48 protein-coding genes (1 of these 48 cut by a window edge) are annotated in these 57,468 nt (G+C 70.5%); 30 read left to right on the plus strand and 18 right to left on the minus strand.

The genetic code is table 11. The features are described from left to right. The 3 genes from K8612_RS22930 to K8612_RS22940 form a co-directional block, all read left to right on the plus strand. On the plus strand, positions 1–1,886 hold the 3' portion of the coding sequence (locus K8612_RS22930) for an alpha/beta fold hydrolase (protein WP_223763864.1). 148 nt of this gene lie to the left of the window's left edge; the window shows 1,886 of its 2,034 coding nt (coding positions 149–2,034); the start codon falls outside the window, past its left edge; its stop codon occupies positions 1,884–1,886. A 90-nt stretch (positions 1,887–1,976) separates the two neighbouring features. Continuing rightward, positions 1,977–2,522: a hypothetical protein gene (locus K8612_RS22935; protein ID WP_223763865.1), complete on the plus strand. Its 546-nt coding sequence runs from the start codon at positions 1,977–1,979 to the stop codon at positions 2,520–2,522. A 34-nt stretch (positions 2,523–2,556) separates the two neighbouring features. After that, the gene (locus K8612_RS22940; RefSeq protein ID WP_223763866.1) at positions 2,557–3,543 is read left to right on the plus strand and encodes a hypothetical protein; all 987 of its coding nucleotides are present in this window, start codon (positions 2,557–2,559) and stop codon (positions 3,541–3,543) included. On the opposite strand, the gene K8612_RS22945 is transcribed toward K8612_RS22940, so the two are convergent. Beyond that, complete coding sequence (locus tag K8612_RS22945; protein WP_306799709.1) at positions 3,540–6,110, minus strand: GAF domain-containing protein; 2,571 nt, start codon at positions 6,108–6,110, stop codon at positions 3,540–3,542. The genes K8612_RS22940 and K8612_RS22945 overlap by 4 nt on opposite strands. 182 nt (positions 6,111–6,292) lie before the next feature. Between K8612_RS22945 and K8612_RS22960 the strand changes: the two genes are divergently transcribed. Next, positions 6,293–8,290 (plus strand): potassium transporter Kup, encoded by a 1,998-nt coding sequence (locus K8612_RS22960; RefSeq protein ID WP_373692127.1) that lies wholly within the window; start codon positions 6,293–6,295, stop codon positions 8,288–8,290. Between the two features lie 399 nt (positions 8,291–8,689). Continuing rightward, positions 8,690–9,706, plus strand: coding sequence for a hypothetical protein (locus K8612_RS22965; RefSeq protein ID WP_223744625.1), 1,017 nt, complete (start codon positions 8,690–8,692; stop codon positions 9,704–9,706). 4 nt (positions 9,707–9,710) lie between these two features. On the opposite strand, the gene K8612_RS22970 is transcribed toward K8612_RS22965, so the two are convergent. Further along, the gene (locus K8612_RS22970; protein WP_223744626.1) at positions 9,711–10,292 is read right to left on the minus strand and encodes a DUF2378 family protein; all 582 of its coding nucleotides are present in this window, start codon (positions 10,290–10,292) and stop codon (positions 9,711–9,713) included. A 172-nt stretch (positions 10,293–10,464) separates the two neighbouring features. Further along, positions 10,465–11,202 (minus strand): metallophosphoesterase, encoded by a 738-nt coding sequence (locus tag K8612_RS22975; protein WP_223744627.1) that lies wholly within the window; start codon positions 11,200–11,202, stop codon positions 10,465–10,467. Positions 11,203–11,598: 396 nt separating this feature from the next. Between K8612_RS22975 and K8612_RS22980 the strand changes: the two genes are divergently transcribed. Beyond that, positions 11,599–13,218 (plus strand): N-acetylmuramoyl-L-alanine amidase, encoded by a 1,620-nt coding sequence (locus K8612_RS22980; protein ID WP_223763868.1) that lies wholly within the window; start codon positions 11,599–11,601, stop codon positions 13,216–13,218. A 76-nt stretch (positions 13,219–13,294) separates the two neighbouring features. After that, a complete protein-coding gene (locus tag K8612_RS22985) occupies positions 13,295–14,341 on the plus strand; it encodes a tolB protein precursor protein (RefSeq protein WP_223763926.1) in 1,047 nt (348 codons plus the stop codon). Here K8612_RS22985 and K8612_RS22990 read toward each other — a convergent pair. From K8612_RS22990 to K8612_RS23000, 3 genes are all read right to left on the minus strand, one after another. Continuing rightward, positions 14,338–16,317, minus strand: coding sequence for a cell wall metabolism sensor histidine kinase WalK (locus K8612_RS22990; protein WP_223763869.1), 1,980 nt, complete (start codon positions 16,315–16,317; stop codon positions 14,338–14,340). The two genes, K8612_RS22985 and K8612_RS22990, sit on opposite strands and share 4 nt — an antisense overlap. Positions 16,318–16,467: 150 nt before the next feature. After that, the gene (locus K8612_RS22995) at positions 16,468–17,325 is read right to left on the minus strand and encodes a carboxypeptidase-like regulatory domain-containing protein (protein ID WP_223763870.1); all 858 of its coding nucleotides are present in this window, start codon (positions 17,323–17,325) and stop codon (positions 16,468–16,470) included. A 219-nt stretch (positions 17,326–17,544) separates the two neighbouring features. Continuing rightward, entirely contained in the window at positions 17,545–18,432 is an 888-nt protein-coding gene (locus K8612_RS23000) for a hypothetical protein (protein WP_223763871.1), read from the minus strand. Between the two features lie 184 nt (positions 18,433–18,616). Between K8612_RS23000 and K8612_RS23005 the strand changes: the two genes are divergently transcribed. Further along, positions 18,617–19,600, plus strand: a complete 984-nt coding sequence (locus tag K8612_RS23005; protein WP_223763872.1) for a hypothetical protein — start codon at positions 18,617–18,619, stop codon at positions 19,598–19,600. A 57-nt stretch (positions 19,601–19,657) separates the two neighbouring features. Here K8612_RS23005 and K8612_RS23010 read toward each other — a convergent pair whose 3' ends face one another. Together K8612_RS23010 and K8612_RS23015 are read right to left on the minus strand one after the other, a co-directional pair. After that, positions 19,658–20,329 (minus strand): DsbA family protein, encoded by a 672-nt coding sequence (locus tag K8612_RS23010; protein ID WP_223744633.1) that lies wholly within the window; start codon positions 20,327–20,329, stop codon positions 19,658–19,660. Positions 20,330–20,524: 195 nt separating this feature from the next. Then, positions 20,525–21,544 (minus strand): RimK family alpha-L-glutamate ligase, encoded by a 1,020-nt coding sequence (locus K8612_RS23015; RefSeq protein WP_223763873.1) that lies wholly within the window; start codon positions 21,542–21,544, stop codon positions 20,525–20,527. 77 nt (positions 21,545–21,621) lie between these two features. Between K8612_RS23015 and K8612_RS23020 the strand changes: the two genes are divergently transcribed. The 9 genes from K8612_RS23020 (at position 21,622) to K8612_RS23060 (ending at position 33,484) form a co-directional block, all read left to right on the plus strand. Continuing rightward, positions 21,622–23,055: a sigma 54-interacting transcriptional regulator gene (locus K8612_RS23020; protein ID WP_223763874.1), complete on the plus strand. Its 1,434-nt coding sequence runs from the start codon at positions 21,622–21,624 to the stop codon at positions 23,053–23,055. 167 nt (positions 23,056–23,222) lie between these two features. After that, on the plus strand, positions 23,223–24,029 hold the full coding sequence (locus K8612_RS23025) for a TadE/TadG family type IV pilus assembly protein (RefSeq protein ID WP_223744636.1): 807 nt from the start codon (positions 23,223–23,225) through the stop codon (positions 24,027–24,029). Positions 24,030–24,034: 5 nt separating this feature from the next. Then, positions 24,035–25,702 (plus strand): pilus assembly protein TadG-related protein, encoded by a 1,668-nt coding sequence (locus K8612_RS23030; RefSeq protein WP_223744637.1) that lies wholly within the window; start codon positions 24,035–24,037, stop codon positions 25,700–25,702. Next, complete coding sequence (locus K8612_RS23035; RefSeq protein ID WP_223744638.1) at positions 25,702–26,697, plus strand: TadE/TadG family type IV pilus assembly protein; 996 nt, start codon at positions 25,702–25,704, stop codon at positions 26,695–26,697. Before K8612_RS23030 ends, K8612_RS23035 begins: the two co-directional genes overlap by 1 nt. A gap of 2 nt (positions 26,698–26,699) precedes the next feature. Beyond that, positions 26,700–27,023, plus strand: a complete 324-nt coding sequence (locus K8612_RS23040; protein ID WP_223744639.1) for a hypothetical protein — start codon at positions 26,700–26,702, stop codon at positions 27,021–27,023. Between the two features lie 10 nt (positions 27,024–27,033). Continuing rightward, entirely contained in the window at positions 27,034–27,723 is a 690-nt protein-coding gene (locus K8612_RS23045) for a hypothetical protein (protein ID WP_223744640.1), read from the plus strand. A 30-nt stretch (positions 27,724–27,753) separates the two neighbouring features. Further along, positions 27,754–28,044 (plus strand): hypothetical protein, encoded by a 291-nt coding sequence (locus K8612_RS23050; protein ID WP_223744641.1) that lies wholly within the window; start codon positions 27,754–27,756, stop codon positions 28,042–28,044. A 53-nt stretch (positions 28,045–28,097) separates the two neighbouring features. Beyond that, positions 28,098–30,992 carry an isoleucine--tRNA ligase gene (gene ileS, locus K8612_RS23055; RefSeq protein ID WP_223763875.1) on the plus strand — a complete coding sequence of 965 codons (2,895 nt, stop codon included), beginning with the start codon at positions 28,098–28,100 and terminating at the stop codon, positions 30,990–30,992. A gap of 485 nt (positions 30,993–31,477) precedes the next feature. Further along, positions 31,478–33,484 (plus strand): hypothetical protein, encoded by a 2,007-nt coding sequence (locus K8612_RS23060; RefSeq protein ID WP_223763876.1) that lies wholly within the window; start codon positions 31,478–31,480, stop codon positions 33,482–33,484. 33 nt (positions 33,485–33,517) lie between these two features. Here K8612_RS23060 and K8612_RS23065 read toward each other — a convergent pair whose 3' ends face one another. Continuing rightward, entirely contained in the window at positions 33,518–34,273 is a 756-nt protein-coding gene (locus K8612_RS23065; RefSeq protein WP_223763877.1) for a Mut7-C ubiquitin/RNAse domain-containing protein, read from the minus strand. Positions 34,274–34,512: 239 nt separating this feature from the next. Here K8612_RS23065 and K8612_RS23070 point away from each other — a divergent pair, with 239 nt between their 5' ends. Then, positions 34,513–35,739, plus strand: coding sequence for an endonuclease/exonuclease/phosphatase family protein (locus K8612_RS23070; RefSeq protein WP_223763878.1), 1,227 nt, complete (start codon positions 34,513–34,515; stop codon positions 35,737–35,739). A 65-nt stretch (positions 35,740–35,804) separates the two neighbouring features. Here K8612_RS23070 and K8612_RS23075 read toward each other — a convergent pair whose 3' ends face one another. Beyond that, a complete protein-coding gene (locus K8612_RS23075; protein WP_223763879.1) occupies positions 35,805–36,164 on the minus strand; it encodes an FAM210 family protein in 360 nt (119 codons plus the stop codon). Between the two features lie 141 nt (positions 36,165–36,305). Here K8612_RS23075 and lspA (K8612_RS23080) point away from each other — a divergent pair, with 141 nt between their 5' ends. The 6 genes from lspA (K8612_RS23080) (at position 36,306) to K8612_RS23105 (ending at position 41,211) form a co-directional block, all read left to right on the plus strand. Continuing rightward, positions 36,306–36,935 carry a signal peptidase II gene (gene lspA / locus K8612_RS23080; RefSeq protein ID WP_223763880.1) on the plus strand — a complete coding sequence of 210 codons (630 nt, stop codon included), beginning with the start codon at positions 36,306–36,308 and terminating at the stop codon, positions 36,933–36,935. A 32-nt stretch (positions 36,936–36,967) separates the two neighbouring features. Then, positions 36,968–37,582, plus strand: a complete 615-nt coding sequence (lspA, locus tag K8612_RS23085; protein ID WP_223744416.1) for a signal peptidase II — start codon at positions 36,968–36,970, stop codon at positions 37,580–37,582. Between the two features lie 86 nt (positions 37,583–37,668). Beyond that, positions 37,669–38,970, plus strand: coding sequence for a prolipoprotein diacylglyceryl transferase (locus K8612_RS23090; RefSeq protein WP_223763881.1), 1,302 nt, complete (start codon positions 37,669–37,671; stop codon positions 38,968–38,970). 40 nt (positions 38,971–39,010) lie between these two features. Next, a complete protein-coding gene (locus tag K8612_RS23095; protein WP_223763882.1) occupies positions 39,011–40,111 on the plus strand; it encodes an MXAN_5187 C-terminal domain-containing protein in 1,101 nt (366 codons plus the stop codon). A 13-nt stretch (positions 40,112–40,124) separates the two neighbouring features. After that, positions 40,125–40,640: an HAD family hydrolase gene (locus K8612_RS23100; protein WP_223744419.1), complete on the plus strand. Its 516-nt coding sequence runs from the start codon at positions 40,125–40,127 to the stop codon at positions 40,638–40,640. 196 nt (positions 40,641–40,836) lie between these two features. After that, on the plus strand, positions 40,837–41,211 hold the full coding sequence (locus K8612_RS23105) for a hypothetical protein (RefSeq protein ID WP_223744420.1): 375 nt from the start codon (positions 40,837–40,839) through the stop codon (positions 41,209–41,211). A 10-nt stretch (positions 41,212–41,221) separates the two neighbouring features. Here the strand turns inward: K8612_RS23105 and K8612_RS23110 are convergent, their stop codons facing one another. Further along, a complete protein-coding gene (locus K8612_RS23110) occupies positions 41,222–42,055 on the minus strand; it encodes an SDR family NAD(P)-dependent oxidoreductase (RefSeq protein ID WP_223744421.1) in 834 nt (277 codons plus the stop codon). 202 nt (positions 42,056–42,257) lie between these two features. Here K8612_RS23110 and K8612_RS23115 point away from each other — a divergent pair, with 202 nt between their 5' ends. From K8612_RS23115 to K8612_RS23125, 3 genes are read left to right on the plus strand one after another with little or no spacing between them, the layout of a single operon-like run. Then, positions 42,258–42,488 carry a hypothetical protein gene (locus K8612_RS23115; RefSeq protein WP_223763883.1) on the plus strand — a complete coding sequence of 77 codons (231 nt, stop codon included), beginning with the start codon at positions 42,258–42,260 and terminating at the stop codon, positions 42,486–42,488. Then, a complete protein-coding gene (locus tag K8612_RS23120) occupies positions 42,485–43,402 on the plus strand; it encodes a tetratricopeptide repeat protein (RefSeq protein ID WP_223744423.1) in 918 nt (305 codons plus the stop codon). The genes K8612_RS23115 and K8612_RS23120 overlap by 4 nt, the downstream gene beginning before the upstream one ends. Positions 43,403–43,425: 23 nt before the next feature. Further along, positions 43,426–44,175: an SDR family NAD(P)-dependent oxidoreductase gene (locus K8612_RS23125; protein ID WP_223763884.1), complete on the plus strand. Its 750-nt coding sequence runs from the start codon at positions 43,426–43,428 to the stop codon at positions 44,173–44,175. On the opposite strand, the gene K8612_RS23130 is transcribed toward K8612_RS23125, so the two are convergent. The 5 genes from K8612_RS23130 to K8612_RS23150 form a co-directional block, all read right to left on the minus strand. Then, positions 44,176–45,099, minus strand: a complete 924-nt coding sequence (locus K8612_RS23130) for a hypothetical protein (RefSeq protein WP_223763885.1) — start codon at positions 45,097–45,099, stop codon at positions 44,176–44,178. Positions 45,100–45,119: 20 nt separating this feature from the next. Next, a complete protein-coding gene (gene mgtE / locus K8612_RS23135) occupies positions 45,120–46,448 on the minus strand; it encodes a magnesium transporter (protein WP_223763886.1) in 1,329 nt (442 codons plus the stop codon). Positions 46,449–46,650: 202 nt separating this feature from the next. Then, positions 46,651–47,037, minus strand: coding sequence for a lactoylglutathione lyase (gene gloA / locus K8612_RS23140; protein ID WP_223744427.1), 387 nt, complete (start codon positions 47,035–47,037; stop codon positions 46,651–46,653). A 7-nt stretch (positions 47,038–47,044) separates the two neighbouring features. Beyond that, positions 47,045–47,908, minus strand: coding sequence for a hypothetical protein (locus K8612_RS23145; RefSeq protein WP_223763887.1), 864 nt, complete (start codon positions 47,906–47,908; stop codon positions 47,045–47,047). Next, positions 47,898–48,923 carry a hypothetical protein gene (locus K8612_RS23150; RefSeq protein WP_223763888.1) on the minus strand — a complete coding sequence of 342 codons (1,026 nt, stop codon included), beginning with the start codon at positions 48,921–48,923 and terminating at the stop codon, positions 47,898–47,900. The genes K8612_RS23145 and K8612_RS23150 overlap by 11 nt, the downstream gene beginning before the upstream one ends. A 388-nt stretch (positions 48,924–49,311) precedes the next feature. On the opposite strand from K8612_RS23150, the gene hemL reads away from it, so the two are divergent. Together hemL and K8612_RS23160 are read left to right on the plus strand one after the other, a co-directional pair. Next, positions 49,312–50,607 carry a glutamate-1-semialdehyde 2,1-aminomutase gene (gene hemL / locus K8612_RS23155; protein WP_223744430.1) on the plus strand — a complete coding sequence of 432 codons (1,296 nt, stop codon included), beginning with the start codon at positions 49,312–49,314 and terminating at the stop codon, positions 50,605–50,607. Continuing rightward, positions 50,591–53,194, plus strand: coding sequence for a serine/threonine-protein kinase (locus K8612_RS23160; RefSeq protein WP_223763889.1), 2,604 nt, complete (start codon positions 50,591–50,593; stop codon positions 53,192–53,194). The genes hemL and K8612_RS23160 overlap by 17 nt, the downstream gene beginning before the upstream one ends. Here K8612_RS23160 and K8612_RS23165 read toward each other — a convergent pair whose 3' ends face one another. Together K8612_RS23165 and K8612_RS23170 are read right to left on the minus strand one after the other, a co-directional pair. After that, a complete protein-coding gene (locus K8612_RS23165) occupies positions 53,195–54,064 on the minus strand; it encodes an outer membrane protein (protein ID WP_223763890.1) in 870 nt (289 codons plus the stop codon). Positions 54,065–54,170: 106 nt separating this feature from the next. Then, positions 54,171–56,840, minus strand: coding sequence for a GAF domain-containing protein (locus K8612_RS23170; protein WP_223763891.1), 2,670 nt, complete (start codon positions 56,838–56,840; stop codon positions 54,171–54,173). A gap of 262 nt (positions 56,841–57,102) precedes the next feature. Between K8612_RS23170 and K8612_RS23175 the strand changes: the two genes are divergently transcribed. Then, on the plus strand, positions 57,103–57,381 hold the full coding sequence (locus tag K8612_RS23175) for a PqqD family protein (protein ID WP_223744434.1): 279 nt from the start codon (positions 57,103–57,105) through the stop codon (positions 57,379–57,381). Positions 57,382–57,468 lie beyond the last annotated feature (87 nt).

Below are 57,468 nucleotides of genomic sequence, written 5' to 3' on the forward strand. Positions count from 1 at the left end.
TGTGGGTGAGCGGCGTGCCGCCGGTGCCGCCCGCGCTCTCCCAGCGCGTGCAGCAGTACCTGGAGTCCCGCTCCGCGCAGCTTTTGGACGTGAGCGCGGATGGCCAGCAGGTGCTCATCTCCACGCGCTTCGCGGACGTCAACCAGCTCCACCTGGTGGAGATGCCGCTGGGCGCGCGCACGCAGCTCACCTTCGCGAAGGAGCCCATCAACCGGGCGCGCTTCCTGCCGGGCAACCCGCAGATTGTCTTCTACCTGCAGGACACGGGCGGCGGAGAGTTCTACCAGGTGCTCAAGCTGGACCGGCGCACGGGCCGCTCGGAGCTGCTGACGGACGGCAAGAGCCGGCATGAGGAGCTGGTGGTGTCCAGGGACGGGCGCTGGCTCGCGTACGCGGGCACGGGGCGCAACGGCAAGGACACGGACGTGTACGTGGCGCCCACGGCGGACCCCCGGCAGGCGAAGCGGGTGACGGAGGCGGCGGGGAGCTGGGCGCCGCTGGAGTTCTCCCCGGACGGCTCGAAGCTGCTGGTGCGCCAGTTCCGCGCGGCGGACGACGCGGACCTGAGCGTGGTGGACGTGAAGACGAACGCGCGCACGCAGCTCACGCCCAAGGAGGGCAAGGGCAGCGTGGACGCCGCCGTCTTCACGCACGACGGGCAGGGCGTGTACGTGGCCACGGACCGCTACAGCGACTTCGCGGAGGTGTACCGGCTGCCGCTCACGGGCGCGCCCCCGGCCGCGCCGCAATCGCTGACGAAGTCGGTGCGCTGGAACGTGCAGAACCTGGAGCTGTCCCCGGACGGGCGCAAGCTGGCGGTGGCCATCAACGAGGAGGGCTACGGCAAGCTGTACCTGCTGGACACGCGCACCCAGGCGCTGTCGCCCGTGGAGACGCCGCGCGGGGTGATTTCGCAGGTCCACTTCCCGAACAAGCGCTCGGACCGCGTGGCGTTCTCGCTGACGTCGGCGCGCGTGCCGCTGGACATCTTCACGGTGGACCTGGGCACGAAGAAGACCACGCGCTGGACGCGCTCGGAGGTGGGCGGGTTGGATCCGGAGACGTTCGTGGAGCCGGAGCTGGTGCGCTACCCGTCCACGGATGGCGTGAAGGTGCCGGCGTTCCTGTACCTGCCGAAGAACGCGAAGGGGAAGGTGCCGGTGGTGGTGATGTTCCACGGCGGCCCGGAGGGGCAGAGCCAGCCCATCTTCAGCGCGCAGACGCAGTTGATGGTGACGGAGCTGGGGATGGCGGTGCTGCTGCCCAACGTGCGCGGCTCGGAGGGCTACGGCAAGGCGTACCGCGCCATGGATGACGGCGTGAAGCGCGAGGCGAGCCTGGCGGACATCGGGGCCACGCTGGACTTCGTCGCCTCCCGGCCGGAGCTGGACGCGTCGCGGGTGGGCGTCTACGGCGGCTCGTACGGCGGCTACATGACGCTGGCGACGGTGGCGTTCTACCCGGAGCGCATCAAGGCGGCGGTGGACGTGGTGGGTATCTCGTCCCTGCCGTCGTTCCTGCAGAACACTCAGGCGTACCGGCGGGATTTGCGGCGCGCGGAGTACGGCGACGAGCGCGACCCGGCGGTGCGCAAGGTGCAGGAGCGCATCTCCCCGCTGGGGTCGGTGGACAAGATTCGCGCGGCGCTCTTCGTGCAGCAGGGGGCCAACGACCCGCGCGTGCCGCAGTCGGAGGCGGAGCAGATCGTCCAGGCGGTGCGCAAGAAGGGCTCGGACGTCTGGTACCTGCTGGCCACGGACGAGGGCCACGGCTTCCAGAAGAAGACCAACCGGGACATGGCCCAGACGACGGCGCTGATGTTCTTCGAGAAGCACCTCCAGGCCCCGGGGGCGGAGCAGGGGAGCGGGGCAGCGGGCGGAAGGTAGGCCCCACTTCGGAGGAACCGGGCCGCCGCCGGTATGTCGGCGGCCCGGGGACGTTACACATTGTCCAGGTCAGCGAGGAGATTCCTAACCATGAAGCGCGACAGACAGTCATTGCGTCGGGGTGTGGGAGTGTTGGCGGTGCTCGCGGGTGTGGGCGGAGCGTGGGCGTCCTCCGAGCAGGACCAGCTCGCCTTCAGCGTCGCGCGGACGCAGTTCAACCTGCGGATGACGCCGGACAACGTCACGGGGCCGGAGTTCCAGGTGTCCCGCCTTCCCGGCGAGCTGCGAGGCCGCGTGGCGGACGCCCCGGTGGCGTTGAAGCTGGAGGACGAGAAGGTGAAGGGCAACATCGGGACCTCGGTGGTGAACCTGGACGTGAAGAAGGACGGCGACGCGGTGAAGGCGAAGGGCGGCTTCTACGGGCGCCCCGTCAACCTGACGCTGTCGCCGCGGGAGCTGACCGTGTACGTGCGCGACTGCACCTACCGGCTGAAGGCGAAGGAGGAGGGCCGCACCTACGAGGGGAAGCGCAGTTGCGACCGCTCGTTCATGCCGCCCACGGTCATCACGCTGCCGGACGCCTTCCTCGCGGCCTCGCCCGAGGAGCAGGCGTCGCTGCTGCTCCTGGCGTTGTAGGCTCCGCCCCCGCGACTCGAGGAGGCGGTCCCCGGTGAACCCGCGCAAGCTCTGCCTCCTCATCGCCTTCACCGCGCTCGTGACCGCCGTGGGCACGGGCGTGTGGCTCGCGTGGCCCGGGCCGGACCTCGCCGCGCAGGCGGACCTGTCGGACGACCCGGCACAGGGCGGGCTCGAGCCCCGTGACGGCGTCGTCGTGCTGAGCAACGGCATCCGCCTGTCGAACGTCCCGTCCAACTGCCACGCGGACACCCGGGGCTCGCTCGCCTGCGAGGACCGCTGCGGCTCGGACGACGCGTGCCCCGCAGACACCGTGTGCGCGCGCCACCCGGACTACGGCTTCCGCGACTGCCAGCCCCTGCACCGCTTCTGCGACGACGCATCGGACTGCACCCCGTCCGACACCTGCCACCCCGTGGGCACGTCCGCGTCAGGCCAGGCCCTGCGCCGCTGCGTGCCCCAGGGGACGCTGCGCGCGGGAGCGCGGTGCACGGGCTACTCCCAGGAGCCGGAGGGCCGCTGCGCGCCGGGGCTCCTCTGCGTCCATGAGTTCTGCGGCCCGCCGTGCGACGTGCACGACCCGGGCGCCTGCGCCACCGGCACCGAGTGCTCCCCCAATCCCTACCGCGTCCGGGGCGCCTGCGTCCCCAGTTGCCGCGACCGCGCCTGCCCGAAGGGCGAGCGCTGCGAGACGGACTTCCCGGGCGAGGTGCCCATCTGCCGCCCCTTCGTGGGCCCCGCCTGTCTGGACGAGGCGCCCTGCGCCGCGCACCAGGACTGCCTGCGCGGCTTCGCCGAGCCCACGCTCGAAACCGAGGCCTTCGAGTGCCGCACCCGCTGCGATGACCAGGCCCCGTGCGGCCCGGGCCTCACCTGCGATGCGGCGAGCGGCTACTGCTTCCAGCCCTGCACCCGCGACACCGACTGCCGCGCCCCCGAGCGCTGCCACGTCCTCCACCGCCGCGAATCCCAGCGCGGCTGCGGCTTCATCGCGGAGGGGCTCCCCGCCCGCCACCGCTAGCCTCGCGGCAGCTCCACGGTGAACGTGGAGCCCTCGCCCAGGACGCTGTCCACCTCGATGTGGCCTCCCATCGCCTCCACAATCTGGCGGGCGATCCACAGCCCCAGCCCGAAGCCGCCGTAGTTGCGCTCGGACACCGCGCGCTCGAAGCGGTGGAACAGGCGCGGCAGGTGCTCCTTCGCGATGCCGATGCCGCCGTCCTTCACCCGCAGCCGGGCCCGGTCGCCCTCCACCTCCAGTGACACGTGCACCGGGTTGCCCCGCCCGTACTTCAGCGCGTTGGAGAACAGGTTGGTGAAGACCTGGTCCAACCGCAGCCGGTCCCACTGCCCCGTCACCGCCGGCGCCAGCGACAGCTCCAGCGGCGTGCCCGAGCGCGCGTACTCCTGCTCGAAGCGCTCGGCCACCTCGCGCACCAGCGCCCCCAGCTCCAGGGGCTCCCGCACCAGCTCCAGCTTCCCCGCGCTCAGGCGGGACACGTCCAGCAGGTCGTTCACCAGCAGCGTCTGCCGCTTCACCTGCCGGTCCACCCGCTCCAGGCCGCGCTTGAGCCGCTCCGGGTCGAAGGCCGCCCCGGACCGCGCCAGCCCCGCCAGCAGGCTCTGCACCTGGAGCTGCAGCGCGCTGATGGGCGTCTTCAGCTCATGGCTCGCGATGGACAGGAACTCCTCGCGCAGGCGGATGGCCTGGCGCGCGTCCCGGTAGAGGCTCGCGTTGTCCAGCGCCAGCGCCGCCCGCCGGGCCAGCTCCTGCGCCAGCGCCAGGTCCTGCGCGTCGTACGCCCCCTTCGACGTGACGAACGTCAGCGCCCCCAGCGTGTGCCCGCGCACCCGCAGCGGCACGCACAGGTACGCGCACGTCCCGCCCGCCCGCGCGCACGCCGGGTCCCCCTGCGACAACCCCGAGCGCGACTCCGGCCTCCCGGACTGGATGACCCGCGCCACCACCGCGAGCCCCGGGGGCGGCACCTCTTCGGGCTCCACGCCCGCCGTGGCCACGCAGCGCACGCCGCCGGACTCGTCCTCCAGGAACACGCCGCAGGCCTCCGCGTACTGCGGCACCGCCAGGTGCGCCACGCGCTCCAGCGTCTCCTCCTCCTCCAGGCTCCCCGCCAGCACCCCGCCGGCCTCCGCGAGGAAGCGCTGCGCCGCCTCGCCGCGCTGGCGCTCGGTGATGTCCACCATCACGCTCAGGCACTGCGGCGGGCCGCTCGCCGGGTGCACGCGCCCCGTCCACATGGCCACCTGCACCGCGCCGCCGTCACGCCGCCGCGCCGCCAGCGGCGCGCCGTCCAGCACCGTGCCCCGCGTGGCGCGCTCCAGGCCGTGGCGGAAGGCCTCCCAGTGCTCCGCCGGCACGGCTGGCAACACCTTCCCCAGCACCTCCTCCGCCGTCCACCCCAGCATCCGCTCCGCGGCCGGGTTCCACAGCCGCACGGTGCCGTCCGGGTCCAGCAGCATGATGGCCGTGGGGCTCGCCTGGATGATGGCCTCCAGCGTCCCGTGCGCCTCGCGCAGCGCCGCCCGCGCCCGCTGCTCCCGCTCCAGCAGCCGCGCCCGCGCCAGCGCCTGCGCCGCGTGGTGCGCCACCAGTTGGAGGAAGGCCCGCTCGTCGTCGTCGAACCCGTGCGGCAGGCCGAAGGTGAACACCAGCACCCCCAGGGCCCGCCCGTCCGCCACCAGCGGCAGGCACGCGGACGAGGGCGCCGGCCGCTCCGACCCGGACAGCGCGTCCTCCGCCATCAGCCACACCGGCCGCGACGCGCGCAGCACCCGGGCCACCGGCGAGTCCCCCTCCAGGGGCATCCGCTTCAGCCGCTCCGCCGCGTCCGGCGTGCAGCCCGCGCAGCGCAGCAGCGTGGCGCTCGTGGCGTCCGGCGCCACGCCCCACAGCGCCCCGGCCTTCGCGTCCGCCACCGCCAGCCCCTGCTCCAGCACCACCTCCGCCACGCGCGCCGCGGTGAGCGCCTCGGACAGCTCCGCGGTGACGTGCTGCAGCCGCGCGAGCCTCCCCGCCGCCACCTCCGCCGCCTGCCGCGCCTGCCGCTCGGACGCGTACGCCCGCGCCACGTCCAGCGCCAGCGCCGCCCGGTCCGCCAGCTCCTGGAGCAGCAACTGCTCCCCCGAGTCGAACGACGCCGGCTCCGGCGCCTCGCGCCACACCGTCAGCGTCCCCAGCGGACGCCCCCGCGCCCGCAGCGGCAGCACCAGCACCGCCTCCACCCCCTGCGCCTCGCCCGTGTCCAGCACCTCCGCCGCCACGCCCTCGTCCGCGCGGATCCGCTGGGTGAACAGCGCCTGCAGCCGCACGCGCGCCTCCGGCACCGCCGCCGCGGACGCCACCGTGCGCAGCCACAGCCCGTCCTCCGACAAGAGCCGCAGCGCGCACGCGGAGCCCAACAGGGGCACCACCAGGCCGCACAGCCGCTCCATCACCGCCGGGGGCTCCAGCGACGCGTCCGCCAGCACCCGCGAGGCCTCCGCCAGCAGCGCCAGCCGCTCCTCAATCTCCGCGAGCCGCGCCCCGTACTGCCGCGCCTCCCCCAGCCTGGTTGCCACCATCGTCATGCCACGACCCCCCGTTGCACCCGCCATGGGAGCACGGCCCCGCTCGCGGCGCTCTGCGTCCCAGGTCCCGCCATCCCTGACTTCTGCGGATGCTCGACACCCACCCCCCGGAAGCGTTGGTGACGGGCACCCGCCTCGTTCCGGGGCCCGGCACCCCCGAGGGCAGGGCGCCAGGCGCGCACATGGGCGCACCCGGGGCGGTTGGAAAGCAAAGGAGCGTCACGGCTTCGGTTGCTCCGGGCCCGGGTTCGGCTAAAGCGGGGGCCGTGAACGCACCCTCGGAATCACCGGCCGCCCCTTCGGAGGGGCCGGATTCTCCCAAACGCATCCTGACGCTGGCGCTGGGCGCGCTGGGGATCGTCTACGGGGACATCGGTACCAGCCCGCTCTACGCCCTGCGCGAGTGCTTCACCGGCCCGCACGGCATCACGCCGACGCCGGCGAACGTGATGGGCGTGTTGTCGCTCATCTTCTGGTCGCTCATCATCGTCGTGTCGGTGAAGTACCTCTTGTTCGTGATGCGCGCGGACAACCGGGGCGAGGGCGGCATCCTCGCGCTGATGGCGCTGGCCATGCAGCGGCCCCGGGGGCAGGCGCACCGCGCGCGGCCCGTGCTCATCACCCTGGGCATCTTCGGCGCGGCGCTGCTCTACGGCGACGGCCTCATCACCCCGGCCATCTCCGTGCTGAGCGCGGTGGAGGGGCTGAGCGTGGCCACGCCTGTCTTCGAGCCCTACGTCATCCCCATCTCGCTCATCATCCTGGGGCTGCTCTTCCTCGCGCAGCGCAAGGGCACCGGCGGCATCGGCGCGGTGTTCGGCCCCTTCATGGCGCTGTGGTTCGTGGCCATCGCCGTCCTGGGGGTGAAGGAGCTGCTGCACAACCCCGCGGTGCTCTGGTCGCTGTCGCCCGTGCACGGCGTGCACTTCTTCATGGACAACGGGGGGCACGGCTTCCTGGTGCTGGGCGCGGTGTTCCTCGTGGTGACGGGCGGCGAGGCGCTCTACGCGGACATGGGCCACTTCGGCGCGGGGCCCATCAAGCGCGCGTGGTTCGGGCTGGTGCTGCCCTCGCTGGTGCTCAACTACCTGGGGCAGGGCGCGTTGCTCCTGCGCCACGCGGAGGCCGCCCGCAACCCCTTCTTCCTGCTGGCCCCGGACTGGGCCCGCTACCCGCTGGTGGCCCTGGCCACCGGCGCCGCGGTCATCGCGTCCCAGGCCCTCATCTCCGGCTCCTTCTCCATCACCCGCCAGGCCATGCAACTGGGCTACAGCCCGCGCATGGAGGTGGTGCACACCTCCGCGGAGGAGATGGGGCAGATCTACCTGCCGGGCCTCAACACCGCGCTGCTGGTGGGCGTCATCGCGCTGGTGCTGGGCTTCGGCTCCTCCAGCCGGCTGGCGGCGGCGTACGGCATCGCCGTGACGACGACCATGGCCATCACCACGGTGCTCGCCTACGTGGTGGCCCGCGAGCGCTGGGGCGTGGGCCGCGCGGTGGCCCTGCCCGTCGCGGGCCTGTTCCTGATGGTGGACCTGTCCTTCTTCGGCGCCAACGCGGTGAAGATTTCGGACGGCGGCTGGTTCCCGCTGCTGCTCGCCGTCTGCATCTTCACGCTGATGACCACCTGGAAGCGCGGCCGGGACATCCTCGCCGGCAAGCTGCGCGCGGCCAGCCTGGGCCTGAAGGACCTGTTGGGCAGCTTCGGGGACCACCCGCCCGTGCGCGTGCCCGGCACCGCCATCTTCATGACGGGCAACCCGGAGGGCACCCCGCCCGCGCTCCTGCACAACCTGAAGCACAACAAGATTCTGCATGAGCAGGTGGTGCTGCTCACCATCATCTCGGAGGAGATTCCCCACGTGGTGGCCCAGGAGCGCGTGGAGGTGGAGCCCCTGGAGCAGGGCTTCGTGCGCGTCGTGGCCCGCTACGGCTTCATGGAGAACCCCAGCATCCCGGACATCCTCAAGCGCTGCCGGGAGAAGGGGCTCCAGTTCCAGCTCATGGGCACCAGCTTCTTCCTGGGCCGCGAAACGCTCATCCCCACCAAGAAGCCCGGCATGGCCGTCTGGCGCGAGGCCCTCTTCACCTGGATGAGCCGCAACGCCCGCAGCGCCACCGCCTACTTCCGCATCCCGCCCAACCGCGTCGTGGAGCTGGGCAGTCAGGTGGAGCTGTAACCCGGCCCATACCGCATGGGGACTTCACCCCGGGAGTAGAATAACTGCTCGGGGTGTGATGCACGTGTTTTGCGGGTCTTGAGGTTTATTCCGCCCCGTAACCCCTTGAAAAGACATGGGCAACGTTCCCGGGGGAGGGGTTATCCAGACCCGGGGGTGTCTACAAGTGGGTGCCAGACAGCCCTTTACGCAGGGGCTTGCCTGCTTCAGATTGCACCGCCCCCGGCCGTCTTTTTCCGGCTCGAATAGAAAAATACGTCAGGGCAGCAACTCTTCCGCCGATGAATCGAGAATCTTTTCGCGGGGCAGAGAAAAATACTGCCCCGATGTAACAGAACTTGGTTACCCTGCGGCCAGGTGTCCCCCGGCACCCGGCGTCTGAAACGAGGTCAGCCCTTCATGCTCCAGGCCATCGCCCCCGCCCCCGTGTCGTCCCCGGTCGTCTCTCCGGTGAAGTCCGTCATGCCGTGGATGGCCGAGCCCCGGATGCCGCTGTCGGACGCGGCGCCGTACACGGTGCTGAGCGCGCAGGAGCTGTACCCGCGCATCTGCGTGCGGGACCCGTACTTCGCGCTGAAGGACGTGACGGTGCTGCCGGGCGAGGTGGTGGCGCGCGTGCCGGTGCAGATGGCGCCTGACGCGGAGGCGATGCCGCTGGGCCTGGGTGAGGCGGGCCGTCACCTGGCCATCCTGGGCTCGTGCGGCGCGGCGCTGGTGGCGCCCAAGGACGGGCAGCACTTCTACCTGGCCAGCGCGGCGCGCGGTCAGTGGCTGCAGCCGGCCCCGCAGGAGCGCGCCTCGGACATGCTCTGGGCGCTGGCGCAGGCGGAGTACACCGGCAAGCGCACCTGCACGGCGCGCACGCTGCTGTCCGCCTCGGACGGCACGCCGCTGTTCAAGCTGGAGGTGGACTACAACGTGCTGTCCGCCGCCGCCTTCACCCGCCTGTTCGGCGAGGCGCGCCAGGAGATGCGCCGCGAGCCGCGCCCCGCGGACACCGTGCAGCGCACCCCGGAGGAGTGGGCGAAGCTGCGGCAGAACCCGTACAGCAAGCCGCTGGACCTCCAGGACTTCCGCATGGACGGCGACATGATGCGCTCGTCGCTCGTCGTCACCCCGGAGCTGTGCAAGGGCCACTTCGCCATGCACCCGGTGATGCCAGTGGCCGTCGTTGCGGGCGGCATGACGCGCATGGCGACCACGCTGGGCCGCGCGCTGGAGCACGCGCCCGGCGCCCGCTTCGTGGCCGGGGACGTGAAGCTGTCCGCGGACAGCCTGGCCTACGCGGGCCAGACGGTGGTGTTCGGCGCGCGCCGCACCCGCGTGCGCGGCGCGGACCACACCTTCGCCTGCCAGGCGTCCGTGGGCGAGCGCGTGGTGGCGCAGTTGGAAGTCACCTACACCCGCGTGGACTGAGCTCTCAGGCCCACTCGATGTCGTAGTCCACGCGGTCGATGCCCTGCGGCTTCGCGGTGACCTTGCCCGTCAAGCCCAGCACCTTCAGCGAGCCGGTGAGGATGCCCACGTGGTACGCGGGCGGCATCATGTCCCGGCGCATCCGCAGGGTGCCGGACTTGGGGCCCGTCGTGAGGTACTCGCGGTTGCCGTAGGACACCGCCGCGCTGTACGCCATCTGCGCGCCCGCGAAGAGCTTCTGCGGGTCTCCCCGGGAGATGATGCCGAACACCAGCATCCCGGGCCCGGTGGAGTAGCGGGTGATGCTCACCTCGCCGCACGCGTGGAACACCGCGTCCTGGGGGCCGAGCGCGCCCTCCAGCACGTCCGCCGCGCTGTACAGGAGCGTGAGGAACTCCCGCGCCGGGTACGAGCGCAGCTCCGCGAAGTCGTGGTTCAGCTCCCCCACGCGCAGTTGCTCCATCCCGATGGCGCCCGCGTGCTGCTGCACCAGGCCGAAGACGGACTTGAAGATGAGCCCACGGATGGAGTCCCCCTGCTGGAGGCTGGCGATCCGGGCGGCGAGTTCGGCCTTGTCCGACGGCATGACTTCCACTCCTTGGTTCACGAGCGAACCCGGCGGTCAGCTTAACGGCCCCGCTTCACCTGTCGACAAAGCGTTTCACCGGGCGTCACACCCGCCAGGACCCGCCATGTCCGGTGCCCGGGCCGACGCGGCGGGTTCCCTGGAGCCCCCGTGACTCCGGGCCCGGCGTCCGTCAGCGCTCGTCCAGCAGCACCGGCGCGAAGCCGGCCGCGTCGCAGGACGCGAGCACGTAGCGCACGCCCGCCCGCTCGCCGGTGAAGCCCGCGGGGATGCCGCTCGAGTGCAGGTGGCCGTACACGCACACCTTGGGGGCGAACGCCTCGATGGGGGCGCTGAACGCGGTGGCCCGCTCGTTGGCGTACACGGGCGGGAAGTGCACCGCGACGATGCGGGTGAGCGGCGTGGGGTGGGCCGCCTCCTTCTTGAGCGCGTCGTCGATGGACGTGGAGAGCCGGCGCGTCTCGCGCTCCACGTAGCCGGAGTCCCCCTGCTCGTCGCCCATCTCCCCGCCGGGCATGGGCGGCGCCTCCGGCGCGGTCCACAGCCGCGTGCCGGCGATGACCCACGGCCCCAGCACGAAGGCGTTGTTGTGCAGGAAGCCCTCCAGCGTGCGGAACGGCTCCAGCAGCTTGCGCAGCTTGGACGCGGAGTCGCCCCACCAGTAGTCGTGGTTGCCGCGCACCAGCACCTTGCGCCCCGGCCGCGCGTCCAGCCACGCCAGGTCCTCCATCACCTCGTGGGGACGGGTGGCCCAGGAGATGTCCCCCGCGACGATGACCGCGTCCTCCGGCCGCACCCGTTCGTCCCACGCGCGCTGCAGGGGCAGCGGGTGGTCCGTCCAGCCGAAGCGGTGCATGTCCTTCTGCCGGGTGGAGGGCAGGTGCGTGTCGCCAATACCGAAGAGCCGCATGATGCTGGCGTCATAGCGGATGCCCCGGCCCCCTGTCGGCCCTTCCAGCGCGGTGCGCGCCCGGACGGCCTCCCGCCCCCCGTCCGCCAAGGGTTCAAATAGTGATTGATACAAGAAATGATGTAACAAAACGTTACATCATGGATGTCCTGAAACACGGCGGTGCGGCATCCATGCACCACGCCGGACTCCGGGTGAAACAGCGGGTCCAGTGATGTAGGCAATTCCGTGATTTCAGGTGCTTGAGGTCACGAGGCGCGCCGCGCCCCGAGTGCGGGTGGAGCATGCATGCACCGGTCGCGGAAGAAAACTGGACGAAGGTGACGGGTTGGAGGCGGCTGGCACGCACGGTGCTGAGAAGGCGCGCAGTTCCTCCCCCGACTTTGGAGTCCCCTCATGTCAACCTTCCGCAATCCCTTCGCGGCGGCCGCCGTGGCCCTGGTGCTTTCCGCGTGCGGTCCCCAGGCGCAGCAGCCCACCGAGGCCCCTCCGGCCGAGACGCCGTCGCAGCCCTCCACGGACACGGCCGGCAGCGCGCTGCCGCGTGAGCTGGACCCGCTGTTCGCGCAGGCCGCCCAGGAGTTCAACGTCCCGGCGGAGCTGCTCAAGGCCGTGTCCTACGCGGAGACGCGCTGGCAGATGGTGCGGGGCGAGGCGGAGTTCCCGGGCCAGGAGCCGGCGTTCGGCCTGATGGCGCTGCGCGGTGAGCACCTGGCGCGGGGCGCGGCGCTGGCGGGCGTGACGGTGGAGGCGGCCAGCACGGACGCGCTGTCCAACGTGCGCGCGGGCGCGGCGCGGCTGTCCCAGTTGGCCACGGACGCGAACGTGGAGCGCGGGGACCTGGCCGCGTGGGCGCCGGTGGTGGCCGAGCTGAGCGGCATCACCCTCCCGGAGGCGCAGGCGGAGCACGTGCACCGCGGCGTGTACTCGGTGCTGAACGAGGGCGCGGTGGCGCTCAACCAGGACGGCTCGGTGGCCGTGTCGCTGGAGCCGGTGAAGGTGGAGGCGAAGTTCGAGCGTCCCCAGGTGCGCGCCATGGCGGCGGGCCCGGACTACGCGGCGTCCATCTGGCGGCCGGCGCCCACGGGCAACTACGGCACGCGCACGTCGGGCGCGGCGGGCGACCCGTCGATGATCATCATCCACACCTGTGAGGGCAGCTACAGCTCGTGCTGGAGCTGGCTCACCAACAGCGCTGCGGGCGTGAGCGCGCACTACGTGGTGAACGAGAGCGGCAGCGAAATCTCCCAGTTGGTGCGCGAGGCGAACCGCGCCTACCACATCGGCGCGACGTACGACTGCTCGCTCAACAGCAGCAAGGAGTGCTGGCTCAACGGCGTGCAGGCCAACCACTTCACCATCGGCATCGAGCACGGCGGCTACGCCAGCCAGTCGTCCTTCCCGGCCGGGCAGATTGACGCGTCCGCGAAGCTGTCGTGCGACATCGCGCGCGACAACGCCATCATCAAGGACAGCTACCACATCGTGGCGCACGGCAAGCTGCAGCCGGCGACGCGCACGGACCCGGGCCCCAACTGGCCGTGGTCCACGTACCTCAGCAAGATCAACAGCTACTGCGGCACGGCCACGCCGTCCGGTGAGATCATCATCGACAGCAACAGCGCCAACAACGACGCGTCCAAGGCGAGGTTCTCGCTGACGGGCGCGTGGTCGGACGGCTACAGCGCCGGCTACTACGGCAGCGGCTACTACTACGCGGCCACGGAGGCCATCTCCGCGCCGGCCACGTTCGAGTTCTACCTGCCCACCGCGCAGACGCGCACCGTCGACGCTTGGTGGGTCGAGGGCACGAACCGCTCCACCACGGCGCCGTTCATCGCCTACAACGCGGCGGGCTCCGAGGTGGGCCGCGTGTCCGTCAACCAGCAGACCAACGGCGGCAAGTGGGTGCAGTTGGGCACGTACAGCTTCTCCGCCGGCTGGAACAAGGTGCAGTTGAGCCGCTGGACGACCCCGGGCTACGTGGTCATGGCCGACGCCGTCCGGGTGCGCTGACGTGATGCACGAGGGCCTTGAACAGCGGAAGCGTTCCGGGCCCTCGCGGGCACGGCGGTGGTGGGCCGTGCTCGCCCTGCTGGGCGCCATGGGCTGTCAGGGCCGCTGCGGCGGCGCCGCCGCGGTCCCGGCGCCCGGCGCGTTGTCGGAGGCGGAGCGGCGGGCCCTGCCGGGCACCATCGTCTTCCTCTCCGAGAGGGCGGGACAGAAGGACGTCTGGCGGGTGACGCCCGCCGGAGAGGAGACGCAGGTCACCTCCGCGCCGGAGGACGAGTACCCCGGCCCGCCGTCGCCGGACGGCCGCACGCTGCTGGTCATCGCGTCGGGCGAGGCGAACGGGCGCGTCTTCCAGCAACTGCGCCTGCAGCCGCTCCAGGGAGGCCCCCAGGTGGCGCTGCATCCGCCCCGGCCCCGGGCGCGCAACGCGAGCTGGGCGCCGGACGGCACGTGGCTGGCCGTGGAGTCCGACGCGCAGGGCTTCAGCGACGTGGTGCGCGTGCTGCCCCGGGCGAACGCGGTGGACACGCGGCTGACGCACGTGAAGGCGGGCTGCTTCGAGCCCGCGGTGTCCCCGGACGGCACGGAGGTGGCGTGCGTGTGCAGCGGGGACGGCGACCCGGAGGTCTACGTCTTCCGCGCGGACGGCACGGGCGAGCCCCGCCGCATCACCACGTTCTACATGGAGGACCGGACGCCGCAGTGGAGCCCGGACGGCAAGTGGCTGCTGTTCGTGAGCAACCGCGAGCGCAAGGAGCGCGTGTACCTGGTGCGCGCGGACGGCTCGGACCTGCGCGCCGTGTCCGGAGAGGGCTTCGCGGGAGACGAGCGGGAGGCGGTCTTCAGCCCGGACGGCAGGCGCGTGGCGTACGTGGCCCGGCTTCCGGACGGCAGGAGCCGCATCTGGGTGGCGGACGTGGCGGGAGGCGCGCCGGTGGCGCTGACGGACGGGCGGCACCGCGACGACATGCCGGCGTGGAGCCCGGACGGCAAGGCGCTGGTGTTCGTGTCCGAGCGCGACGGCGACACCGACCTGTACCTCATGCGCCCGGACGGCACCGGCCAGACGCGGCTCACCACGGCGAAGGGCGCGGACTGGCTGCCGCGCTGGTTCGCGCCGCGCTAGCCCGCGCGCTGGCGCAGCGGCTCGGGCACGGTGGGGACGGCGGGGGACTCCATGGGCACGCTGAAGAAGAAGGTGACGCCCCGGCCCGGCTCGCTCTCCACCCAGATGTGGCCGCCGTGGGCCTCCACGATGAGCCGGCTGATGTAGAGCCCCAGCCCCAGCCCCTTGCCGTCCGCCGAGCGGCCGTCCTCCGTGCGGTAGTACTTGTCGAACAGGCGCGCCGCGTCCCGGGGGGACAGCCCCGCGCCCTGGTTGGTCACCGACACCACGGCGTGGTCGTGCACGGCGGAGAGCCGCACGTCCACCGGCGTCCCCGTGGGGCTGTACTTGAGCGCGTTGGTCAGCAGGTTGGTCACCACGCGCTCCATGCGCGCGGCGTCCATGGGCACCGGCGGCAGCGGCTCCTGCCGGTGCAGCCGGAAGCGCTCGCGCGCGTCGGGCGGCACGTCGCGCTCCAGCACCTCCTCCAGGAAGCGGCCCAGGTCGCGCGCCTCGCGGCGCAGGTTCACCCGGCCGGACTCCAGCCGCGAGCCCTCCAGCAGCTCCTCAATCATCGTGCTCATCCACTCCACGTTGTGGATGATGGCCTGGGCCATGTGGCCCTCGCGCTCCAGCTTCCGCTCGTGCAGCGCGCGCTGGAGCAGGTGGGCGCGCAGGTTGATGGTGTTCAGCGGGTTGCGCAGGTCGTGGGAGATGAGCCCCACGTACTCCTCGCGCAGCTTCTCCAGGTCCCGGCGCTCGGTGACGTCGCGCAGGATGGCGATGCGCGTGGCGTCGTCCTCGCCCTCCAGCGGCAGCGGGCTCAGCCGCACCTCCAGCGGCACGCTGGTGCCGTCCTGCCGCTGCCCGGACACCAGCCGCCCGCCCCGGGCGCGCTCCGGACCCTCCCCGGGCGCGGCCGGGCCGTGGAGCCCCTCCGGCACCAGCAGCTCCACCTCGCGCGCCAGCAGGGCCTCCCGCCGGTAGCCGAAGACGCGCTCGGCCTCCGCGTTGGCGAAGCGCACGCGGCCGGTGGCGTCCACCACCACCATGGGGTCCGGCGCGGTGTCCAGGAAGGTGCGGAAGCGCTCCTCGGAGGCCTCCAGCGCGGCTGTGGCCCGCATGCGCTCGGTGTCCAGCACGTCCAGCGCCCGCGCCGCCAGCAGCACCAGCGTGACGCCGCCGGCGGCCACCACCGTGGCGAACAGGGGCAGCTTCGCGTCGTGGCTGAGCCCGCCCGTCAGGTGGAGCAGCACCAGCGTCAGCCCCAGCACCGGCGGCCCCAGCAGCGTCACCGGCACCAGCCGCCGCGCCACGAAGCCGCCCAGCGTGTCCCGGGTGAGCCGCGCCATCAGCCCCAGCTCCGGCCGGGCGCACAGCGTGCCCATGGCCAGCAGCATCAGCACGCAGGTGGTGTGCAGCCCCATGCTGCGCTCCTGGAAGAACGGCGCGGCGAAGGGCGTCACCAGCGGGCCCAGCAGGAAGCCGTTGAGCCCCGTCAGCGCCGCCATCAGCGCGAGCACCACCAGCCCGTCCGACCACGACAGCCGCTGCGGGTGGCCCCGGTCCACCAGCGCCAGCGCCGGGCCCAGGAGCATCAGGCACAGCGCCGTCAGGGGCGAGGACGCGACGCCGGGCGCCGCGCCGCCGGCATCGCCCAGCATGCGCAGGAACAGCGCGTCCAGGCCCCCGGTGCCTCCGGTGATGACGCCGTCCACCAGGCTCGCCGCGCCCAGCAGCGCCGTGGTCAGGGCCAGCGCCGTGCCCAGCCGGTGCTGGAAGCGGGAGGGCGTGGCCCGCAGCCTCAGGCCCAGCGCGGCCCCACCCAGCAGCAACCCCAGCGCGGCGCTGGGGCGCATGGCCGGGAGCGCGGCGCCCATGGACTTGAGGACCATGACGTCCAGCGCCCAGCCCGTCAGCACCAGCAGCCCCACCAGGCAGGCGGCCACCGCGGAGCTGCGCGCAAGGGCACGGACCATCGCCGTGCTTCGTGGCATGGATCGGCCGCTCATCATCCGCGTCCCCCCCGGAACGCCAGCCCTGCATCCTGCCACAACATCTCGTGTCGGCGCCCCCCCCGGCAATGGGACGCCGGGGTTGGGGGATGTCCGCTCTAGGCGGGGATGTCCGACCTGTCCAGGGTTGGGTCAGGGTGCGTAGCGGCCTGGATACACGGTGAGGACGACGCCCAGCCCCGGGCCCACGTCGACGTTGCGCGGCACGTACGCGCTGGTGCCCTCCACGGACACCTGGAAGGACGACACCCCGGCGCCGGAGTGCACGAAGAGGAACAGCCCGTGGGCCGCGGTGCCCGCAGTGCCCGCGGTGTCCACGGACGTCAGGTCCGCGGACGGGTAGTAGACGCGGTCCGCCAGCTCGGCGCGGTCCAGCGCCACGCGCGCGCCGCTCACGGGCTGACCGTTCAGGTCCACCACGCGCCCCAGCACGAAGCCCGCGGAGGCCAGGGTGGCCTCCGGGTCCCCGGTGTGGACCTGGAGGCGCGGCGCACCCACGGCGGCGCCCAGTTGATCCACGAACGCGGAGGGCAGGGCCCACGCGTGCGCGTCGATGATGTCCGTGCGCGGACGGGTGCCGGTGAAGGCGGTGTCGTAGACGAGCGTGGTGCTGCGCACGAGGCCGTCGTGCGAGAGGCCCACCGCGAGCCCCTGGTGCACGTCGCGCACGGGCACGCCGGTGATGCGGAAGGCGCCGTCCTCGGACACCTCGCCGGTGGCGAAGGTGGCGGCCGCGTCATTGACGGCCACGCGCAGCGGCTCCTCCACGGTGAGCGCCATCCCGGTGAGCGACGCCGGCGCCGAGGCCATGCCCTCGGCCTCCGGGAACACGCGTGCCTCGCCGCTCACGAGGATGCGAAGGTTCTCCAGGTCCACCGCCTCGGCGTCCTCGGTCCGCACGCCGGGGTCCGGTGTGAAGCCGCCGTCGCCACAGGCCATCGCCAACAGCCCGAGCACGGCACCACCCGCCGCCCGAATGTAGTGTTTCATCGGGCGGCAACATCTTCACGGCTCGGGGGGCACGCAATCCGTCCCCGGGTGGCGTCCGTCCCCTTCAAGACGCACCGCTGCTCCCGCGGGCCGGACACCCCGGACACCGGGCCCTCCGGGTGTTGAAAACACGTCGGCACCGGGAGCCGGCCTTCCGCTGGAGACGGAAGGCGGACGCCCGGTGCCGCGGGTCACGCCAGGGAGGGGGACGCGGAGCGCCTACCAGCCCGAGCCGCTCCTGCCGGAGGAGCCGGAGCTCTTGCCGGTGTTCCAACCCCCGCCGCTGTTGCCGCTCCCGCTGCCGCGGCCATTGCCGCCGCTGCTGTTGCCGCTGCTGCCGCTGCTGCCGCTGGGAGGGCTGCTCCAGCCGCCGCTGCTCCGGCCATTGCTGTTGCCGCTGTTGCCGCGGTTGTTGTCCCGGTCGTTGTCCTTCTCGCGGCTCTTGCTGGCCGGGGTGTCCCAGCCGCCGCTGCTCCGGCCGTTGTCCCGGTCATTGTCCCGGTCCCGGTCGTTGTCCCGCGAGTTGTTGGAGGGGGCGACGCTGTTGCCGCGGCCCCAGCCGGAGCCGCTGGGAGGCCGGGCGCCGGTGCCCGTGCCGCCGGGGGGCGGGTTGCGGCCCTGGTTGACGGGGGCCGGCGCGGGCCGCGAGGGGCCGACGTTGTTGCGGCCGCCGGGGACCGCGGAGGCCGAGTGGCTGTTGCTCCAGCGGTAGCCCCGGCTGCCGCGGTCGTAGGAGTAGCCCGCGCCCCACGAGCCGTGCGGGTAGAAGTCGTGCTGGTGGCGGCCGTGGAAGTTGCAGTACGCGCCGCTGGGGGTGGGGTGGTAGTCCCAGTACCAGACCACCGTCGGGCCCCGGTAGTAGTAGACGTTGTCCGTGTAGACGTAGGACGTGGAGGGCGGCTCGTAGTCGTGGACGTGGGCGTAGTCCTCCGGGCACCAGCCGCCGCCGTAGTCGTCGGGGACGGGGTGCGCGCCGGCGAACCGGTACTCCGCCACGGGGGCGACGTAGGCCACGCGGCGGACGGGGCGGTGCGAGTGGGCCTCGACGACACAGCCCGTCCCCATCAGCAGGGCCACGGGGACGACCAGGGCGAGCAAGCGGTTCATGAGGAGTCTCCTGGCGCGGAAGTGGACCCTCAAAGCGTCCCGCTCCGCAACCTCTGCCCCCATGACGGCCGGCCGCCCGGGAAATTCACCCGGACTGCCCGCCCGCCGGGAAGGGGAGGGGCCCGCCTGATATGACACCCGGGTCGCGGCCCTCTGGGGGCGCCGCGCGTTGGGAGGCATGCGGATGTCGGATGTGGATTTCGGACGCGCGATGGGGGCGTCCTGCGCGCTGCACCCGGGGCGGGAGGCCACGGGCACCTGCGCCCGCTGTGGCAACTTCACGTGCGACGCGTGCAGCCAGGACGGCGCGTCACCGCGCTGCCCCACGTGCCGGGAGCGCTCCGGCGCCACGTTCCCGCTGAGCCGGGAGACGTGGACCTTCAACAAGCTGTGGGACGTGTGCTGGCCCGCGTTCCAGCGCGAGTGGGGCATGCTGTCGCTCGCGGTGTTGATCTACCTGGGCGTGTCCCTGGGCGCGAACCTGCTCCTCAACGTGGCCACGGGCATTGGCGCGGCGGCGGACAGCGTCGTCGTGGCCATGGTGCTGGGCGGGGTGGGGTTCGTGGCGCAGCAACTGGTGCAGGGCTTGGTGCAACTGGGGCTCTTGCGCGTGTGCTTCGACGTGCTGCACGGAGGCCGCGCGGACGTGGCGCGCCTCTTCAGCCAGATGCACAAGGCGGTCCCCTACACGCTGACGATGCTCCTCGTCTTCGTCATCGTGATGGTGCCGCTGGCCCTGCTGTCCTTCCTGGGCATCCTCGTGCTCGTGGGCACGGGCCTGATGAGCGGCGTGGACCTGGGCTCCTCCTCGGAGCAGTTCTGGAACGCGCTGGTGCCCATCCTCGGCGTGCTGGGGCTGGGGTTCCTGGTGCTGGTGGGGCCCCTCATGTACCTGGCGCTGCCGCTCTACCTGGTCCAGCCGGAGCTCGCCTACAGCGACGCGCCGCCCTCGCCCCTCGAGGTGCTGCGCCGCAGTTGGGAGGCCGCGCGCGGTCAGCGCCTGGGCATCCTGGGCGTGGGGCTCGCGGGGGCGGCCGCCATGCTGGCGGGGGTCTTCGCGTGCTGCGTGGGCTTCATCCCCGGCATGGCGCTGGCCCAACTGCTCATCGCGGGGATGTTCCTGTGCCTGCGCTCCCCGCGTGACGACGCGGAGTCCTTCCCGGGCTGAGGGCCGCAGGGACGCGCGCCTTCGCGAACGGGGCGAAGGCGCGCGCGGGGACGCTCTTCAGTGCACCAGCCGCTCGGAGGAACCCGAGCGGGGCACGGCGACCTTGCCCAGGCACGCGAGGATGTGCTCGCGGTACTCGGACAGCTCGCGCAGGCCGCACAGCATCCACCGGCCGCCAATCACCAGCGTGGGCACGCCGCGCACGCCGCGGCTGCCGGCCAGCCGGTGCTCGTCGTAGATGAGCCGGCGCGTCTCCTCCGAACGGAAGGCCGCGGAGAACTGGTTCATGGACAGGCCCACGCGCGACGCCAGCTCGAACACCACATCCGAGCGCGACACGTTGACGCCCTGCTCCAGCGCGGCGCGCTGCATGGACCGGGCGAGGAAGGCCCGCGCCTGCGGCCCCTGCAACCGCGCCGCCTCCAGCGCAGCCAGCGCCGGCACGCTGGAGCGCGGCGGATCACCGCCCAGCCACAGGTCCGTGGAGAGCAGCGAGGCCGTGGGGTCGGGTTCGCGCTGCGCGCGCTTCACCTCTTCCACCAGCCCGCGCACTTCGCGCTCCGTGGGCAGGACGTCGTGCAGACGCAGGGGGTAGGGACGCACGCTCCAGCGGACGGCGTCGCCAAACTCCTGGCGAAGCACCTCCAACCGTTGGTCGGCGAGGTAGCACCAGGCACAAAGCACATCCTGGTAGACGGTGATCTGCAGCGGCTTGTGCAGCGTTTTCATCGGGGGTCGCCAGATTAGAGGCGCATCCCCGCCGCTGCCAACACCCACGGACAATCCACGCCCGAAGGCATTCCCGTATTCCTGAGGAGCATCCAAGGCACCGTGCGCACCGTGAAGCCCCGCACGCACGCCATGGAGCAGGCGGGCAGGCACGCAGGTGCTGCTCGCGCGCCTGCTTCCAACACCACGGGTTGATCAGGAAGCGCGGCCCGCCCGTGTGCGCAACACGCCGGCCCGGGTCCCCGCATACACCAACGCGTGCTCCACGATGTGGCCCGCGATGTCCCTGCCGGTGGCGCCCTCCAGGCCCTCGAAGCCGGGGCTGGAGTTGATCTCCATCAGGCGCGGGCCCTCGCGGCCCTCCAGCATGTCCACGCCCGCGACCTCCAGCCCGATGATGCGCGCCGCCTTCACCGCGGCCTCCACGTAGTCCGGGGGCAGGGTGATGGCGCGGCCCTCGCCGCCGCGGTGGATGTTGGAGCGGAACTCGCCCTTCTTCGCCTTGCGGCGCATGGCGCCCACCACGGTGTCGCCCACCACCAGCGCGCGCACGTCGCGGCCCTCGCTCTCCGCGACGAACTCCTGGAGGACGATCTCCTGGCCCAGGTCCCAGAAGGTGTCGAGGATGGTCTGCACCTCCGGCAGCGTGTGGGCGATCATCACGCCCACGCCCTGGGTGCCCTTGATCAGCTTGATGATGACGGGCAGCCCGCCCACCTCCTGCACCAGCTTGCGCACGTTGCCGCGGTCGTGCGCCATCACCGTCTTGGGCATGTCCAGGCCCGCGCGGGCGAGGAACTGGAGCGCGCGCAGCTTGTCGCGGCTGCGCGCGATGGCCGTGGGCGGGTTGAGGACGGGCACGTCCATCATCTCGAAGTGGTTCACCACCGCCAGGCCGTACGCGGTGATGGACGCGCCGATGCGCGGAATCACCACGTCCACGCCCTTCACCTCCGCGCCGCGGTAGGTCATGCGCGGCTGGCCGCGCGCCAGCAGCAGGCAGCAGCGCAGCGTGTCGAACACGAGCGCCCGGTGCCCTTGGGCCTTGATGGCCTCCACCAGCCGGCGCGTCGAGTACAGCGAGCGCTTGCGGGACAGGATGGCCACGGTCTTCTTCGCGCGGGGCCGCTTGGGTCGCGGTGCGTCACCGCGCTCGGGTGCCTGTGCGCCAGGCGGGACGGGCGCCTTCTTCGGCTGGGCTTTTCGGGGGGACATGCGGGGCGCGGGACACTAGCACGCACGGGCGTGGAGGCACGGCGCGTGGGCACCCTTTGCTATCCTCGCGTTCACTGATGACCGCACCCAACCCGCATCCCGACGACATCCACACCAACCCCGGAGACGTCGGCCTCGAACTGTCCTCCCAGTCCCCCCTCCTGGGGGAGACGCTGGTCGTGGATCCGCGCGCCAGCGTGAAGCTGCACAAGTGCCGGCTGGTGGTGACGTCCGGTCCGGACACCGGGCGCTCCATGGTCAGCGACAAGGAGCGGCTGCGCTGCGGGGCGCACCCGGGCAACGACCTGGTGCTGGTGGAGGACCGCACCGCCAGCCGCCACCACTTCGAGGTGCAGTACACCGAGCGCGGCCACCTGCTGGTGGACCTGAACTCCACCAACGGCACATTCCTGGACGGCCGCCGGATTGAACGGGCCTACCTGTCCCCGGGCTCGCAGATCCGCGCCGGCTCCTCCGTCATCACCTTCGCCCCCCTGGACGAGGAGGTGGCGGTGGAGCCCGACCGCGAGGGCGAGCTGTGCGGCATGGTGGGCCAGAGCGTGAAGATGCGGCAGGTGTTCGGGCTCATCAACCGCATCGCGCCCATGGACGTGTCCGTCATCATCCAGGGGGAGACGGGCACCGGGAAGGAGCTGGTCTCCTGCGCCATCCATGAGCTGTCCGGCCGCAAGAAGGGCCCCATGGTGGTGCTGGACTGCGGCGCCATCCCGCCCAACCTCATCGAGAGCGAGCTGTTCGGCCATGAGAAGGGCGCCTTCACCGGCGCCACGTCCAGCCGCCCCGGCGCCTTCGAGCGCGCGCAAGGGGGCACCATCTTCCTGGACGAATTGGGCGAGCTGCGCCTGGACCTGCAGCCCAAGCTGCTGCGCGTGCTGGAGAACCGCGAGGTGCGCCGGGTGGGCGGCAACGACGTCATTGAAGTGGACTGCCGGGTCATCGCCGCCACCCACCGCGACCTGGTGAAGGAGATCGCCGCGGGCAACTTCCGCGAGGACCTCTACTTCCGCCTGTCCGTCATCCACATCCAGTTGCCGCCCCTGCGCCAGCGCCGGGACGACATCCCGCTCATCCTCAAGCAGGCGCTGGCGGAGCCGGAGGTGGTGGAGAAGCACGGCCGCAAGCGCTTCTCCGCGGAGGCCCTGGGGCTGCTCATGGCCTACGCATGGCCCGGCAACGTGCGCGAGCTGATGAACGTGCTCTCCCACGTGCTGACCTTCTCCGAGGGCGAGGAGATACTGCCCTCCCACCTGCCCCCGCGCGTCCGGGGCCAGGCCCGCGAGGGGCCGCTCCCCTTCAACGAGCACCTGGCCTTCAAGGACGCCAAGGAGCAGCTCCTGGAGAACTTCGAGCGCGAGTACGTCACCAGCGTCCTCACCCGCTGCGAGGGCAACCTCTCCCGCGCCGCCCGGGAGAGCGGGCTGCACCGCAAGTCCATCGAGCGGCTGGTGAAGAAGTATCAGCTCGACGCCAAGGGGCTGAAACCGCGCTGAAACAGCGTCGTTACACGGTTTCACTCAGGGTGTTGAATCCCGGGAAGTTTTCACCGGGCCCATCCTCTGAGACACTCCCGTTTCCCCCTTCCGACCCCGACGCAGTGTGTCGGCGGTCACTTGACGGATACTGCGAGATTCCCCCGTCCCGCAGGATGAGCCTCCGTATGAGCGCACGATCCCCCCGTGAAGCAGGCGAATCCGGCCAGGCCCTGGTGGAGGCCGCGCTGTCGCTGCCGCTGGTCGTGTTCCTGATTCTGGGCGCGCTCCAGCTCTTCCTGATGATGCAGGCGCGGGTGATGACGCACTACGCGGCCTTCCGGGCGACGCGCGCGGGCAGCGTGGCGCACGGGGACTGCGAGCGGATGACCCACGCGGCCATCCTGGCGCTGATTCCGACCTTCCACTCGTTCATGGGGCAGGGGACGGGGTCGCTCAACGGTCCTTTGGGCCGCGGCGCGGGTTCCGACGCGCCCCGGCTGCTGGCGGAGGCGTTCGCGGCGCGGATGAACAACCGCTACGCGGGCTCCGGCGGTCCGGGCCCGGGCCTGGACGGCGTGCACAACCGCAGCATCGTGTGGATCCAGCGGGACCTGGCGGGCGGCGGCGTGGACAGCCCGGAGGACAGCGACTTCGACCGGCCGGGGCACCTGCGGCGGCTGGAGGTGCAGTTGGTCTTCTGGTACCCGCTGCGCATCCCGTTCGCCAACTGGGTGATGTCGCGCATGTTCCTGGCGCACTTCAGCCTGCGCTCCTACACGGACGCGAACCCGCTCATCGTCCCGGAGCGCAACGCCAACTGGAACGGCAGTGACGTGACGGCGTCGCACGTGCTGGACGGCGAGCTGGGCGCGGAGCTGGCGGACCGCGTGCTCAACCGGCAGTACGTCTTCCCCATCATCACCACGTTCACCATGCGAATGATGACGCCCGTGAAGTCGCGTTTCTTCGCCACCATGGCCTGTCCCCGGTGAAAACGATGAAGCGCTCCCCCCTCCAGCGCGGTCAGACCCTGGTGCTGTTCGTCCTCAGCATGTTGCTGCTGTTGCTGATGGTGGCCCTCACGCTGTCGTTCACCATGAAGGTGCGCGAGCGCATCGAGGTGCAGACGGTGGCGGACGCGGCCGCGTACTCGAACGCGGTGGCCACGGCGCGCACGTTCAACACCATCGCCGTCAGCAACCGCGCGGAGATCGCCCACATGGTGGCGAACGCCGGCGCGGCCAGCCTGCTCAACTGGGCCAGCCTCTACCGCGGCGAGCTGAACGCGGCGAAGGCCGGCTACGCGGCGTGGGTGCCCGTCTACCAGGCCTTCGCCATCGCCGGCTGTCCCTGCGCCTGGAGCAACGGCTTCTGCGCCCGCATGTGCCGCTGCGGCACGCGCGGCGTGTCGGACCTGGGCCGGCTGATGACGAAGCTGCAGCGCGAGGACCTGCGCGTGGAGGCCGTCTTCCAGTCCCTGGACCCCATGGTGGGCCTGCAGATGCGCCTGCACCAGGTGGCGGCGGGCGCGCTGTATGCCTCCTCCCTGAACGACTACATGAACCTCGAGGACAAGATTGGCAACCAGGGGTTCGCCAACGACATCCTGGGGGACCTGGTGCCGGGCAAGAACCCGCGCGACGCGGGGTGGCTGGCGCCGTCCGCGGGCAACGTCTCCCGCAACGAGCTGGCGGACAACACGGCGTGCTTGGGTGGAGGCGCGGTGTGTGACCCGCTGCCGCTGACGGTGGCCCACAGCGTGGACGCGGCGATGGGCAGCCGCGGCTTCACCTTCGTCACGTCGCGCACCATCGAGCAGTACATCGCGCACGAGGCGAACCTGGCCTTCGTCATCACGCCGCCGGACATCGTCACGCTCTTGCATGCCGCTGGCACGGCGCACTTCGGCAAGCCCATCCTCCAGTACGGGCTCTTTCCTCCCTACGCTCCCGCCGTCACGGCTGAAGACCAGAGCACCGTGGCCTTCGTCTACAACCACATCGCGCATGGCGGTGGACCGCCGTGCCCGGTGATGGTGGGCGGGACGGTGCCGACGCTCGCCCTGTTCGCGGCCTCCGGCGGCGTCATGCCCACGCCCACGCATATGTGGTTTGGCGGCACGGACCCGGCGCCCTTCGCGCGGCACATGCTGGCGCCGTGTCTGGGCGGTCCGTCGAGCTGCCCGGGCATCTGGCCGCCGTTCATGGACTACAACCTGACGGAGCTGTGGCCCAACGGCGAGGACAACAACTTCGGGCAGCCGAAGAACTTCGCGGTCATCCAGCGAGACCGCAGCAACATGCCCGCGGCGCAGCAGGACCCGTGGAACCTGGCGTTCCGCTTCCGCTTCGAGGCCAACAACCCGAACCCGAACGCGGGCAAGTTCGACAACCGCAGCGCCACCATGGCGGACGGCACGCCGCTGGGCATCCAGACGGCGCTGTCCACGGGCATCGCGTACTACCACCGTGGCCGCAGCCTGGGCGTCTCCCACTGGAGCGAGCCGCCCAACCTGCTCAACCCGTACTGGCGCGCCACGCTGGTGCCGGTGGACACGGATGAGACGGGGCTTCAGGACGCAATCGACACGTTGGGTTCCAGCTCTCCTGCCTCCGCCGCCACCATCCAGGAGCTGCGGCGCGTGGGCTTCAGGGGGTTCCAGTGATGCACAGCCACCTTCGTCGTCACCGCAGGCAGGCGCGGGGCCAGTCCATCGTCGAGGCGGCCCTCGGCGTCACGTTGTTCATCACCATCCTGGTGTTCGGCATCCACTTCGCGGAGGTGGGCTTCCTGTCGCTGAAGGTGCAGGAGGCCGCCGTGTCCGCGCTGTGGAACGGCACGCACGGGGAGATGCATGACATCCCCGTGGACTACGGCTCGGCGCATGACTCCATGCGGCGGGCAGGTGAGGACGCGCAGGCGCGGTACGCGGACTTCAACGGCCTGTCGTCCGTCAACCGCGGCGACACCATCACGCAGGTGTTCACGCGGGGCTCGGACCTGCGCGTGAGCTGCGACCGCAACGGGGGGCTGGACTGGGATGGCCCCGTGCTGACCCGGCTGATGTACCGCGACGAGGGCGGCACGGGGTGCACGTCCCAGGCGAACCTGAGCTCCTGGAACATCCCCACCCGGTACCTGGACCAGACCTCGGAGACGGGGCTGTACAAGGAGCAGCACCAGGACCCGGCCCACGCCAACATCCAGGTGTGTGGCATTGGCCGCGCGGTGGGCGGCACCTGCCGGGGCCGCTTCTCCATGCTCGTGGATGACTGGGGCCTGTCGAACGAGGTCGAGTCCTCCACCTGCTTGTTGTTCCAGGACCTGGCGGTGCCGTGCACCAATGTGCCGTTCTACACGGCCACGAAGGGCGTCTACGAGCCCACCACGCTGCCCATCCCGACCTACGCCAGCTTCCTGGCGATGGATGCCCTCTTCTTCAACCCGCTGCCGCCCCTGGTCTTGATGCAGCGGGAGAACACCTTCTGGATGAGCGCTGCGGGTGAGGAGAGCCAATTCATGCAGGCCTTTGCCCTCAAGCCCGCGCCCTTGGGAAACCTGTGGAACACGTCCCCCGGCGCGCTGATTGGCATCACCACGCCCCACTACGGTCTGGGCTATCTGGACCGTAACGGCTGTTTCCTTGGAAAGGATTGCTGAAGATGAAGATGCGAAGCCTGCTGTCGGGTGGAGTTCTGGCGTTCGTGCTGTGCCTGACGGCGTCCCCCGCGCGCGCGGACAGCAATTCGTGCAACACGGACTGCGCGACGAAGAACGGGGACACGCTCAACGCCTGCATCACCGCCTGTCCGGCGCCGAGCAGCCCGGGGGCGGCGAAGGACAGCAGCCGCACCTGCTCCGCGCGCTGCGCGCAGAAGTTCCAGGCCCAGTTCAACCAGTGCAAGTCCCGCTGCCCCAAGCCGGAGGGCGACACGGGGCCGAAGTCGGGCAAGTCCGTCAAGGCCGCGCGGTCGAACCGCGGTTAGGGGAGACGGGATGATGCGCGCGATTCGTGGGGCGGCCCTGGTGCTGGTGTTGGGGCTCTCCGCGCCTGCCTGGGCGCAGCGGGCCAACTTCACCTGGGACATCCCGAAGACCGTCAGCGTCGTGGACGTGCCGGGGCAGGTGGACGCCAACGGCGTGCCGGTGAAGCTGCTCGCGGTGCGCAGCAAGGAGAAGGCGCAGGTCATCCTCCAGAGCGTGGTGGACCGCTTCCTCTCCTGGGGCTTCGTGGTGCCGGAGGCGTACAAGCAGCCGCAGCTCCTGCGCGAGCCGATGGTGACCGCCATCGACACGCGCAACTTCATCTCCTACACGGCCATCCTCCAGGTGAACCCGGACAACACCACCACGGTGTTCCTGGGCCAGGCGAACCTGGGCGCCGCGAAGCCGCCCCAGCCCGCGGGGCTGCCCGTGTTCCCCGGCGGCTCCGGGGTGCTGACGGCGCAGACGGAGGGCGCGCACACGGTGAGCTACTCGGTGCCGGGCAAGACGACCGCGGACGTGGAGGCCTTCTACCGCGAGGTGCTCACCAAGGCGGGCTTCAAAGAGATCGAACCCCGCGTGTTCAAGTCCTCCACGGAGGAGGTCTCGCTCAAGCTGGCGGTCACCAAGGAAGGCCCGGTGGCGGTGCGGCTGGTGCGCCGGGCCGCGACGCCGGACGATGACATGCGCCCGGGCGAGTGACGCCAGCGGGCAACGGAAGACGGGAGTGACATGACGACGCGTATCGCGGTGCGGGGATGGCTGGGACTGATGGCGCTGGGAGCCGTGCTGGTGGCGCCCCAGGCGCTCGCGCAGACGTGCGACGAGAAGTGCTCCATCAACGCCGGCCCCACGATGCAGGCCTGTGTGAAGAAGTGCTCCGCCAAGGACAGGAACTGCACGGACAAGTGCACCAAGGCATTCCAGGCCGCGAAGGCGAAGTGCGCGAAGAAGTGTCCCAAGGGCAAGGGCAAGTCCACGCCCCAGCCGCACTCGCACGACCACGACGACCACGACGAGTGAGCCCCTGGCTGTGATTGAAGGACCGGCGGGAGGGTGTTACGGGCGCTGAAGCCATGAGCGACGCCCCCTCCCGCAAGGACCTCGACGCCACCGTCCACCTGCCGCGCACGGAGTTCCCCATGAAGGGGAACCTGGGCCAGCTCGAACCGCGCCTGCTCGCCTGGTGGCGGGAGCAGGACGTGTGGACGCGGTTGCTCCAGAAGAACGCGGGCCGTGAGCCCTTCGTGCTGGCGGACGGGCCGCCGTACGCCAATGGCCACCTGCACGCCGGGCATGCGCTCAACAAGGTGCTGAAGGACATCGTGGTGAAGTTCCGGAACCTCTCCGGACGTCCCTGCGACTTCATCCCCGGCTGGGACACCCACGGGCTGCCCATCGAGCAGGCGGTGGAGAAGCGCCTCAAGGAACAGACGCTGGACAAGCGCACGCTGTCGCGCGACGCGCTGCTGGAGCGCTGCCGCGAGTACGCGCTGGAGTTCGTGGACATCCAGCGCGCGGAGTTCCAGCGGCTGGGCGTCTTCGGGACGTGGGACGCGCCCTACCGGACGCTCGACTTCAGCTACGAGGCGCAGGAGGTCCGCGAGCTGGCCGCGTTCGCGCGCCGGGGCATGTTGTACCGGCGCAAGAAGCCCGTGGCGTGGTGCCTCCAGGACCAGACCGCGCTCGCGGAGGCGGAGGTGGAGTACGCGGAGCACACGTCACCGTCCGCGTACGTGGCCTTCGACGCGGGGCCGGCGCTGGTGGAGAAGCTGCCGCAGTTGAAGGGGCAGCGCGTGTCCTTCGTCATCTGGACCACCACGCCGTGGACGCTGCCGGCCAACCTGGCCATCGCGGTGAACCCGTCGTTCGAATACGTGTTCTACCGGCTGGAGGACCGCGTCCTCTGCGTGGCGAAGGACCTGCTGGCGAAGGTGCTGGCGGAGGTGAAGTCGGACGAGCTGGCCGTGAAGCACGTGCAGTTGCCCACGGGTGAGGTGTCGTCCCCGGCGCTGGTGGACCCATCCCGCATCCTCGCGTACGCGACGGGCGAGGACCTGGAGCACGTGACGTATCAGCACCCGTTCCTGGAGCGGCAGGGGCGCGTGGTGCTGGGCGAGCACGTCACGTTGGACGCGGGCACGGGGCTGGTGCACACGGCGCCGGGGCATGGCCAGGAGGACTACGAGGTCGGCCTGAAGTACGGCCTGGACATCTACAACCCGGTGCGCGCGGACGGCCGCTACGACGACACGGTGGGCGAGGTGCTCGCGGGCCGTCGCGTGTTCGAGGCGAACCCGGCGGTGCTGGACCTGCTGGTGCAGCGGGGCGCGCTGCTCAATGACAGGTCGGACACGCTCACGCACAGCTATCCGCACTGCTGGCGCTGCCACCAGCCGGTCATCCAGGCGGCGACCTATCAGTGGTTCATCCCCATGGACGCGCCGTTCCACGGCACGCGGACGTTCCGGCAGGTGGTGCTGGAGCAGGTGGACCAGGTGCGGTGGGTGCCGTCGTGGGGACAGTCGCGGATCCGCGGCATGCTGGAGGGCCGTCCGGACTGGTGCATCAGCCGGCAGCGGAGCTGGGGCGTGCCGATTCCCATCGCGTACTGCGACGGGTGCGACGACGCGGTGGTGTCCCCGGAGGTGATGGAGCGGGTGGCGGCGGCGGTGGAGAAGGAGGGCGCGGGCGTGTGGTACCGCACGCCGGTGAAGGAGTTCCTCGGTCAGGACTTCACGTGTCCGCGCTGCGGCAAGGGCGAGTTCCACCGCGAGACGGACATCCTGGACGTGTGGTTCGACTCGGCGTGCATGGCGTCCGCGGTGCTGGCGAAGCGGCAGCGCGTGCCGGCGGACCTGTTCCTGGAGGGGAGTGATCAGCACCGGGGCTGGTTCCATTCCTCGCTGCTGGTGTCGGTGGGCACGCGCGACGTGGCGCCCTACAAGGCGTGCCTGACGCACGGCTTCGTGGTGGATGGCCAGGGCGAGAAGATGTCCAAGAGCCGTGGCAACACGGTGGCGCCGGACAAGGTCATCCAGCAGTACGGCGCGGAGGTGCTGCGCCTCTGGGTGGCGGCGAGCGACTACCGCAACGACGTGCGCCTGTCGGACGCCATCCTCAAGGGCCTGTCGGAGGGCTACCGGAAGATCCGCAACACGCTGCGCTACGCGCTGGGCAACCTGCACGACTTCGACCCGGCGAAGGACGCGGTGGCACCGGACGCGCTGTTGCCCCTGGACCAGTGGGCGCGAGGACGGCTGGCGCAGGTGGCCGCGCGAGTGCGGCAGGCGTACGAGGATTATGAGTTCCACCTCGTCTACGCGACGGTGGTGGACTTCTGCGCCAATGATTTGTCGGCCGTGTACTTCGACATCCTGAAGGACCGGCTCTACACGGCGAAGCAGGGCGGGCCCGCGCGGCGGGGGGCGCAGACGGTGTTGCACGAGGTGCTCACGGTGCTGCTGCCGCTGCTGGCGCCGGTGATGAGCTTCACGGCGGAGGAGGCGTGGCAACACCTGCCGGGCGAGCGCGCGAAGAGCGTGTTCCTGGCGGGCTTCGCGGAGGTGAAGGCCACGATGCCGCCGGAGCTGGAGGCGCGCTACGCGAAGCTCTTCGCGGTGCGCAGCGCGGTGCAGGGCGTGCTGGAGGTGGCGCGGCGGGACAAGCGCATCGGCGCTTCGCTGGAGGCCCGTGTGGCGCTGAGTGCCACGGGCGCGGTGCGGGAGTTGCTGGAGGCGCACCTCGCGGAGCTGCCGGGGCTGTTCATCGTGAGTCAGGTGGAGCTGGTGGAGTCTCCGTCAGAGGCCGCGAAGGCGCTGGAGGTTTCACTGGCCTTGGGTGACGGAGCGTCCCTGTTCGCGGAAGTGCTTCCAGTGCTGGGTACCAAGTGCCCCCGCTGCTGGGTCTACTCGGAAGCGGTGGGGCAGGGGGGGGACATGTGCCTCAAATGCCGCGAGGCGTTGGGCTGAATCCAGGCGTGGATTGCAAGAAGAATCCCGCGCTGCTGACGGGCTCTGATGTGAGCGATGGAATAGGCAACTATATTTGCATGCCATCAATTCAGCGCTGACTTCTGTCAGGCAATGGGATAGTCCAGACGTCGAAGTACTTCGGCTGCTGCTGAGGGGGCGATCTCTTGTCGTTCAGGGAGTTGTGCGCGCTGATGCTAAAAATCCAGACATGTTCAATTCTTTCCTTGGGGCTCTTGGCTCTGTCGGCTTGTCAGGCTGCTTCTTCGCCTGACGGCGAGTTGGGGGCGATAAACACTGCGAAAGTCCAACAGGCAGTCGAAACGCCTGTGAGCAGGGTGACTGCCCAGGCCACATGGGTTGGCTATCTCAAGGTCCGGAGTCGGAGCAGTGGTTCTTGGACGACGCCGACGACTGCCAACCGTCAGTGGAAAAGCAGCTACAGCTTCGTCTCTCCCGTCGTGGTCACCATGATACCGGCGTCCATGTTCGCGCTGGTCGAAATCAAGCCTGGGTTCTCCAGCTTTGACCTCGTGGATGACTCCACCTTCCAGGGGACGTCGGTCCTGAAATATGACGCGAAGTGCTTCAGGGCAACGCCGGGGAACTTTGCGTTCATGCAGTTCCCCACGGACAGCAGTTATTCGTTCCAGCCTTCTCCATTCAACGGTTCTACGTGCTGGGGAACTGGCACCCAGGGAGACGTCACGACTCCGGCGAACATCGGGTGGCACGCGTACAACACGATGAGCTTCGCGAATGAGTTTGTTTTCCCTGTTCCTGCAGTGGATGCGCCCCTTCGACTGCATCACACGAAGCACTTCATCACGGTGGATGGTGCGATCGTCCAGAGCGTTCCCTCTCCGTTGCCCTATGGAACCATGCCTGTGGAGTGGGAGTTCGAGTGGGATCTGATGCCCGAAGATCCCGACGTCGATCTCGTTCTGAGCGCTGATGGCTACGAGAGCTGGTTGCCGAAGGCGACCATCTCTACCGGGGGGACGTCCCTGACCAGCACTGCGCAGATCGAGCCAGGCTCCACTTTGGTCGTCAAGGCGAAGGCCCAGCCCAAGGATCCGTCGTTGCCCGCAGTCGCGATGAAGCAGGTCACCTTCCTGCTCGGATCTTCAAGCCTCCCGGGCATCGCTATGAACAGGACGCCCCAGGATCTTGTGGTGAATGGCGACGATGCGGATTTGATTTTCGAGCAGGACCGTAACGCAGCATATGGACTCAATTCCGTAGATCCATTCACTGTCGAAACGCCGTTTGGTTCGTTCACCGAAGCGACCTCGGAGGTGTCTTCGTTCGACTTTGGTGGCTATGGGGAGATCATGGCGGTGGGGATTACGGAGAATGACCGCATGGTCTATTCGCGGATCAAGGACCCGTCCGCTACTCCAGGGTTCCCCCTTCCTCCTGTGGAGGGCCCGCTGCTTCTTCCCAAGCGCGTGGCCTCTTCGTACATCGCTGACTCGTGGAAGTTGGATGAGAACAGCATGCTCAAGCAGGATGACGACGATAGTGACGCGCTGCCCGCTTCAATGCAGAACACGCATCAAGGGGATGCTCTGTCGCTTTTCGAGGAGTACCGGGGCTTCATCGTAAAGGGCTCCCATGTCCGGACGAAGCCGTCTGAACCGGACTATTTTCTTGAAGACGAAATGAATACAGATGTGTCCATCGCAGGGATTGGCCGGTTCGCGAATGCGACAAACCTGAAGGTCCGCCTTCTTGGGAATATGGACTATCTATTGACGAGCCGAGTCATTAATGCCAATCATAAAGGCGGCGTGCATAATGGTAATAAGTATTTTGTGCGCATGAAGCTTGAGTCAGGACGCCAGGGGACGTCCGAAGCTGTCGGGGGACCCGGTACTCCCAAGTTCATCGACCGCATCGCAATCGCGGATGACACACGTGCCGGGACTTGGGTCTCCACTATTGCTCATGAGTTGGGGCACACCGCAAACCTCCCTCATCACGGTGAAGGTGGTTTCTTTACGGCGAAGTGGGGAAATCTTGATCAGTATAGCGAGGCCTGTGAAAGTCCGCTTAAGCCTGAGGGCGTGTACTCGAAGGGGAAGGTTCTGCTCATCAATCCTCCCAGTCTGACTCGACACGCTGCATTGCCTTATGAAGAGCCGAACGGAGTCATGGTTGGTGGCTCATGCCTTGAGAATGGTGTGGGAGGGCGCTTCAGTGGAGATGCGGATTGCATCATGCGTACCCCTCCCCAGGCCTTCATTCCAAATATTGATGGGCGCCGGATCGAACGCGAGTGGGTGACAGAACCCGAGGGGACCTCTCTTTGTGAGTCGCGTCTTGGGACTCGTTTCGAGGTTAACGACCCTCTTCCCAGATACGGCGATGCGGCGCCGGGCCGGGGGGAATGCGCTCGGAAGGTTTGTGTCAATGACAACCACGTGCATGCCAGCTATAGCCAGTCGGCCTGCACGCTACGACGGGATACGATTAGGTCCTGTCAGTAGTGCATGGGCCGGAACGGTCTTCCTGGATGTGACTCAGGAGGACTGTTCCAGCTTGCGCAGCGTCTCCACCAGCTTCTGCATGCGTTCATGGTGCGTGCCGGGCCAGAAGACGCGCTGGCAGCCGGGGCACTGCTGGAAATGGCTGTGGCGTTGGGTCACGCCTTCCGGGACGCGGCCCTGCACTTCTTCCGGCGTCGCGGTGGACAGCGGCGCGTTGCAGGCGATGCAGCGGGAGAAGGGCCTCATGCGCGACGTCAGGCCGTACCTCCGCACCACCTCCACCAACTGGTGCGCTGGATCCGTCTCCCGCGGGTAGTAGCCCAGCACCACCTCCGAGCGCTTCAGCACGCCCAGGTCCCGGGTCAGCAGCACCCGCGCTTCGTCGCGGGACACGCGCGCCAGCGTGTCGTCTGGGGAGTCGTTGCGCCAGAGCGTGTCGAAGCCGAGCATCCGCAGGAAGCCGGACAGCCTCCCCAACCCCACGTCCAGGATGAAGCGCGGCATGTCCGGGAGGGGCGGGCCTACTCGTGCCACCCGCGGCGCTGACGGATCCGACGCCGGATACACGTCAATGCGTGTGTCCGCTTCCGCCCTGTCCCCGAAGCCCACCGGCTCGCCGTCCACCAACACCACGTCCACCTCCGGATGCGGCGGACCCAGCGACTCGATGAGGTCCTTCACGGACGGGCTGCCCTGCAGGACGTGCGTGAACGTCTGCCCCCGGCGCTCCGGTGCGACGAAGTCGTTCAGTGCGCCGTGGATCCGCACCGTGAGCTGCCGTGATGACATCCTGGACTCCTTGTGTCCTGCTGCGTCGTAGCCGGCGCCCTGATGTCTTCCTTTGAATCCCCGCCTTCCCCAGCTACGGGCCGGTGAAACTCTCGGATTCTTGAAACACGATGATGCAATCCTCACGGGCGGTCAGGGGACAGCCTTCCTGCAAACTTCTATAATCACGCGCCAGTCGGCGTGCCGAAGCCGATGGGTCACCCCCTCGACACCCTCGGAAGCAAGGATCCAGGCCTCGTATGGCAATAAAGCTCTCCCCGTTCCTCCGCCCCTTCCTGGCGCTGGGTTTCCTGGCGCTCGCATGCGGCGAGGGTGACGAGCCCATCCCGCCTCCGGACGCGGGGACCTCCTCCGATGCCGGGACCCGCCCTGACGCGGGCACCACCGAGGATGCGGGCTCCGACGCGGGAGGGTCCACGGACGACGCGGGCACCACCGAGGACGCTGGGACCGACGTGGATCCGGGCACCGATGATGCCGGCACCACGGAGGATGCTGGCACCACGGAGGACGCTGGCACCACGACCGACGCGGGCACGACGACCGACGCTGGCACCACGACCGACGCGGGCACCACGACCGACGGGGGCACGACGACCGACGCTGGCACGACGACCGACGCGGGCACCACGACGGACGCGGGCACGACGGATGGCGGCTCGGACTCCGAGGCTGGCTACACGCAGATCCGCCTGATGGCCGCCAATCTCACCAGCGGCAACGGCCAGGACTACGACCCCGGCCACGGCATCCGGCTGATGCAGGGCGTGAAGCCCGACGTCGTGATGATCCAGGAGTTCAACTACAAGACGGACTCGGCGGCGGACATCCGCGCCATGGTCGATACGACCTTCGGCCCGGGCTTCTACTACTACCGCGAGACCGGCGCGCAGATCCCCAACGGCATCATCAGCCGCTTCCCCATCATCGACTCGGGTGAATGGACGGACACCCAGGTGTCCAACCGCGACTTCGCCTGGGCCCGCATCGACATCCCGGGCCCGCGCGACCTCTGGGTCGTCAGCGTGCACCTGCTCACCAGCGGCTCCGGCGTCCGCAACACGGAGGCCACCAACCTGGTGAAGTACATCAAGGCCAACGTCCCGGAGAGCGACTACCTGACCATCGGCGGCGACTTCAACACCGACTCCCGCTCCGAGTCGTGCATCACCACCTTCAAGCAGGTGGTCGACACCGCGGGCCCGCACCCCGTGGACAAGAACGGCAAGGACGGCACCAACGCCAGCCGCAGCAAGCCCTATGACCACGTGCTCGTGGACGCCGACCTGCGCCAGTACCAGGTGCCCACCGTCATCGGGAGCAGCACCTTCACCAACGGCCTGGTGCTCGACAGCCGCGTGTACACGCCCATCTCGGAGATCTACCCGGCGATGAACACCGACAGCGGCGCGTCCAACATGCAGCACATGGGCGTCATCAAGACGTTCCGCACGCCCAACTTCTAACGGGCGCTCCGGAAGGCAACGCGGGCCGGTCATCGGGAGCTCCCCGGTGCCCGGCCCGTGCCGTTTCAGAGCATGTCGCTCCACTTGTGCCGGTGGCGCTCCAGGAAGCGGGCCACCGGCGGGATGCGCGCCACCAGCGGCGTCAGCACGAACACCGCGCCCAGCCGCAGCGGCTTGATGACCTGCGTGGCCACGTAGGCCGCGCCCCACGCCCCCGCCTGCTCCCCCGCGCCCTCCGGGCGGAAGCCGGCGCGGATGGCCGCCCAGAAGCCCACCATCGACAGGCCGAAGCTCAGCCAGTACAGGGCGAAGGCCACCGGGCCGTACTCCAGCAGCAACGCCTTGAAGCGAGCCATCAACGGCGGCTTCGCCGCGGGGGGCGTGGTGGTTTCGGGTGGGGCGATGTCGGGAGTGGAAGGTTTCACGTCGGGCTCAACAGGCGCCATGGGCGCACCATGCCCGAAACGGGCGGACTCCGGGAGGGAGAGGGCAGGCGGGCCGGCGGCCTGCGGCCCGGGTCCGGGTTGTCAGGGCTCCCGGGGGCGCGATAGAGGTTCGGACACCCCATGAAAGCCTCCCTCCGTCTCCTCCTCGTGGTGGTCCTCGCCGTGCTGGCGGCGGATCAGGTGACCAAGTACCTGGCCGTGTCCCGGCTGACGGAGGCGCTGGATGGACGCAGCGGCCTGTCGCGCGTGTCCGGCTTCCTGAGCGAGCGGAACCTGGACAACGACCCTCCGGTGGAGGGCGTGTTCCGCAAGAACACCCGGCCGTACCGCTTCATCGAGGACTACTGGCACTTCCGCTACGTGGAGAACCCGGGCGCGGCGTGGGGCATGTTCTCCAGCCTGCCGGAGACGGCGCGCAAGGCGTTCTTCCACGTGGTGAGCCTGGTGGCGCTGGGCTTCATCCTGACGCTGTACCGGAAGACGGAGCCGTCGCAGAAGCTGGTGCGCGTGGCGCTGGCGCTCATCACCGGCGGCGCGCTGGGCAACTTCGTGGACCGGCTCATCCGGGGCTACGTCATCGACTTCATCGACTGGCACTGGCGCAACCAGCCGGGCATGCGCTGGCCCACGTTCAACGTGGCGGACGCGGCCATCTGCGTGGGCGTGGCGCTGATGCTGCTGGACTCGCTGCGCCGTCCGGAAGCCGCCGCCGCGCAGCCGCTGCCCCAGGGCAGCAGCCCGCAGCCGTGACGCGCGGGGGTGGGCTGGTATAAGCCCTCTCCGTGCCGCGCAAATACGTCATCCTCCTCGCCCTCACGCTGGGCGTCATCGTGCTGGACCAGTGGACGAAGTACCTGGTCGTGCGCGACCTCACCACCCGCTTCGACGGGGCCACCACCCTGTCGGAGCGGCTGGGCGCGTTCTACTCGCCCGCGCAAGAACCGGGCTTCCGGGGCCTGCACTTCCAGCCGAAGACGCACGTGGAGGTGGCGGAGAACTTCTTCCGCCTGCGCTACGCGGAGAACCCGGGCGCGGCGTGGGGCATGTTCCGCGACCTGCCGCCGCACCTGCGCGGCCCGCTCTTCCACCTGGTGAGCCTCGGCGCGGTGCTGCTCATCGTCTTCTACTTCCGGAAGCTGTCCGGCACGGACCCCACGGAGGTGTGGGCGCTGTGGGGCCTGCCGCTGGTGCTGGGCGGCGCGCTGGGCAACTACATCGACCGCGTGGCGCGGGCCTTCGTCATCGATTTCCTGGAGGCCCATTGGTACGACAAGGCCGCCTGGCCGTCGTTCAACGTCGCGGACATGGCCATCTGCATCGGCGTGGGCATGCTCGTGGTGGATGCCTTCGTGCGCAAGGAGAAGCCGGAGTCCTCCACTCCCGCGAAGGCCGCGTAGTGGCGTGACGGGGCGGGGAATGTCCCTGCCGCCCGTCCCGGTTGTCCCCGCCGTTCGTCCGGGCCGCCCGGGCCAGAGGTCCCCCCATGCTCCCCGTCCTGCTGCGCCTGTCCTTCACCACGCTGTGGATGCAGCTCCTGCTGTACGCCGCCGCGGTGGGGGTGGTGGCCTCCGTCGCCGTCAACGGCTGGAAGGGCACGCTGGGGCCGGTGGACGAGAAGACGGGCCAGGAGGGCCCCGCGCCGCTCCAGGACAAGCTCCTGCGCGCGGTGGGGTTCGCGGCGGTGGGCGGCTTCCTCGCGTACTTCGGCCTGAAGTACGCGCTGCCCGCGGACGCGTTCCCCGGCGGCAAGGGCGAGGGCATCCCGCTGCACACCTACGGCCTGCTGCTGGCCCTGGGCTTCTCCACCGCGGTGGCGGTGGCGGGCCGGCTGGCGCAGGACGAGTGGCGCCGCGTGACGTTGGTGCCGGGCAGGGGCTGGGTGGACACGGAGGGGCCCCAGAAGCGCGAGCAGGTGATGGACCTGGCGTTCTGGGTCCTGGTGGGCGGGCTCGTGGGCAGCCGCGTGCTGTTCGTGCTGGTGAACTGGCAGGACTACGCGCGCGACTGGACGCAGGTCTTCTCCCTGGGCGGCGGGCTGGTGTTCTACGGCGGCCTCATTGGCGCGGGGCTGGCGGCGTTCCTCTTCGCCCGCAGGTACGACCTGGACTTCCTGCGGCTGGCGGACGTGTGCATCCCCACCGTGTCGCTGGGGCAGTGCCTGGGGCGCCTGGGGTGCTTCTCCGCCGGGTGCTGCTGGGGCGACATGGCCGGGAGCCACTCGCACACGGGCGTCACCTTCCCGGGCTCCGGGCTGGCCCAGGACCTGTTTGGCCGGCTGGGGGGCGCGTCCAGCCTGGCGTATGGCTCGCAGGCGGGTGACGGCCGCTTCGTGGTGGAGTCCACCGGGCAGGTGCTGCACGAGTGGGCGCCGGGCGCGGTGCGCATCTCCGACTGGGTGGCCCAGCATGGCACGACGCTGCCGGTGTACCCCACGCAGCTCTTTGAGTCGGTGGGCCAGTTGGTGCTCTTCGTGGCGCTCCTGTACGCGCGCCGCTTCCGCCGCTTCCACGGGCACATCTTCGCCCTGTGGCTGATGGCCTACGCCTGCCTGCGCACCACGGTGGAGCTGTTCCGGGGCGACGTGGAGCGCGGCACCCTGCACGGCCTGCTGGAGTCGCTGGGGGCCCAGGGGCTGGCCGGGGCGGTGCCCCTGGAGGCCTGGTACAACGTGTCCACCAGCCAGTTCATCTCCCTGTGCATGTTCACGTTCGGTGCGCTGCTGATGGCGCGCCACCGACCGGCGGGTGAGGCCGCTGGCCTGGGGCCTACACCGTCGGCGGCCTGAGGTTGCGAGCCGCGCCCGGGTTGGGGACACTCCCGGGAACATGCCGCCGCCCGACAACGCACGGCCCGCCGCCAAAGGTGGGGCCCGGCCCGCGCAACAGGACGCCAGTTCCTCCAGCGAAGCCGCCCTCCAGCAATGCGAGGAGCTGGAGGCGGCCATCGCGGAGCTGCGCCACAGCTACGAGCAGTACTTCCTGGGCATGGAGCGGCAGGCGCCCATCCGCGCGCATGAGGACCTGAAGAAGCGGATGTTGAAGCTCAAGGGCGCCTTCATCCGCAGCACGTCGGTGAAGTTCCGCGTGCAGAGCCTCCACAACAAGTTCCTCACCTACGAGCGGCTGTGGACGCGCACGCTCCAGGAGATTGAAGCCGGCACCTACCGCCGCGACCTGGCCAAGGCCCGCCGCCGCGCCGGGACGAAGCAGGCCGGCGCCACGGGCGACCGCCCGAAGGGCGTGGTGGAGCTGCCCGAAGAAGTCGACGACATGGACTTCGAGGAGATTGAGGAGCTCACCGGCCGCCGCCCCATCAACGAGCCGAAGCTCGCCTCGGAGTACCTGGAGGCGCAGGCCCCGAGCGGCACGCCCTTCCGGGGGACTCCGGCGGTGGCGCCCGTCGCGGCGCAGCCGGCCGGCGCGCCCCGGGGCACGCCCGCGGGGCTGGTGCCGCCGAAGCAGTCGGTCCCGGCGGTGTCGCCCGTGAGCGGGCTGCCCTCCATCGCGCCCGTGGGGACCCCGGCGGCGGGGACGTCGAAGCTGCCGTCCGTGACGCCGGCGGTGGCCGCGGGCGGGACTCCGGCGGCGGGACGTCCGGCGGTGCCTCCGGGCATGGCCACCAAGGCTCCGGTGGCGGCCCCCCAGCAGCCCGCGCGTCCGGCGGCTCCTGCCGCGGCGGCGCCCCGTCCCGCGGCGGCCGGCCCCGGTGGCGGCATGTCCGACGACAAGCTGCGCGCGGTGTACGACGCGTACGTCACCGCGAAGCGCCGCTGCCAGGAGGACACGTCCAAGCTGTCCTACGAGTCGGTGGCCGCCACGCTGCGCAAGCAGGTGCCGGAGCTGCTCAAGCAGCACAACGCGAAGGCCGTGGAGTTCAAGGTCGTCATCAAGGACGGCAAGGCCTCGCTCAAGGCCGTGCCCAAGTAGCGAAAGGCGCGGCATGAACCACGACCTGGAGTCGCTCAAGGCGCGGGTGGCGCGCCTGTCGGTGATGATCTTCGACATCGACGGCACGCTCACCGACGGCCGCATCTTCTGGGTGCCCAACTCCGGCTGGACGCAGATGTACAGCGTGCGTGACGGCATGGGCATCAAGCGTCTCCAGGAAGCGGGCATCGAGGTGGCCGCCATCTCCGGCGGCGACAGCCTCTCCGCGCAGATGCGCATGCAGTCGCTGGGCTTGCGCCACGTGCACTTCGGCAGCCAGGACAAGGTGGCGCACTTCGAGAAGCTGCTCGGCATCCTCGACGTGTCCGCCGAGCACTGCGGCTACATGGGGGACGAGGTGGTGGACCTGCCGCTGCTCAACGCGGTGGGCTTCTCCGCCACCGTGCCGGAGGCGCCGGACGAGGTGCGCGCGCAGGTGCACTACGTGGCCCAGCGCGCCGCGGGCTTCGGCGCCGCGCGCGAGGTGTGTGAGTTCATCCTGAAGCACCGGGCGCGCTCCGCGCCCTGAGGGTGGATTCACAGCCTTCCTGCCCCACCGTCAAACCGGTGGGATGGGAAAGATGCCCAAACGTTCGCTCCTGGAAACGCCTACCTCCCGGCCTGGCGTTCGGGTTGTCGCTCCCAGGGCCCGTTCCTACCTTGCGCTGCCTGGACGGCCGGTGCACGGCCCGAGACACCTGGGAGGCGACGTGGGGATGCGGCGGATGTGGCTCGGACTGGCGGTGGCCGTGGGGCTCGCCGTCTCCACCGGATGCGGGCAGTCCCCCGAGGACTCCGAGGCGCGGCTCGCGGTCCTGGAGGCCGAAGGTCAACAGATGGACCAGGCCCTGGACGCGGTCGAGGACCGGCTGTTGGGCAGCCAGGGCCGGCTCGCCATGTGGAACGAGCTGGGGCGGCGCCACCAGGAGGTGAGCGCCATCCAGTGCAAGGTGGCCGACGCCCACATGGCCGCCATCCTCAAGCACGAGGACAAACAGAACCAGAAGGCGCGGGTGGTCAAACAGCGCAACTCGATGGCGTCCGTGGACACCGCCGTGCTCACGTCCGGCAAGGCGCCCTCGCGGCAGCGCAGCAACTGAGCTTCGGTTTCTAGCCGGGGATGCGCGCGGTGTGCTCGCGCATGCGCTTCTCCACCGCGATGACGCCCCGGAGGAAGATGCCGGGCGCCAGCCGCCGCAGCCGCCAGAACCAGCGCGCATCCGCCATGGGCAGCACGTGCGGCGCGTTCCGGTCCACCGCCTTGAGCAGCCGCGCGGCGACCCACTCCGGTCCGATTTTCGACTGGTCCACCAGCTTCACGCTCATGCGGCGCGTCTCCGGGTCGGAGTAGGGCGCGGCCGCGGCGGCGATGTTCGTGCGGAAGAACGTGGGGCACGCCACCGTGACGCCCAGCCCCAGCGGCCGCAGCTCCGCGTAGAGCGTCTCCGACAGCGCGACCACGGCCGCCTTGGACGTGTTGTAGGCCGCCAGGTTCGGCGCGTACACGAGCCCCGCCGCGGACGCGATGTTGAGCACGTGCCCGGAGCCCTGCTTCTTCAGCCGGGGCACGAACGCGTGGCAGCCGTGGATGACGCCCCACAGGTTCACGTCCAGCACGCGCTTCCACTCCGACAGGGGCAGCGTGCCCACCGCGCCGCCGGTGGCGACGCCCGCGTTGTTCACCACCAGGTCCACGCCGCCGAACGCCTCGTCCGTGGCGCGCGCCAGCGCCTCCACCGCGTCCGGGTCCGTCACGTCGCACGGGTGCACGCGCGCCTCGCCGCCCAGCGCCGTGACGCGGCGGGCGGTCTCCTCCGCGCTGGCCGCGTTCATGTCCGACACCATGACGCGCGCCTGACGGGCCGCCAGCGCTTCACACAGCGCGCGGCCCAGGCCACTGCCGGCGCCCGTCACCACCGCGCGAGGACGAGAGGGAAGGCTCATGGTTCAGGGCTCCTGGGGAAAAGAGGGGGAGGGCGTGACGCGACAGGGCTAGCACGGAGGGCGAAACGCGGCCATGCGCGGGTGCTCGCCGCCCCGGGTAAATCCTGTTTCCCGACGGGCGGGCAGGCGGGCGCACGGTTCGTGACCCGGGGGCGGAAGTTGGCTAGAACCCACGGCCGTGCAACGCGCCTTGGTGGCAGCAATGGCGGTCGCGGCGGCGGCGCTCCTGGGATGCAACGACCTGGAGAACTGCGGCTCGACGCCGGTGGACATCACCCGGACCGACGGGGGCCTCTACCGTTGCGTGACGTCCGAGGACTGCCCCAGGACGTCGCGCGTCTCCGTGTGCGTGACGGACGTCTCCTCGGAGCGCGAGTGCGTGCGCTGTGACGAGACGCGCTGCGTGCGCCTCATCCCGGAGGCGTGCCAATGACGCGACTGTCGCGCTGGGCGTGCGTCCTGGCGGTGGGGGCGCTCGCCGTCACGGGGTGCCGCGACAAGCCGGTGGACCACATGCAGCGCGCCCGCGACGCCATCTTCGAGAAGCGTCCGGACGAAGCGCTGGTGGAGTACCGCAAGGCCTACGAGATGCTGCTGCGCGACGAGTCCCCGGAGGCGCTGGTGATGCGCGCCCGGGCGCTCAAGGGCGCCGCCGACGTGTACTGGCTGGAGCAGCGCAAGGTGAAGGAGGCGGTGAGCGTCTACCGCCAGCTCATCCAGCAGTGCCCGGAGTCCCCGGAGGCGCTGGACGCGCGCATCATCCTGGCGGAGCTTCTGCGGGTGCACTACCGCGACCTGCGCGGCTCCATTGATCAGCTCACCGCCGCGCTGCACCGCAACCCGCCGCAGAGCGCGGAGCTGCAGTACCAGGTGGCCAAGACGTACTTCGAGCTCCAGGACTATCCGCAGTGCGAGCTGGAGGCGAAGAAGCTGCCGGACCGCTTCGCCACCAGCCCCTACGTGGACGACGCGCTCTTCCTCCAGGCGCAGGCCCTGGCCATGGTGGAGGGCAAGCGCCAGGAGGCCCTGAAGACGTACGCGGACCTGCGCACGCGCTTCCCGGACTCGGAGCTGGCGCCGTACGCCCTCTTCGAGATGGGCAAGCTGCGCGCGGACGCGGGTGACAACGAGAAGGCCATCGAGACCTGGGTGGAGTGCCTCAAGACGCACCCCGACCCGACGCTCGTGCAGGACGCCATCGCCCGGGCGCGCCGCCGCCTGGCCAACCTCACGGTGGAGGGGATTGGCAAGAAGGAGGTGGCGTTCGACCGCAGCAAGCAGGCGCGCACCTCCGTGGAGGCCATGGGGGGCAGCGCCGAGGAAGCCGCCCGGGACCGCGGCGACTGACTTCTCGCGTGGGAGGCATTCACATGAACGTGCTGGTGACAGGGGCCACGGCGGGCATCGGGCAGGCCATCGCGCGCCGCTTCGTGAAGGAGGGCGCGCGCGTCATCGCTACCGGGCGGCGGAGCGACCGGCTGGAGGCGCTCCAGGCGGAGCTGGGCGAGCGGCTGCTGCCGGTGACGCTGGACGTGACGGACAAGGCGGCGGTGAAGGCGGCGTTCGCCTCGCTGCCGGCGGACTTCGCGCCGGTGGACGTCCTGGTGAACAACGCGGGGCTCGCGCTGGGGATGGAGCCCGCGCAGGCGGCACGGCTGGAGGACTGGGACGTGGTGGTGGACACCAACGTGAAGGGCCTCCTGTACTGCACGCGCGAGGCGCTCGCGGGCATGGTGGCGCGCGACCGGGGGCACGTCATCAACATCGGCTCCATCGCGGGCGAGTTCCCGTACCCCGGCGGCAACGTGTACGGCGCGACGAAGGCGTTCGTGCACCAGTTCACGCTCAACCTGCGCGCGGACCTGCACGGCACCGCCGTGCGCGTCACGGACATCCAGCCGGGGCTGTTGGGCGGCACGGAGTTCTCGAACGTGCGCTTCCGCGGCGACGACGCGAAGGCCGCCGCGCTCTACGACAAGACGCAGCCGCTCACGCCCGAGGACGTCGCGGACACGGTGTACTGGGTGGCCACGCGCCCGGCGCACGTGAACATCAACGTCATCTCCCTGATGCCGGTGGTGCAGGCCTTCGGGCCGCTGCTGGTGAAGCGCGGCGGCTAGCTAGCCCGGCACGGGCAGCGCGGCTTCCAGGAGCGGCGCGGGCACCGACGGGTCGTCCGCGTCCGCCACCAGCAGCACGTGGACGCGGCCGCCCTCCACGCGCGCGTCCACGCCCTCCAGCTTCACGGGCGCGTCCACCGCGTCCAGGTACACGGGCGTGCCGTCCGGCGCGAGCACGCCCACCGCCGAGCCCTTCACCGGCCCATCCGCCACGCGGTCGCGCGAGGCCTCCGCCGTGGCGGTGAACACCACGCGCCCGTCCGGCAGCGGCGAGGCGTCCGTGAAGGACAGCCGGACGCCGTTGGCCTCGCCCAGCTCCCAGCGGCGCACGGTGCGCACGGCCTCCGGCCCCATCACGCCCGCGTCCAGGCTGCCCAGCACGCGGTCCAGGTCCAGGTCCACCAGCGCGTCCACGCCGCCCTCGCCGTTGCCCCGGTTGAGCAGCCGCAGCCGCTTGCCCGCCACCGCCGCGCCCTCCACGTTGAGCGCCACCAGCTCGCGCTCCAACTGCGTGTAGAGGGACGTGCAGTCCACCGTGCGCGGTTCGCCCGCGAGCGTCCCGTCCGCGTTCAGGGGCAGCACCGACGCGCGGCGCCGCGCGGGCGTGGACCCCGAGGGCAGGGCCAGCAGCGCCCCGTGCGCGAAGGACGCGGACGGGCCCAGCCGGCACAGCGCCTCCAGGTCCGGCTTCGCCGCCTTGCGCTCCGCGTGCCCCTCCGGGAGCTCCCCGGGGAAGAGGCGCACGGTGTGGCCCGGCGCGTCCCCCGTGGCGGGGAACACGGCCAGGTGGAGCGCGTCGTCCGCGACGACGTAGAGCCAGTCCCCGGCGCGCACCAGGCCGCTGGCGGCGGAGACGTGCGCGGGGCGGCCGGGGGACTCGGGCCGGGCGAGGGTGAGCGTGCGGCGGCGGGTGGTGGGAATCATGGGAGCTGGAGCGTCGCCGACTACAGCAGGGTGCCGCTCAGGAAGAGGCTCGCGGCCGTGAAGTAGATGACGAGTCCGGACACGTCCACCAGCGTGGCCACGAAGGGCGCGGACGCGCTCGCGGGGTCGAAGCCCACGCGCCGGAGGATGAACGGCAGCATGGAGCCGGACAGCGTGCCGAACATCACCACGCCCACCAGCGACACGCCCACCGTCATGCCAATGAGCAGCGCGTGCTCGCCGTAGCTGTGGAACAGCCCCTGCCACACCATCACGCGGGTGAAGCCCACCGCGCCCAGCACCGTGCCCAGGGCCAGGCCCGTGGTGAGCTCGCGCCGGGCCACGCGCCACCAGTCCTTCAGCCGCATCTCCGACAGGGCCAGGGAGCGGATGATGAGCGTGGTGGCCTGGCTGCCGGAGTTGCCGCCGGAGCTGATGATGAGCGGGATGAAGAGGCTCAGCACGACGGCGCGGGCGATTTCGTGCTCGAAGTAGCCCATGGCCGTGGCGGTGAGCATCTCCCCCAGGAAGAGCACCATCAGCCAGCCGGCGCGCTTCTTGAGCATCGCCATGAAGCCCACGTCGAAGTAGGGCGCGTCCAGGGCCTCCATGCCGCCGACCTTCTGGATGTCCTCGGTGGCCTCCTCCTGGACCACGTCCACGATGTCGTCCACCGTGACGATGCCCTTCATGCGCCGCTGCTCGTCCACCACGGGCATGGCCATGAAGCTGTGCTCGGAGAAGGTGCGGCTCACCGCCTCCTGGTCCGTGTTCTCCGCCACGGTGATGACGTCGCGCTGCATGACGTCCGCCACGCGCTTGTCCGGCGCGGCCTGGAAGAGCTGGCGCAGGGACAGCACGCCCTGGAGGCGCTGCTCGGCGTCCAGCACGTAGGCGTAGTAGACGGTCTCCACCTTCTCGCGCGCCTGCTTGCGCAGGTAGCCGATGGCCTCGTCGATGCTCATGTCCGGGCGCACGCGGGCGAAGCGCGGGTTCATGAGGCCGCCCGCGTCGTCCTCCGAGTACGCCAGGAGGACGTTCACCTCGCGGCGGCTGGCGTCGTCCAACTGCGACAGGATGGCGTCCACCTGCTCCGGCTCCACGGCCTGGACCAGGTCGGCCAGGTCGTCCGGGGGGAGCAGGCGGACCCAGGTGCGGCGCTCGCCCTGGGGGAGGCTGAGGATGAGCTCGCCCTGTTCGCGCGCGGTGAGGCCCAGGAAGAAGTCGTCCGCCACCGCCGGGGGCAGCAGGCGGAAGCCCTCCAGGCGCTCGTCCACGGAGAGCACGGCCCACGCCTCGTGAAGCTCGTCGGGGGACAGCGCGTTCTGGCTCTGGGGACTCTCCACCATGACGACGGCCTCGGAAGAAGAGGGGGAGGGTGCGCGCCTCGCTGCGATGCGCGCGGGCCTCTCTACACCCCTGCCGGGGGCGCGGCGAGCGGAAGGCGCGAAACATCGAGCGGAAAGTCCCGTCCGCCTGCCTGCCCATCCCACCGGTGTCCACGGGTTCACGGGAGGGCGCCCCGGTCCTGACGGGGCGCCCGGGGGTGGGTCAGGGCTTCTGCTGGATGAGCTCCACCTTGTAGCCGTCCGGGTCCTCCACGAAGGCGATGACGGTGGTGCCGTGCTTCATGGGGCCGGGCTCGCGGACGACCTTGCCGCCGGCCTGCCGGATGGCGTTGGCGGTGGCGTAAATGTCGCTGACGCCCAGGGCGATGTGGCCGTAGGCGGAGCCCAGTTCGTACTTCGCCGTGTCCCAGTTGTGGGTGAGCTCCAGGGCGGGGTGGGTGTCCTCCGGGCCGTAGCCGACGAAGGCGAGGGTGAACCGGCCGTCCGGGTAGTCCTGGCGGCGCAGGAGCGTCATGCCGAGCACGCGGGTGTAGAAGTCGAGCGACTTCTCCAGGTCGCCGACACGGAGCATGGTGTGGAGGATGCGCATGCGGTGGCTATAACCGCGGGGACTCAAGCTCCGCCAGCAGCAGCTTCACCGCGCTGCTCGCGCGCCGGGCGGATTGATCCGCATCGACACCCGGGGCCGCCACGAAGCGGGCGTACTTCCGCGCGCCCGCCGCGTCGAGGTCGGCGAACTCCTGGGCCAGGGCGACGAGGGCCTGCTGGAAGACGGGATCGTCATGGACAGGACTTGACCGGAGGGTGGCTGCAAGAGGGCTCTGCCCTCCTGGCCAAGCTTCGACAAGCCAGACGATGTCGTAGGCATCCTTGTTCTTTGTTCGATTCTTGAGCGCATCCACCTTGGCCGCAAGGTACGAGGCCGGCCCTGCGATCTTCAGAAGATGGCGCGTTCTACCACCGCCTCCCGGAAGAACGACGTCGACCTCTTTCTCGACGAAATCACGGTCGATGAGGTTGCCGGTCTTCAGTACGAACGCGCAGAGCTTTCCTCCCACCACGCCGCCCGGCCTGTACAGCCGTCCCTCTTCACGCTCAGGGCCAGGAGGACAGAAGAACTCGACGATGAGGGGGCGCGAGATGCCACCCTTCCAGCGCCAGCTTGAGCCGGCGTGCATCTTGAATCCTACCGCCTTGAGCGCATTCTCCATGCGCTCGTAGTCACCTACTTCTCCCTCGACCAGTGCGACGCGTAGGCAGAGGTCGAGGTCCTGCGTTCCCGCATGGGGCTCGATGCCGACCTCGGGTGTCGGTACGAGGAGGGATGGGACGAGTCCACCGATGATGACGACGTGTGCTCCCGCGAATCCGAACGCGCGGACGACACGCACCGCCTCAGCAAGCAAGGCTGACCGGATAGAGGGATCGTACTCCCCAAGATGGAAGCCTTCAGTAGCCAAGGATCACCTCACGGAATTGCTGGGCGATGTCTTCTCCCCGTCGCTCGGAACGAGCATCAAGATAGATGCGTGCCATGGGAGCGATGGAGATCCCCTCCTTGTTCGTGGGAGCCCATGAACCGACCTTTCCGGTGTCACGGAGCAGCGTGAGGTTGGCGCCTCGTTCGGTGATCTCGGCGTCGAGTTGTTTCGCTGCGTGTGCAAGAGGTACGTCGGGCGAGATGCGGATGCGTGACTGAGCAACGTTCGTGGGCCCTACACCGAACACGCTGGCCGCGGCTGAACCCGTGAGCGCGTGGGGGATACCGTCCCTGCTCAACTTAGCGCTGGATTGCAGCCAGAGTTCCTCGGGACGCCGTGCATAAACGGCAACCTGCAAAGAGGGCTCCCTCCGTGTGGCGCTGGCTTGCTGCTGGAGCCAGTCAAGCAATTCAGTCCGCGACAGGATGATGCGCCGCTTCGAGGGACCTCTTCCCGTCGTACGGAGCAGTCCCAGCTCTTCAAGATGGGTAAGGACTTTGTGCGCCTGCCCGACTGAGACGGAGGCCTGTTCCGCCACTTGAGAGATGGAAAAAGACTCTTGTCCCTGCAGCAGGACCTGCACGGCCCTCACGCCATGAACTCCCAGCGTCATCTGCCCCGACGACTTCGCGGCTGTGGCTGAGCGCTTCGTGCTTCCCAGGTGGATGCAGATGCCCGGCGCGATCAGGTGAAGATGCCCGCGTGCGTCAATGTAGCTCGCATCTCGTTCCTCCAGTGCCTCGCGGACGCCCTGGCTGAGGAATGCACCTGTGAGAACGGGAACTGCGGCGTCTGGCTCCGCGAGGGACAGATGCAGGTCCAGCAGCAAAGGGAGTTGGTCAACGCTGAGCCGCGCGGGCGCCTCCAACAACCGAAGGCGAAGCTCGCGGTCCTCCAATCGAAGCGAAGGACGGATGTCGCTGCGTACCTGGAGCCAAGGCTGGTTCGGCAGCCATGTGGCCAGTCGTGAAGGGAGAGAGAGGACCGCAGGCATTTTCACTCCTGAGGATTCATCGTCGTAAGTGAAAATAGAACCGTAGTGAATATCGCCAACATGAAGGCTGGAGGTTTAGCGCATAAAATTCAAGTAGATACAGTTACTTACGACTTATTTTCACCCACGTTTCATTTTCATTCAATAATGAATAAGCAATCTATGTGTAGATTGCATTGTGGGTCGAGCGCTTGGGCGGGACGAGGCGGAGAGGCGCGGGGACTCTTCCTGGGATGAATGGCGGGCGCCTGGATGGTCGCTCCGCGCAAGAAGAGCGGGCGAAATTCGGAGGGCCTCTGGCCGGGCGGGCGCACGCTAGTAAGTGGTGCGACACCGGAGGGCCACTCGGGGCGGGGACGCGCGTCCGGCGCGTGTTATGGAACCGGCCATGAAACACGCTCAAAGCCAGGCCCTCTTCGCCCGTGCGCAGGCGCGCATCCCGGGTGGCGTGAACTCTCCGGTGCGTGCCTTCCGCGGCGTGGGAGGCGACCCCGTCTTCTTCAAGGAAGGCTCCGGTGCGTGGCTCACCGACGTGGACGGCAACCGCTACGTGGACCTGGTGGGAAGCTGGGGCCCGCTCATCCTGGGCCACGCGTACCCGCCCATCGTGGAGGCCATCCTGGAGGCCGCGCGGCGCGGCACCACGTTCGGCGCGCCCGTCGCCTCGGAGGTGGAGTTCGCGGAGCTGCTCTGCGCCACGGTGCCCTCCGTGGAGAAGGTGCGCCTGGTCTCCAGCGGCACCGAGGCCACGGTGGCCGCCATCCGCGTGGCGCGCGGCTTCACCGGCCGCGACTACATCCTCAAGTTCGAGGGCTGCTTCCACGGCGCGGGTGACCCGTTCCTCGTGAAGGCGGGCAGCGGCGTGGAGACCCTGGGCCTGCCGGACTCGCCGGGCGTGCCCGCCGCGCTGGCGTCGCTCACGCTCACCGCGCCCTTCAACGACCTGGAGGCCGTGGAGCGCATCTTCAAAGAGAAGGGCCAGGACATCGCCTGCGCCATCATCGAGCCCGTGGTGGGCAACATGGGCGTGCTGGTGCCTCGCCCCGGCTACCTCGAAGGGCTGCAGAAGCTCTGCCAGAAGCACGGCGTGCTCTTCGTGCTGGATGAGGTGATGACGGGCTTCCGGCTGGCTCGCGGCGGCGCGCAGGAGCTGTACGGGCTCAAGCCGGACCTGACCACCATGGCCAAGGTGGTGGGCGGCGGCATGCCGCTGGGCGCGTACGGCGGCCGGCGCGACATCATGGCGAAGGTGGCGCCGGAGGGGCCCGTGTACCAGTCCGGCACGCTGTCCGGGAACCCGGTGGCGGTGGCGGCGGGCCTGGCGTGCTTGAAGGCGCTGGCGGCGCCGGGGACGTACTCGCGGCTGGAGCAGTTGGGCCTGCTGCTGGAGGAGGGCTTCCGCGCGGAGGCGAAGGCGGCGGGCGTGCCGGTGACGGTGAACCGCGTGGGCAGCATGCTCACGGTGTTCTTCACGGCGGAGCCGGTGTTCGACTACGCGTCCGCGAAGAAGGCGGACACGGCGAAGTTCGGGCGCTTCTTCCACGCGATGCTGCAAGAAGGCGTGTACCTGCCGCCCAGCCAGTTCGAGGCGGCGTTCGTGTCGCTGGCCATCGGCGAGCCGGAGGTGGCGCACGTGCTCGCCGCGGCCCGCAAGGCGTTCCGCGCGCTTGGCGACGCCCGTTGAACCCGAGGCCCTGAGCGGGCCCGTGCGCTTCGGCCCCTACACCCTCGTGCGCCGCATTGGCGCCGGGGGGATGGGGGAGGTCTTCCTCGCGCGCGAGGAGGGCGTGGGGCGCGCGGTGGTGGTGAAGAAGGTGCTGCCGGGGCTGGTGGACAGCCGGCAGTTCGTGGGCCGCTTCCGCGACGAGGCCCGCGTGGTGGTGCGGCTGGCGCACCCGAACATCGCCCGCGTGTACGCGATGGGCGAGGTGGACGGGCAGTTGTTCCTCGCCATGGAGTACGTGCTGGGCAAGACGCTCAGCCGGCTCGCGTACCGCCTGCGGCAGCGTCAGCGGATGATGCCCCTGGGGCCGCTGCTCCAGATGGGCATCCGGCTGTGCGAGGGCCTGGCGTACGCGCACGACGCGACGGACGAGGCGGGGCACCCGCTGCACCTGGTGCACCGCGACCTGTCCCCCGCGAACGTGTGCGTGAGCTACGCGGGCGAGGTGAAGATCATCGACTTCGGCGCGGCGCAGTCCACGCTGAAGGAGCAGCAGACGGCGCCGCGCGTGGTGATTGGCAACCTCACGTACATGGCGCCGGAGCAGGCCCGCAAGCGCACGGTGGACCGCAGGGCGGACCTGTACGCGGTGGGCGTGGTGCTGTGGGAGCTGTTCTCGTGGAAGCCGCTGTCGCAGCGGGGGGACCCGCTGGAGCGCTGGCGGCGCGCGGCCTATCCGCAGTGGGAGCCGGCGGGGCGCTACCGGCCGGACCTGCCGCGCGCGGTGGACGCGTTCCTGGCGCGCGCGCTGGCGTCCGAGCCGAACGACCGCTTCCCCACGGCCACGGCCATGGCGGAGGCGCTGGGCGCGCTGAAGGAGAAGCTGGCGCCCAACGTGACGGACCAGGACCTGGTGCGGTTGATGTCGGCGGCCTTCCCGCGCGAGAAGGTCATCGAACAGCAGATGCTGGACGACCTGTTGCGCGAGCAGCCCGAGCGCGCGAGCACGCGTCAGGAGTTTCCGTCCGTGCTCGCGCCTCCCGGCGCCATGGACGCGGCGGAGGCGCTCCGGGCACAGGAGGACATCGCGACGGAGGCGCTGGACGCGGCGAGGCTGCGGCAGGCGGAGGGCGCGGGCCCGGAGAGCCCTCGCGCGGGCCTGGAGCCCGGAGCGCGGGGCGCCTCGAAGCCACCGCCGCCGGAGCACTCCTCCGTGGGCGAGCGGACCGAGGCCCTGGACGCGGCGAAGGTGGAGCAGGCGCTGCGCGCGGCGGCGGAGGCGCAGCGGCTCCGGGCGGAGTCCGGCGACGCGGCGGAGCTGCCGCGCAAGGCGCCTCCGGCGCGGCTGCACAACCTGGAAATCACCATGGATGCCTGGCTGCCAGGCATTGGCGCCGCGGAGCCCACCACGCCGGGACTTCCTCCCCAGACCCCGGCGGCGGCATCCCCGCCATGGACTCCCGGGCCCGGCGAGGACGAGGCCACTCCCCAGGAGGCCCCCGGCCCCTTGGAGTCCCGTGGGGGCCCGGGCTCCGAGGACACCACCGACCCCGGGGAGCGCACGCCCGCGCCCACGGAGTCCTCCTCGGGCAGGCAGGCCGCGGTGGAAGAACCGTCCCGGCCGGATTGGAATCCGGACGCGGACGCGAAAGACTCCGCTCCACACCTTCGAGCGTCTCACAGTGAGGGGCCCCCCCCGGCCCCGGAGGACTCACCGATGCAGAACCGCCCCTCGCGCCCGGGCTGGACTCCCGGCGCAGGCAGTGAGGACTCCACCACCAACGAGCGGCCCGCGCGCAAGAGCGCCACGGGCCTTCCCGCCGCCGGCAAGGGCGGCTGGACCCCGGGCTCCGGCGAGGACGACGCCACCGAGGGCGCCGGCCCCATGGCTTCGCGCCCGGACATGGACGACGACGCGGACGACGAGGGCACCGACGTCGACAAGCCCGGCCGCCCGAAGGCGAACGCAGCGCCGCGTGCCCCCGCATCCCAGCCCCGTCCGCAGACCTCGGTGGGGCCCGCGCCGCAGTCGCGTCCCGCTGCCTCCGTGGGCGCCGCCCCCCAGGCGCGTCCCGCGGAGGCGTTCCCGGACGCCACCCGCCCCATGTCCCAGGACGAGCTGCCGGTGCCCTGGACGCCGCAGGGCGCGGGCGAGGCCACCGAGGCCCTGGAGGCCGCGAAGATCTTCGGCGCCCTGTCCCAGACGACGGGCAACATGCCGGCCTACCTGGACGAGAAGGCCACCCCCTACGTCCCGCCCAAGGAGGCCCCGCGCCGCCAGGCCCCCGTCGTGGACGAACGGCCCCACGAGACGCGCCCCATGCAGGTGCGCACCAAGACGCGCGAGACGCTCGTGGGCTACGACATGGACATCTCCGAGGCGCTCCGGCAAGCGGAGCTGAAGCGCCGCGAAGCCGAGCTCGCCGCCCAGAAGCGCGACAAGAAGAAGCCCGTGAAGAAGGCCCCGGGCGGCAACCCGCTCCAGGGCCTGTGGCCCCTCCCGCCCCAGTACCGCTTCTGGGCCATGCTCCTGGTGGTGGCCCTGGCGTGCGGCCTGGGCTTCGGCGTGATGTGGCTCTTGCTGAGCGGCGGCGAAGGCGGCGCCTGATCAGTCCAGCGCCGGCAGCCGGTACTGGACGCCCAGCGACACGGTGGCGGTGCTCAGCCAGTTGCTCGTGAAGCCGTCGCCGAACTCGTCGTCGTTGTCGTCCGAGGTGCCTCGCGCGCCGCCGCCCAGGTAGCGCAGGTTGAGGAACACGTCGATCTGCTCGGTGACGCGCACGCCGCCGCGCAGGCTCGCGTCCAGCAGCGCGCCCGTGGTGGCCGAGTCGCTGTCGCCGTTGATGATGGCCGCCGGCGCGTAGCTGCCATCCGCCTCCAGCCCCACCCACCAGTTCTGGCTCAACGGCCAGCGCACGCGCACCTTGAGCAGCGGCACCGGCCCCACGTCCCGGCTGGTCCGCCGCAGGGTGCCGTCCGCGGAGGTGAAGACGAACGTCGCGTTGCGGAGCTGGAGCGAGGCGCCCACGGACAGCTCGCGCTCGGGGCCGCCGAGCAAATCGTAGAGGTAGCTGGCCCGGTAGAACGGGAACGCGTAGCGCACGTCCAGCGGCGTGTTCTCCGGGAACGTGAGCTCGTCAATCGTGACGTCCCGCCGCAGCACGACCTGCGTCTGGATGTCCAACGGCTGCACCAGGAACACCAGCGTGTGCCGCCCGCGCAGGGACAGCTCCGCGCTCAGGCGCACGAACGTGTAGAGGTTGTCCTGCCCGCCGTCCTCCGGGAAGCGGAAGAGGGTGCCGTCGCTCCCCTGACGCAGGCTGTGCGCCAGGACGTCCAGGAAGCCCAGCTCCGCCACCGCGCGCAGCTCCACGCGCGGCGCCTCCTTGCGCGGCGCGTCCTCCGCCGCGCGAGCGGAGCCCGCCATCCCGAACAGCCACGCCACCACCCCTGCCAACACGGCCTGCGACCCGCGCATCGTCTTCCCCTGGGAAGTGCATCCTCGAGGCCGGCAGCAGACGCGACCGGGACGCGCGAAGGGGACTTTCGAGCGGGGACTGTTCACTCCCGCGCGCACCGCTGCGTCAGGCGCCCGTCAGGGGCAGGGGCGGCGCCACCGGCGGCTCCAGCGGCAGGAAGAGGCGGAAGATGGTGCCCCTGCCCGTCTCCGGCGCGTCCAGCGACACCTGGCCCACGTGCGAGTCGATGATGCGCTTCACCACGGCGAGCCCCAGCCCGGTGCCCTGGGCCTTGGTGGTGAAGAAGGGCTCGAAGACGCGCGCGCGCAGCTCCGCCGGGATGCCCGGCCCCGTGTCGGAGATCTCCACCTGCACGCCGGGCCGGTCCATCCACGCCTTGCGCGCCACCACGCGCAGCGTGCCGCCCTGGGGCAGCATGGCCTGCACGGCGTTGAGCGCCACGTTGAGGAAGCACTGGCGGATGAGCCGCTCGTCCACCGTCACCGGCGGCACGTCCTCCTCCATCACCCACTCCACCCGCACCGGCGGCGGCGAGGTGCCGCCCACGTCGGAGAGCGCGCTGCCCACCGCCTCCTCCAGCAACTGCGTCACCGACACCGGGTACAGGTGCGGCGACGGAGGCCGCGCGAACGTGAGCAGGTCCGCGACGATGCGGTTGAGCCGGTCCGCCTCCTCCCCCACGATGTCCACCAGCGGGAGGGCCGGGCTCTCCGGCCCGATGATGCGGCGGATGGTGGCCACCGAGTTGAAGATGGCGCCCAGGGGGTTGCGCACCTCGTGGGCCACCACCGCGGACAGCTCGCCCAGCGCCACCAGCCGCTCGCGGTTCACCAACTGCTCCTGCGCGCGCGCCAGCTCCGCGTAGCTCTGCTTCAAGTCCTCCACCAGCCGCGCGCCCTCCAGCGCCAGCGACAACTGGTTGGCGATGGCGTCCGCGCGCTCCAGCTCCGCGGGCGTGAAGCGGCGGGGCCGGCGCGTCTCCACCATCACCGCCACGCCCACCATCTGGTCGTGCACGGCGAGCGGCAGCACCATGTAGGCCAGGGCCTCCGCGGCGCGGCGCAGCTCGTCGTCCACCCGCGTCTCCAGCCGCGCGTCCTCCACCCGGAGCGGCTGGCGCGTGCGGAACACCTGGCCCGCGAGCGAATCCGACGACAGGTCCAGCGGCACGTGGCGCCCCACCAGCTCCGGGTGGCTGCCCGTCGCCGCGCGGATGGCCAGCCTTTCGCCCTGGGCGTCCGGCAGCAGCACGTACGCGTCCGGCACGTCCACGATGCGCGCCAGGCTGGTGACGCCCGTGGCCAGCAGCCGGTCCAGCTCCAGCGTGGCCGCCAGCGCCTTGCCCACCTCGTGCATCAGCGCCAGGTCCTCCGCCCGGCCGCGCACCTCGTCCAGCAGCCGGTGGGATTCAATGGCCGCCGCGAAGTGCGTGCCCATGGCCTGGAGCGTCTCCACCTCCAGCGCGGTGAGCCGGCGGCGCGCGTGGAACAGCACGCTCAACGTGCCCACGCCGCGCGAGCGCACCCGCAGCGGCACCGACACCAGCGTCTGGAACGCCAGCGCCCGCAGCGCGTCGCGCGTGGGCGCGGGGCACGTCTCCGCGTCCAGCACCTGCACCGCGTCCGGCATCCCGCCCGGGCGGGGCAGCGACCCCAGCCGCGCGCGGCGCACGCGCGCCACCGCGTCCTCGGACAGGCCTCGCGCGTAGACGAGCTCCAGCGGCTCGCTCGACTCGTGCCGCGTGTCCGCGGGCAGCAGCAGGCACACCGCGTCGCAGCCCAGCAGGCCGGAGATCTCCTCCGTGCCGGAGCCGAAGAAGGCGCGCGGGTGCGGCGCGGACGCGGCCTGTGACGCCAGCCGCCCCAGCGCGGTGAGCGCCGTCGCGCGCACGCTCAGCCGCTGGATGGTGCGCGCCGCGTCCAGCGCGGAGGACACCTGCTGGCCGAACAGCCGCACCGCGGCCACGTCCTCCTCGCTCAGCCAGTCCGCGGCCAGCACCAGCATGGCCATGGGCGCGTTCTCCACGTCGATGCGCACGCCCACCGCCCGGTGCGTCTCCACGCGCCGGAACACCGCCAGCACCACGTCCATGCGCGCTTCGGACACGAACCGGGACGCCTCCACGCCCAGGTCCTCCACCCACGCATCCCCGTCCCGCCAGGTGCGCACCAGCGCGGGCGACCAGCCGCCCGGGGCCTCCACCCGCACGCGGCCTCCCAGCGACGGCGCGTGCGGCACCAGCCGGGGGGACAGCCCCGCCACGGACAGCTCCACGCCCACGCCCCGGGGCGTCAGCCACGCGAAGCCCAGCTCCAGCGCCTCCAGCCCCCGGAACACCTCCTCGCGCACCGCGTCCTCGGAGTGCAGCGCGCGCACCGCGCCCCCCAACTCCGCCAGCCGCCGCAGCACCATCCGGCGGCGGACCCGGGACGTCACGTCCCGCACCTGCACCACCCAATCCCTGGCATGCGGGTGCACCGTCAGCTCCACGCGCATCCCGTGATTGCCCACGGCCAGCCACGCCTCGTAGGTGCCCGCCACGGGCGAAGACCCCAGCCGCCGCGCCAGCCGGTCCGCGGGGTCCTCCAGCGGCCCGGGCTCCCACAGCAGCGTCGTGACGGGCCTTCCCAGCAGGTGCTCGCGCGCGAGGCCCAGCAGGCGGGACAGCGCGGCGTTGGTGTGGATGAGCAGGCCGTCCCGAAGCACGAACACGCCCAGGGGCATGTCGTCGAAGAGGCGGTACACCGCCTCCGGCTCCTCGGAAACCGTCCCCACCCGACGGTTCGTGCGCTCAGTGCTCCTCACCCCCCCACCTTCGCACCCCTGCCCCCCCGCGGTGAAGCCACCCCCGCCCGTCAATCGACCACCAGCGCACACCCGCCGCTCCCCGCCCTGGAGCGGCGCGGCGCCTCACGACCCGGCACGTTCTCAAACCCTCTCATGATGCCCCAACCTGAATCCTTGCATGTATTGACAGGGTTTATGAGAACACCTAGAAACATGGAAATGTGACAGTGCGGTTTCAAAGGGGAATGTCTTGAACCTGCCCCACGCGGCTTCCGGCGTCATCGTCCAGCAGCAAGGTGAAGCCTTCTTCCTCCTGGATACGGAGGGCGGTGAGGTCTTCCGGGTGAACGAGACCGCCGCGCGCATCTTCGAGCTGTGCCAGGGCGACACGTCCCTGGAGGGAGCGGTGGCGTCGCTGGCGCTCCGGCTGGGCGCCGCGGGCCAGGAGGAGGCCATCCGCGCGGACGTCCAGCGCACCGTGACGCAGTTCCAGGAGCTGGGGCTGTGCGAGCCCTCGCGCCCCGTCTGACCTTCGCCGTCCGCTGAAGCGCCTTTTTGCCCTCGTGAGAGGGACAGGCCGGGCCATGTCCCGAGCCTTGGGAATCCCGTGTGCCCG

The organism is Corallococcus sp. AS-1-6 (assembly GCF_020037015.1).
In the GTDB taxonomy this organism is placed as follows: domain Bacteria; phylum Myxococcota; class Myxococcia; order Myxococcales; family Myxococcaceae; genus Corallococcus.

Excerpts from the sequence above, each read along its gene's own strand:
- K8612_RS22935 (WP_223763865.1), top strand. The coding sequence starts at position 1,977 with ATGAAGCGCGACAGACAGTCATTGCGTCGGGGTGTGGGAGTGTTGGCG.
- K8612_RS22945 (WP_306799709.1), bottom strand. The coding sequence starts at position 6,110 with ATGACGATGGTGGCAACCAGGCTGGGGGAGGCGCGGCAGTACGGGGCG.
- K8612_RS22960 (WP_373692127.1), top strand. The coding sequence starts at position 6,293 with ATGGGCGCACCCGGGGCGGTTGGAAAGCAAAGGAGCGTCACGGCTTCG.
- K8612_RS22965 (WP_223744625.1), top strand. The coding sequence starts at position 8,690 with ATGCTCCAGGCCATCGCCCCCGCCCCCGTGTCGTCCCCGGTCGTCTCT.
- K8612_RS22970 (WP_223744626.1), bottom strand. The coding sequence starts at position 10,292 with ATGCCGTCGGACAAGGCCGAACTCGCCGCCCGGATCGCCAGCCTCCAG.
- K8612_RS22975 (WP_223744627.1), bottom strand. The coding sequence starts at position 11,202 with ATGCGGCTCTTCGGTATTGGCGACACGCACCTGCCCTCCACCCGGCAG.
- K8612_RS22980 (WP_223763868.1), top strand. The coding sequence starts at position 11,599 with ATGTCAACCTTCCGCAATCCCTTCGCGGCGGCCGCCGTGGCCCTGGTG.
- K8612_RS22990 (WP_223763869.1), bottom strand. The coding sequence starts at position 16,317 with ATGCCACGAAGCACGGCGATGGTCCGTGCCCTTGCGCGCAGCTCCGCG.
- K8612_RS22995 (WP_223763870.1), bottom strand. The coding sequence starts at position 17,325 with ATGAAACACTACATTCGGGCGGCGGGTGGTGCCGTGCTCGGGCTGTTG.
- K8612_RS23000 (WP_223763871.1), bottom strand. The coding sequence starts at position 18,432 with ATGAACCGCTTGCTCGCCCTGGTCGTCCCCGTGGCCCTGCTGATGGGG.
- K8612_RS23005 (WP_223763872.1), top strand. The coding sequence starts at position 18,617 with ATGTCGGATGTGGATTTCGGACGCGCGATGGGGGCGTCCTGCGCGCTG.
- K8612_RS23010 (WP_223744633.1), bottom strand. The coding sequence starts at position 20,329 with ATGAAAACGCTGCACAAGCCGCTGCAGATCACCGTCTACCAGGATGTG.
- K8612_RS23015 (WP_223763873.1), bottom strand. The coding sequence starts at position 21,544 with ATGTCCCCCCGAAAAGCCCAGCCGAAGAAGGCGCCCGTCCCGCCTGGC.
- K8612_RS23020 (WP_223763874.1), top strand. The coding sequence starts at position 21,622 with ATGACCGCACCCAACCCGCATCCCGACGACATCCACACCAACCCCGGA.
- K8612_RS23025 (WP_223744636.1), top strand. The coding sequence starts at position 23,223 with ATGAGCGCACGATCCCCCCGTGAAGCAGGCGAATCCGGCCAGGCCCTG.
- K8612_RS23030 (WP_223744637.1), top strand. The coding sequence starts at position 24,035 with ATGAAGCGCTCCCCCCTCCAGCGCGGTCAGACCCTGGTGCTGTTCGTC.
- K8612_RS23035 (WP_223744638.1), top strand. The coding sequence starts at position 25,702 with ATGCACAGCCACCTTCGTCGTCACCGCAGGCAGGCGCGGGGCCAGTCC.
- K8612_RS23040 (WP_223744639.1), top strand. The coding sequence starts at position 26,700 with ATGAAGATGCGAAGCCTGCTGTCGGGTGGAGTTCTGGCGTTCGTGCTG.
- K8612_RS23045 (WP_223744640.1), top strand. The coding sequence starts at position 27,034 with ATGATGCGCGCGATTCGTGGGGCGGCCCTGGTGCTGGTGTTGGGGCTC.
- K8612_RS23050 (WP_223744641.1), top strand. The coding sequence starts at position 27,754 with ATGACGACGCGTATCGCGGTGCGGGGATGGCTGGGACTGATGGCGCTG.
- ileS (WP_223763875.1), top strand. The coding sequence starts at position 28,098 with ATGAGCGACGCCCCCTCCCGCAAGGACCTCGACGCCACCGTCCACCTG.
- K8612_RS23060 (WP_223763876.1), top strand. The coding sequence starts at position 31,478 with ATGTTCGCGCTGGTCGAAATCAAGCCTGGGTTCTCCAGCTTTGACCTC.
- K8612_RS23065 (WP_223763877.1), bottom strand. The coding sequence starts at position 34,273 with ATGTCATCACGGCAGCTCACGGTGCGGATCCACGGCGCACTGAACGAC.
- K8612_RS23070 (WP_223763878.1), top strand. The coding sequence starts at position 34,513 with ATGGCAATAAAGCTCTCCCCGTTCCTCCGCCCCTTCCTGGCGCTGGGT.
- lspA (WP_223763880.1), top strand. The coding sequence starts at position 36,306 with ATGAAAGCCTCCCTCCGTCTCCTCCTCGTGGTGGTCCTCGCCGTGCTG.
- K8612_RS23090 (WP_223763881.1), top strand. The coding sequence starts at position 37,669 with ATGCTCCCCGTCCTGCTGCGCCTGTCCTTCACCACGCTGTGGATGCAG.
- K8612_RS23095 (WP_223763882.1), top strand. The coding sequence starts at position 39,011 with ATGCCGCCGCCCGACAACGCACGGCCCGCCGCCAAAGGTGGGGCCCGG.
- K8612_RS23100 (WP_223744419.1), top strand. The coding sequence starts at position 40,125 with ATGAACCACGACCTGGAGTCGCTCAAGGCGCGGGTGGCGCGCCTGTCG.
- K8612_RS23105 (WP_223744420.1), top strand. The coding sequence starts at position 40,837 with ATGTGGCTCGGACTGGCGGTGGCCGTGGGGCTCGCCGTCTCCACCGGA.
- K8612_RS23110 (WP_223744421.1), bottom strand. The coding sequence starts at position 42,055 with ATGAGCCTTCCCTCTCGTCCTCGCGCGGTGGTGACGGGCGCCGGCAGT.
- K8612_RS23115 (WP_223763883.1), top strand. The coding sequence starts at position 42,258 with ATGGCGGTCGCGGCGGCGGCGCTCCTGGGATGCAACGACCTGGAGAAC.
- K8612_RS23120 (WP_223744423.1), top strand. The coding sequence starts at position 42,485 with ATGACGCGACTGTCGCGCTGGGCGTGCGTCCTGGCGGTGGGGGCGCTC.
- K8612_RS23125 (WP_223763884.1), top strand. The coding sequence starts at position 43,426 with ATGAACGTGCTGGTGACAGGGGCCACGGCGGGCATCGGGCAGGCCATC.
- K8612_RS23130 (WP_223763885.1), bottom strand. The coding sequence starts at position 45,099 with ATGATTCCCACCACCCGCCGCCGCACGCTCACCCTCGCCCGGCCCGAG.
- mgtE (WP_223763886.1), bottom strand. The coding sequence starts at position 46,448 with ATGGTGGAGAGTCCCCAGAGCCAGAACGCGCTGTCCCCCGACGAGCTT.
- gloA (WP_223744427.1), bottom strand. The coding sequence starts at position 47,037 with ATGCGCATCCTCCACACCATGCTCCGTGTCGGCGACCTGGAGAAGTCG.
- K8612_RS23150 (WP_223763888.1), bottom strand. The coding sequence starts at position 48,923 with ATGCCTGCGGTCCTCTCTCTCCCTTCACGACTGGCCACATGGCTGCCG.
- hemL (WP_223744430.1), top strand. The coding sequence starts at position 49,312 with ATGAAACACGCTCAAAGCCAGGCCCTCTTCGCCCGTGCGCAGGCGCGC.
- K8612_RS23165 (WP_223763890.1), bottom strand. The coding sequence starts at position 54,064 with ATGCGCGGGTCGCAGGCCGTGTTGGCAGGGGTGGTGGCGTGGCTGTTC.